Source organism: Senegalia massiliensis (assembly GCF_009911265.1).
Taxonomy (GTDB): domain Bacteria; phylum Bacillota; class Clostridia; order Tissierellales; family SIT17; genus Anaeromonas; species Anaeromonas massiliensis_A.
Map to the genome: position 1 here is coordinate 173,015 of NZ_QXXA01000006.1, position 57,671 is coordinate 230,685.

Consider the following 57,671-nt stretch of genomic DNA (forward strand, 5'->3'; position numbering starts at 1 on the left):
AGAAAAGGAGACTATAATGCAGATTTTAAAAAATCATTGGAAATGTTTATTAGAAGATGAATTTAAAAAAGATTATTATTTAAACTTAAGAAAATTTTTAATAAATGAATATAAAACTAAAGTTATTTATCCAGATATGTATGATATATTTAACGCTTTGCATTTTACTGACTATAAAGATGTAAAAGTAGTCATTTTAGGACAAGACCCATATCATGGCCCAAATCAGGCTCATGGTTTAAGCTTTTCTGTAAAACCTGAAGTTGGAATTCCTCCTTCTTTAGTAAATATTTATAAAGAATTAAATAATGATTTAAATTGTTATATACCTAATAATGGATATTTAAAAAAATGGTCAATGCAAGGGGTAATGCTACTTAATACTGTATTAACAGTTAGAGCACACAACCCAAACTCTCATAGAAATATGGGATGGGAATATTTTACGGATAAAATAATTAGTTTACTAGATAAGAGAAAAGATCCTATTGTTTTTATATTATGGGGTAAAAATGCCCAATCTAAACAAGATTTAATAAATAATCCAATTCATCATATTATAAAAGCACCTCATCCAAGTCCATTAGCTGCTTATAGAGGTTTTTTTGGAAGTAGACCTTTTTCTAAAACTAATAAATTTTTAAAATCTATAGGAAAAAACCCTATAGATTGGCAAATTGAAAATATATAGAGGATAGTGGTATCCTCTATATATTTTTTATGTCTTTGATTTTTACAATTGGTAAAAACATTCAACACTAAATACTTCTTGTCCTGAATATATTGCCGTTTTTGTAGAAGGTATATTTTCACAATCAATATTGCACCATAATACTTCTACAAATTTAGGTAAGATGTTTATAAAATGGCTAAGTAATAATTCAGAATATTTATTTCCTCTATAATCTTTAGCTATCATAATTTCATTAATATATATACCTTTTAACCCAAAAACATCATTTTTTTCCGCTGCAATTATCCCAACTTTTTTATTATTCACAACACCATAATATAATAGATTTTCTTTACGACATTTTTCCATTAATTCAATATCATTTATAGGTATTCTTTCTTTCATATCAGGATTCATAATATGAAAATTGTTGTACTCATTTTCATACCATTTATAATATTCACTACTCTTAACTTGTTCAAGTTTAAATTTACTTTTAGCCGTTGTAGAATTTTTTGAATTTAATTTTATTACATTACCAATAAAAGATTGTTGAACAGTAAAAAACTTTTCATCTAATTCATATTTTGATAATAAAATAGGATTGATCCAAAAATTAATGTGTAGTGGTTTAAAAACCTTGAAATATGGATATACATTTTTAACTATATCTTTAATATCAGCTTGTTTTATCATAAAATTAGGCCATATATAAATAAAGGGTTTATTAGCATTTCCCCCCATATGTCGAATTCCTGCTAAAACAAATTTATCTGTTTTTCCAATCTTAATTAATTTTTGTTCGTAATCAGAAATCTTTGTTTTGGAAATATTAAAATGTTTAAATCTTGCCTTCATAATATCTCTTTTATTTAATTCTAATAATTCATCTAACTCTGATAAAATGTACTTATTTACTTCTTCCTCATTTATTAATTTACCTAAAATTTCTAAATCATAGATGAATTCAGATGCAACTTGTACAAATTTCATTTTCATTTTATTATCTAAAATAACTTCCACTCCTCTTTTTATGAATTACTATTTTCATTAATATTCCTCCCAATATATTTACCCCGATTTCACTTGAAATATTTTTCAATTTCTTTAGCAAAGTCATCTCTAATTCGTTCTAATAATTCATGAAGATAATTTTACCCTTTGAGATTGTATTAATAAGATAGTTTCTCCTGAAAATAATACACCTATATTCAATTCTTGTTTATTTTTATTTAATTTTCTTATCATAATAATATCCTCTAAATTTACTTTTTGTCATTTAAGCTATGAAGATATAATCATTAACTAGATAGCTAAGAAATTATTTTATATATTTAAAAACTATGGAGTTAATCCACAGTTTAAATTAAGAAACTACATGATAGAAAAATTAGCATATGTCTAAATTCTTATAAGTAAAATTATATTCTTTATTAAATCCATATATTAGTATTTGTTGAGTAGATACAGTATCTTCACAGTTACCTAGAATTAATAATATCACAAATAAAGATGCTAAAGGCACCTATTTTATGCTAAATCTACTTATACTAAGTTTAATACTAGCTTAATCCTATGTCAATCATCTATCTCTTTTTTCTTATATGGATCTTTTGATGTAATTTACTAATGACTTGAATCTTTAGACTGTTTTTTCACACAAATAATTTTTTTTAACTAAATATATGCCTATAATAAATGTCATACATTCCGCTAATGGAACTGTAACCCATACTCCATTTATTCCTATAATCATAGGAAGTATATTTATACCCAAAATTATAAATACTATACCTCTACTTGCTGATATTATAATAGATGCCGTAGCACTTCCTATTGCAGTAAAATATCCTGAGTTTATTATATTAAAACCACACAATAAAAAAGCAAATGCATATATCTTTGATCCTCTTACTGCTAAATCTAAAACATCTTCATTTCCACTTGCAAATAATGATACTAATTGTTTTCCGAATCCAAATAATATAAAAAACAACACTGTCCCAACAACTAAATTTACCTTTGATGCTAACTTTAAGGTATCATTTAGTCTATCATGTTTTTTGTAACCATAGTTATAACTTAGTATAGGTGCTATTCCATCTGATATCCCAAACATTATATGAATTCCAAATTGAGATATATAATTTATTGTTGTAAATGCTGCAACACCAGATTCTCCAGCGATTTTCATGAATGAAACATTAAACATATATGCAGTTGTAGCCGTTGCAATTGCAATTACTCCTTCTGATGAACCATTGTATGATATAGGTATTATTACTGATTTATCAAATTGACCTCTAAATATATTTACTATATTCTTTTTCCTTAACATAGGACGTACTACTACAAAAAATGATGATACGTATGCTATTCCTGTTGCAAATGCCGCTCCCCTTATTCCCAAACTTAATTGTTTTATAAATATAAAATCTAAACTCACATTGACAACTACACTTAAAATCATACCCCTTAAATATAATTCTGGTTTTCCTACTACCCTGTTGATAAATCCAAACAAAAACATTAAACACATTAGTGGTGCAAATATAGATATTGTTCCTATATAAATTGATACACCTTCTAACAATACTTTATTTGCACCTAATAATACTGAAATTTCTTCACTAAATAACCTGCCAACTAATAGTATACCTAAAGATATAATAGTAATAAATACAAATGCTGTTTTAAATATATTTTGTGCCTCTTCTCTTTTACCTTCTCCTAGACTTCTTCCTATAGAGCTTAGAGAACCCACACTTATAATCATACTAAAGCCTATTATAACTTCCATAAATGGTTGAACTATATTTATACTAGCAAGTGCATTTTCACCAATAAAGTTTCCCAAAAATATTCCATCTATTATAACTTGTGCACCTGCTATTACCATAGAAATAATTGCTGGGATTGAAAATTTAATAAATAATTTAGATATCTTTTCTGTTCCTAATATATTTTCACTCATTTACTCTACCTCCAAAACAATATAACAAAACACGAAATAACTATATGGTTAATATGTTTTATTCTTATGGAGTAGATTATAAACCTTTGTGTAACACAAAGGTCAATATTCTTTTATAGGTATTTGTATTTCAAATAATTCTTCTTCACTTTGATCTGTAACACTAATGTCAATTTGAACTATTTGAAGGATATCACCACATACTCTATATCCCTTTTTCTCAATATATTCAGTCATTTTCTTAAAATAAATTTCCTTATCCCACATACTTCCTTTATAATACATAGAGGCGTAAGTCCCTTTAGGAATCTTTCTTATATGCTTTTCATCAATATTCTCTCGATCTTTGATAAAAAGAAATACAACAAATGATTCTATACACTTATTCAACGCTATGTCCGTTTGTTTTATAATTGTTCCAAATCGATTACTTGCAATTATAGGTGCTATTTCTTTTAATGTATTCTCTAATTCAAGGAATGCATAACTTAAATCAAATTCATCTTTTATAGATTTATCAGAAGTAATTATTTCTCTTTCTTTGATTTCTTTAATAACTATTTCTTCAAAATTTGATACCTGAGAAATATCTTCTAAGTGTTTTATTTTTTCATTAATACTTTTTTCTAACTGTTGTAATTCCTTTATTCTTTTTATAAGCTCATTATGTTTATCTCTTAGTATATTAACAGATTGATCTATATTTCTATTATTAAAGTACTTCTTAATTTCATCAATACTCATCTCTAGTTGGCGAAGTTCTTTAATGGTTCCTAATTGTTCATACTGTAAAATAGAATAGTATCTATATCCAGTTTTATGGTCTACTTTAATAGGCTTAAGTAGTCCTATTCTATCATAGTATCTTAATGTTTCAGTTGTAATATTTCTTAAGCTTGCAAATTCACCAATTGATATTTTATCTTTCACTTTTTCTTCTTATCCCCTAACTATATATTCTTTTAATATTTTTTTTAGTAGATTATTATAGCAGATTAAGTATCTTTAAATATTTTATTTAATGCTTATGATGAAAACTTTACACCACTCTTAAGGTCATTGGCTTTTATATACATTCTAAATAATTCTATAATTTCACCTTGAATAGAAACCTTTTTAACTGTATTAATTTTTACCTCTCATTCATATTAATCATGTTATTTATTATATGAATTTATTTGTAATTTAGATTAATTTTTATTTATTGCTATTTTCTTTATATTTATCAAATATAAAGAAAATAGCAAAGTACATATCTCCGCTAAAATAATAGAAGTCCAAATGCCTATATCTTCTATAATTAGAGGAAGAATTATTACAAAAACTACTGTAAACACTAGCCCTCTACTTGCAGATATAATATTTGCTATTTTAGGCTTTTCTGTTGATTGATAATAATTTATATTAACTATATTTATTGAGGCAATAATAAATGAAAAGGCATAAATAACCATAGCATCAAAAGTTAATTTTATAAGTGTTTTATCACTATTAAAAATACTAATTATTTTTTCTCCTAAAACTAATATTATTAAATATATTATTAATGAAGCAGTAAAGTTAGTTTTTACTCCCATTTTGAATACTTTGTTTACTTTTTTATAATTTTCTTTTCCATAATTATAGCTTAATAATGGTTGTATGCCTTGAGAAATACCAATAAATAATGCTATAAGCACCACACTTATATATCCAATTATACTAAAGCTTGCAATACCAACCTCTCCAATTCTTCTCATTATAACTTGGTTAAAAACGAATACACTAACTGCTGGTGATACCTGAACTATAAACTCTGGTGTTCCTGCCTTAAGAATTCTAATGAGTTCAGATTTTTTAAGCTGAGGTATATATAGTTTAAGTTTTCCCTGATTTCTAAAAAAATGACTTAGTAGTAAGAATACACTAGATAATTGCCCTAATCCTGAGGCTATTGCCGCCCCAACTATTCCATAATTAAAAATAAATATAAACATATAATCTAAAACTATATTAGTTATTGCACCTACAATTAAAGCAATCATAGCTAGTTTTGGATTTCCATCATTTCTAACAAATGCACTTAGAGCTAAACTACCTGAAAACCCAAGACCGAACATCAAATAATAACGAAGATATTCAGCTGTACCTTTTGCTAACTCATTACTAGCACCTAACATTTTAGCTAACCCCTCAGGAAAAAATACTCCAACTACTGATAATATACCTGTTATAACTACTATTAAAAATAAGCTTTCTAAAAATATATTATTACCTTCATCATACTTATTCTGACCAAATTTTATAGATGTTACTGCTGCACCACCCATAGTTATCATCATTGTAATAGCTATCATAAGTGTTGTAACAGGTAAAGCTATATTTATTGAAGCTAAAGCACTTGCTCCTACTCCTCTACCTACAAATATTCCATCAACAACTATATAAAGTGCAGAAACCATCATACCTATTACAGATGGTACAGCATATTTTATAAACTCTTTCCATAGTGACTTCATAGTTCATCCCTCCTAAAAGAGATTATAAAGTCTATACCATATATAGAGTCAATAGTTTAAATTAAAATTTGCAATTCATATAACAAATCAGAATTTTCACCTTGTTCTATTGTATTAAACAATTGCGTTTCGACTCCAATACCTAAAGGATGAATATTATTTTCTTTAATGTACTTTAGTAATTTATCCATTGCCATTTCTCTTTCACTATCAAAATAGGCAATACATATAAAATTTCCACCTAAAATTTCTTTAATATCAATTTCTTTGTTATTATTCTCAACACAAAGAGTTGAATAAACACTTTCATAAGATATCTTTCCTTCATTTAAAAACAAATCTAAACAAATAAAATATCCTGATTCTCCTTCAAACATAATCTCATTCTCTTCTATAATTTTATCCATACTTCTTAGTTTTATTTGAAAATCGCTCTCTTCATCTTTTTTATTTAATGCAATCTCTATAATAAATCTTTTTTCAATTTGTCTAAAATATATTTCATTAGTTTCTTTATATTCTGTACCATATTTAATTTTATCTTCTATATGTCCTATAGCCGTACTTATATTTTTTAGTCTAATTACCTCTTTATCTACTATTTTTTGTTGACTTTTTATAAAAGATAGTAATTTAATAACATCTTTACTATCTAATATTTTCTTAAGTTCCTTAAGAGGTGCTCCTATCTGTTTTGAATATTTAATTAGATCTAAATACATAAACTGATTTATTGTATAGTATCTATAGTTAGTATGTGGATCAACATAGGCTGGTTTTAAAAGTCCCATTTTGTCATAAAGCCTTAATGCTTGAATAGATACATTATTAATCTTAGCTGTTTCTCCTATAGAAAAATATTTTTCCATAAATTCCTCCCTAATATAATTACTATATATAAAATATAAATCAATTTTCTATTCTATATACTTTTCTTAAATTATATATATTTCTAGTGTAAATAACTATATTACCTATTTTGTATTGCCCTACTTATAATCTTATTGTAAATTTCAATTAAATAAGGTTCATTAGAATATTTATCCAGGTTATTAGTTTTAACCCATCCTACAGCACTAGTTTCATATTCATTCAAAATTAACTCTTCATTTTCATCTGCTATTAATATATAAGATATATTTAGGTGTAAATGGGAAGAAACATACTTTCCCCTTTTAACATGACCATATACTGGTATAATATCAATAGATATAATCTCCTTGGTTAATGGCCAGACTTTAGAAATCCCTGTTTCTTCTTTTGCTTCTTTGAGTGCCACTTCTAGCATATAGTTATTTCCATCTGCATGACCTCCAGTCCAAGTCCAAGTATTATAAATATTATGATGAATCATAAGTACCTTGTCTAAAGATTTATTTAAGATTAATCCAGAGCTAGTCATATGAGCTATCTCATTTTCTCTAGTTAGTATATCGTCATAAAATTTATCTATATACTCTAAAATAACTTTTTTATCATTAACTTCTTGTTCGTTAATTGGTTTATAATTCTTTATTTCTTCTCTAAAGTTAATAAGTCTACACTTCCTTTATATTTTATAATTAAATATTTAGAATTGTGGTTATTTATTTCTAATTTTATTTTATCTTATTTTGCAAAGATTTTACTACTTATGGCATGTTGACTGTCAATTAACTTGTATTATTATAGTTATTGTTTACAATAAAAAGATTTTATTATTTCTGCTAATTCTTTTGGTGAATCAGTATTTACCTCGTGTCCAGCATTTTTTACAAATTGAATTTCTGATTTTATGATATTTTCAGCTATATTCTTTGTAGCTTTTTTATTTGCTTTATCTTTTTCTCCACATATAACTAGCACAGGACATGAAATATTTTTTAGGTTTTGACTAAAGTTTAAATCCATCATAGAATTTGTTAATTCAATAAATTCTTTCTTTCTAAGTCCTACCCCTTTAAAAGATTTCTCAGGTATGAATCGAAAAATAATATTTTGAAGTTTAAGTAATACTTTTGGCATTTCATATTGTGTCCCTATCAATATCAAAGAATTAACCTTTGAAGGATTATCTATGGCATAATTTAATGCAAGAACTCCACCTAATGAAAGTCCACATAGATTTAACGGTTCCGAAAAATTATCACAATACTGTGAAAAGGACTGATATAGATTTGAATATGTTATATCTCCTATTCTTAGAAATAAAGATAAATCTGGACAGATAATATTCTCTTGTACTCCCATATAAGAAATTGTTTTATTCCAACTTGATGAATCTTGTCCAAGTCCATGAATTAATATATACTTCATTATATACTTCCTTTCTGACAAGCTTTAATTCGTTGCCATAGTTTATTAATAATTACATATTTCTTTCTTAATTATTAAATATAATCTTTTTTATGTATATTTGTCTTATTACCCATAAAGGATTCTATAGTATAAATACAATCTTCAGATATACTATATTGTATCATTTATATAAAACTAATGTCTGAAAATTCCCCTTCTTTTTCACGTAAATTTTCAACAATAAAATTCGATTTGGATTTCATCTTTATCAACCAGATATCCTAGAGTTGAACATAATCTTTCATGCCAGATACATATAAAAAAAGCCAGGGAAAATTCCCTGACTTATTTCTAAGCAAAAAACATTAATAATAGTCCTGCTGCTACTGCTGAACCAATAACTCCTGCCACATTTGGTCCCATTGCATGCATAAGTAAGAAGTTTGAAGGATTTTCTTCTTGTCCAACCTTTTGAGCTACCCTTGATGCCATTGGTACTGCTGATACACCTGCTGCTCCTATGATTGGGTTTATCTTTCCACCGCTTAATTTATACATCAATCTTCCAAATAATACTCCTGTTGCAGTTCCTACGGAGAATGCTAAAAGTCCTAAAGCTATTATGCTTAATGTTTCAGCTGTTAAAAATAACTCAGCTTCTGCCTTTGCTCCAACTGTTATGCCTAATAAAATTGTAACTATATACATTAATGAATTTTGAGTTGTTTCTGTAAGCTTTGGTACTACTCCTGATTCCTTGATCAAATTACCAAGCATCAACATTCCTATCAAAGCTGCTGCTGATGGTAATAACAATATTGTAAATATAGCCACTATTATTGGAAATATTATCTTTTCCTTTTTAGATACTGGTCTTAACTGTTCCATCTTAACCTGTCTCTGTTCCTTAGTAGTTAAAGCCCTCATTATTGGTGGCTGTATAATTGGTACTAAAGCCATGTATGAATAAGCTGCTATGGCTATAGGACCTAATAGATCAGGAGCTAATCGGGATGTTAAGAATAATGCCGTAGGCCCATCTGCTCCCCCTATTATTGCCACTGATGCTGCCTCTGGTCCTGAAAAACTTACAAAGGGTAAAATTTTATCTAAAAATATTGCCCCAATAAATGTGAAGAATATACCAAATTGAGCTGCCGCTCCCAACAATATACTCTTAGGATTAGCAATCAGAGGACCAAAATCCGTTCCTGCTCCTACACATAGGAAAATTAATGGAGGATAAATTCCTAAATCAGTTCCCTGATATAGATAGTACAATAGACCTCCCTCTTCCATTAGTCCCCCTAAAGGCATATTAACTAATAACATACCAAAGGCAATAGGTATTAATAAGTATGGTTCATATCCTTTTTTTATAGCTAGATATAAAAATGTCAAAGCTATTCCTATCATAATTACTTCTTTATAAGTAATAGCTGCAAAGCCGGTACTTTGCCAAAATTCCTGTAATATATCCATTTAAATTTACCTTCCTTTCTTCCTTAGTAAAATTATTCTAAAGATATCAATGGATCTCCTGAGCTAACTGATGCTCCCTTAGAAGTATTGATTGCTGCAACTTTTCCGGCTCTTGGTGCCATTATCTCATTTTCCATTTTCATAGCTTCAAGTATTAATAATACATCCCCTTCAGCTACTGTATCTCCTTCATTTACCTTTACATCTACTACAGTTCCTGGCATTGGTGCGTTTACAGTTTCTGCTCCTACTGGTGCTGGCTTAGGTGCTGGAGCTGCTTTCTTTGGTTGTGGCTTTGGTTGAGCCTTTGGTGCCGGTGCTGGTGATGGTTTTGACTCTCTAGATGTCCTTACTTCAGATCCAACTCCTACTTCCTCTACTTCTACCTCATATGTGTTTTCATTAACAGTTATATTATATTTTTTCATACCTAATATCCTCCTTAATGTCCCTTTAGATTATTATATATTCCCTCTTGTCTTCCTGCCATAGCCCATACAGGAGATGCTTGAGATACCCTTTTAATATTTCTTATATATATATTTTCCACAGACTGTCCTGTAGCTGCTGATATAGCAGCAGCAATAACTGATACTAACTCTTCGTCATTATCTACAATCTCTTCAGTATTCTCCACTACAGTATTTTCATTAACTGGTAGTACTCCCTTTTTTACAGGCTCTTTTTTCTCTTCCTTATAAAAAGCTGATTTAAATCCAGTTAATATTAAAGATATAACTACTAGTGTAGCAAATACTATTGCCATACTAAATACTGTTACGATTAAACCTTCTGAAAGAGATATTCCATCTTGTAAATTCATCTAATTCACCTCTCTAACTATTAAAATTATAATGGAAGATTACCATGTTTCTTAGCAGGTCTATCTTCTCTCTTACTTGATAACATATCAAATGCACTAATAATTCTTGGTCTAGTTAATTGAGGTTCTATTACATCATCAACATATCCTCTTGATGCAGCTATATAAGGATTTGCTATTGTATCTCTATATTCTTTTATCTTCTTACCTCTCATTTGAACTGCATCATCAGCATTTTTAATCTCTTTTCTAAAGATTATATTAGCAGCACCTTCCGGTCCCATTACTGCAATTTCTGATGTAGGCCATGCCAATACTAAATCAGCCTTAAGATGTCTTGAACACATTGCAATATATGCTCCACCATAAGCTTTTCTAAGTATTACAGTTACCTTTGGCACTGTAGCTTCTGAATATGCATATAACATCTTAGCCCCATGTCTTATAATTCCTCCATACTCTTGACCAGTTCCTGGTAAGAATCCTGGAACGTCTACTAAAGTAAGTAATGGTATATTAAAGGAATCACAAGTTCTTATAAATCTTGCCGCTTTATCTGAAGCGTTGATATCTAAACATCCTGCTAAAACCTTCGGTTGATTAGCTACAATACCTACTGATCTACCGTTTAATCTTATAAATCCAGTTACTATATTCTGTGCATAATAAGGTTGAACTTCTAAGAACTCTCCCCCATCTGCTAGTGTATATATTATATCCTTAATATCATAAGGTCTATTTGGATTATCAGGTACTATTTCATTTAACTTCTCATCGATTCTATTTATTTCATCTTGGGAATCAAATATTGGAGCATCTTCTAAATTATTAGAAGGCAAGAAGCTTAATAATAATTTGATCTTTTCAATCGTTTCCTCTTCACTATTGTCTACAAAATGGGCTACACCACTAGTAGAGTTGTGAGTCATTGCTCCTCCTAACTCTTCAGCTGAAACCTCCTCTCCAGTTACTGTTTTGATAACTTGCGGACCAGTGATAAACATCTTACTAATATTATCTACCATGAATATAAAGTCAGTTAATGCTGGTGAATAAACTGCACCACCGGCACAAGGACCCATTATTACAGAAATCTGAGGAATAACTCCTGAAGCTATGGTGTTATTAAAGAATATATCTCCATATCCAGATAAAGCATCTACGCCTTCTTGAATTCTAGCTCCACCGGAGTCATTTATTCCTATAATAGGAGCTCCTACCTTCATAGCCATTTCTTGTACCTTGGTGATTTTAGCTGCATGCATCTCCCCTAAAGATCCACCAATTACAGTGAAGTCTTGAGCAAATACATATACTAATCTTCCATCAACAGTACCATATCCTGTAACTACTCCTTCCCCAGAAGTTTTTTTCTTTTCCATTCCAAAATTAGTACATCTGTGCTCTACAAAGGTATCTACCTCGATAAAGCTACCTTCATCCATTAACTTTTCTATCCTTTCCCTTGCTGTTAATTTACCCTTAGCATGTTGTTTTTCTATGCTCTTTTCTCCACCACCAAGTTTTACCTTTTTCTTTAAGTTTCGGAGTTCTTCTAACCTATCTATTGACATTTCCTTTCCTCCTAATATTAAATTTAAACATCTATAAAATAAGTTCTTAGCTATATATTAATACTAAAATATAGCATTTACTAACATGTATCCTATTGATGGTACTAAAAGACTTCCCAATCCAGTAAAGAATGTGGCAGTCATTGCACCATAAGGAACAAGTTCTGCATTAGTAGCTGCTAGTCCTCCAGCAACTCCACTTGTAGTTCCTATAAGCCCACCATATACCATTGCTGATGTTGGGTTATCTAATTTAATTATTGAAGCAACGAAAGGAGTAATGATCATAGTTAATACTGATTTAACAACTCCTGCTGCAATTGATAATGCAATTACATCAGAACTAGCTCCTAGAGCTGATCCTGCAACAGGACCCACTACAAAAGTAACTGCTCCTCCACCTATAGTAGTTATATCTGCAGGATCAGTATATCCCAATAGTGCAGCGATAGCTGCTCCTATAATAAAGGAAAATAATACCCCTACTAAAAGAGATACTATACCTGGTAATCCAGCTTTTTTTATATTTTTAAGGTCTATACCATAGGCAGTAGATATTATAGCATAATCCCTAAGCATTCCTCCACCTAACAATCCAACTCCTGTAAATAAACTCACATCAGCTAGTCCCTTTTCTCCACCAGTATATTTTCCAGCTATATAAGCAAGAACTAAACCAACTACAATTGCTATAGCAGATCCCATTCTTCTTTGTCCAATCATATCGGCAAAACCATAGGATATAACCATTATTAATGCAACTATACCAAGGGCTGCTACTAGATCATAGGATGTAAATAATGTATTTATGATATCCATCATCTTTAATCACCTCTACTCGTTATTTTCTTTGATAGTTAATTTTGTAATTAATGGCACTAATAATAATGCTCCTATGGTTGCAACTCCTCCTGATAAAAATGCTACAGCTCCACCTTCAAAGGCTGCTACAACATTTTGTCTAGCAGACATTGCAACTACAATAGGTATATATAATGAACTCAATAGTAATATTCCATTTGATGTTCTCTTACTAAAGGGCTTGCCTTTCTTTTCAAAATGATTAGTAACTAAAATCAACATAAGCATTGCAAAACCTACTCCACCTACATTTCCACTTATTCCTAATAAGTTTCCTAATCCCATTCCAATAAATGAGCCTACGAACATACATAAAGCAACTATGCCAAGACCATAAATTTCCATATGCTTGTCCTCCTTGTTTTTATTAAATTATAAGAAGATAGAGAAGACTCTATCTTCTTACATGTATTAAATAGCGTTGTTCTCTCTAAGTTTTTGAATTTTCTCCTCACTTAAACCTACAAAATCCTTTAAGATTTCTTCAGTGTGCTCTCCTAGAATAGGTGCTGGACTTTCTACTTTACCTTGAGTTTCACTCATCTTAATAGGTACTCCCGGAATCTTAGTCTTTCCAGCAGTAGGATGTTCTATCTCTACTACCATTTCTCTTTCATTTACCTGAGGATCATTTAATACCATCTCTATATTATTTATTGGTCCATTAGGCACTCCAGCATCATCTAATAATTTTTGCCATTCCTTAGTGCTCTTTTTCTTAGTTTCTTCAACAATAATAGGTCTTAACTCATCATAATTTTCATTTCTCAATGGATTTGTCTTAAATCTCTCATCATCTGCAATTTCTTCCTTACCAAATACCTTAAATAACTTTCTAAATAAATTATCATTACCTGCTGCAATAACAATTTCTCCATCGGAAGTTTCAAAAGGCTCAAATGGTACAATGGATGTATGTTTGTTTCCTGCTGGCTCTGGTGACTTTCCAGTAGCAAAATATCTTGAGATAGCGTTTTCAAGTATAGCAACTTGACAGTCTAACATAGCAACGTCCACTTTTTGTCCCTTACCTGTCTTATTTCTATAATTTAATGCACCTAATATTCCAATAGCTGTAAATAAGCCTGCAGTAATATCTCCTATAGAAGGTCCTACCCTTGTTGGTTTTCCTCCCTTTTGTCCTGTTATACTCATTATTCCACCCATCGCCTGAACTACACCATCATAAGCTGGTCTTTGACTATAAGATCCTGTATGACCAAATCCTGATGCTGCTGCATATATTATTCCTGGATTTACTTCCTTTAATTTGTCATATCCTAAACCAAGTTTCTCCATTGTTCCTGGTCTATAGTTTTCTACAATAGCATCTGCATTTTTAACCATTTCTAATAATAATTCTTTAGATTCCTCTTTCTTTAAATTTAGAGTCATGCTTTTCTTATTTCTATTAATACTCATAAAATAAGCACTTTCTCCATTAACATAAGGCCCAAATGCTCTGGAGTCATCACCTTTGTTAGGGATCTCTATTTTAATAACTTCAGCTCCCATATCTGCCAATACCATAGTAGCATAAGGTCCTGCTAAAACTCTAGTAAGATCAAGTACCTTGATACCTTCTAATGCTTTATTCATAATAATTCCTCCTTTTATTTTTTATAGTTATCAACATTTCATAACTTTACTATATATAGTTGCAAACATCATGCCACTTTATACAATTTAGTATATTACTTTATTCGTTGGCTTAATACAAATCTTTGATTTAAGTAATTGAATCTAATATAATTTTACTAAGAAAACTTTTCTTTTATTACATTTAAAAAGTGATAACTTTTGTATCACTTAATTACAAAAGTTATCACTTTTTATGTTTTTTAAATTATATTTTTCAATCTTTCTTCTTAAAGTAATTCTAGATACCCCTAACTCCTCTGATGTTCTAGTAATATTCCAATTATTTTTATCTAGAGCCTTCTTTATCGCATTTTCTTCAACTAATTCTAAATTATAATGATGATTTTCCTCAATACTATCATCTTCTAATATTTCCTTTGGTACATCTTCTAATGTTATTTTATTATCCTTTTTAAATATCATTATCCTTTCTATGACATTCTTTAGCTCCCTAATATTTCCTGGCCATAAATAACTTTTAAATATATCTACTACCTCTTTAGATATGGATTCTATATTTTTATTTAGAACATTATTATAGTTTTCAATAAAATGCTGAACTAAAGGTATAATATCTTCTCTTCTTTTTCTTAAAGGTGGTATATAAATTGGAATTATATTTAATCTAAAATATAAATCTTTTCGGAAATTTCCTGCTTCAATCTCTTCTTTTAGATCTTTATTTGTTGCAGAAAGAATAGTGGCTTTAAAGTCCATTTCTTCTAATCCACCTATCCTTCTAAATTTCTTTTCCTGAAGTACCCTTAACATCTTTGCCTGCAGAGATATATCCATATCTCCTATTTCATCTAAGAATAACACACCATTATTAGCTCTTTCAATCAAACCTTCCTTCGCATTTTTTGCATCTGAAAAGGCACCTTTTTCATATCCAAATAATTCACTTTCCTGTAATGTCTTAGGGATGGCAGCACAGTTGATTGATATAAAGGGAATAGTATCTCCTTTAATACTCTGAATGCTTTTAGCAATGACTTCCTTACCACTACCACTTTCTCCCTCTAAGAGAATACAAGTATTATATTTCATACTGGCAATTTCTTTTATATTCTCTTTAATTTTCACTATTTCAGGAGATTGTCCAATAAATTTTACTTGATTATCCCTGCTTCCTTTATCTATTTCTATTTTAGTTTTAGCATACTCTAATGTCTCCTCTATAGATCTACTTATTTCTGATAGGGAAAAGGGCTTAGTAAAGTAATCATATGCTCCCATTTTCATTGCCTTCACTGCAAGTTTAACATCACTTAAATAGGTAATCATTATTACAATACATGAGGGTTTTATTTGCTTAATTTCCTTCAGTACATCTATACCACTTATACCTGGTAACTTTATATCTACTATAGCAATATTAGGCATCTTCTTTCTTACAATATCAAGTCCTTCTTCTCCAGATTCAGCAGTGAATACATCTATTCCTAATTTTTTCATATTTATCTTTAGTGATAATCTTATACTCTTTTCGTCATCAACAATTAATAATTTCATTTAAGATCACTCCTTTAAGATCACCTTTAAACTTTAATTACTGTTCTTTAATAGGAATACTAATTATAAACTTTGTTCCTTTACCAAACTCACTTTCAACTACTATGCTACCATTATGTTCCTTAATGATATTATAGGTTATAAATAATCCTAGGCCAGTTCCTTGTCTCTTTTGTGTATAAAAAGGAAAAAATACTCTATCTAAATCCTCTTCTTTTATTCCTTTTCCGTTATCTTCTATTATAATTTCTAAATTATTATTCTTTTGATTGAATGATATATATATTACTCCCTTTTTATCTACAGCATGTATTGCATTTTTTAATATATTTATTATAGCCTGTTTTATTGCCCTTCTATCTATATTAGCTAATATTGGTGTTTCTAAAGAGCTTTTTTTCACTATTATATCTTTTTGTTCCATTTCTGAATCTAATAAATTTAAGATTAAGTCCAAAAGTTTTTCTATATTAGTCGGAACTTTATTTAATTTAGATTCATAGGTAAAATCGAGAAAACTGATTACAAGATTATTTAAATCTTCTACTTCATTTTCTAAAAACTCTAGAATCTCATCTTTTGTTTCCTGGTCATTAGTATTATCCTTTAAAATCTCTATTAAATTACCCATTCCGGCCAGAGGATTTCCTATATCATGTATTATAGATGCTGATAGCCTACCTAAAGTTTTAATTCTATCATCCCTTGCTAATTCCCTTTCCATTATTTTTCTCTCTCTAAGATCTTTTAAAAGGAAAACTACTCCTATAACCTGTTGCTTATCATCTAATACCCTAGATGCAGAAACACTAATTGATATTTCTTCTTTACATTTATTTTTAATAGTCAGCTCAACATCGTTAAATACATTTCCCTTATCTATTACATCAATAAATATTTCTCCTATAGTAATATCCAATCTGTCAATAAACTCTTCTAGGCTAAATTCTTTTATCTCTTTTAAACTATATCCTGTTATCTGTTCTGTTTCCCTATTTACTATTGTTATATCTCCTTTATTGTTAAATACTATTATTCCATTGGCTACACTTTTAAGGATATTGTTTAGATATTGTTGAAGTCTATTCTGCTCTTTGAATGAACTTTCTAATTCCTTTATATTATTATTAAGTATAATACTCATTTCACTAAAAGCTTTGCTTAGCTCAGTTACTTCATTAATTGAATCATTTTGTCCTTCTGTAAAATCTAATTCTTTTATTCCAACACTTAAATTTCTAACATTTTTTACTAACTTTCCTATAGGTTTTGTTATACTAAATGCTAATATTAATCCAATAATTACTGCTATAATTACTACTACTACCATCAAAGCACTTAGTTTTTTCTCGATTTCAGAAGCTTCAGCTAACATTGTTCCTTCCTCTTGTTCTACTATAACCATCCACTCTACACCTGGTACAAATGTTATAGCGCTATAATATGTTTTATTATCTTCTATATAATGACCCACTACATTTCTTTTATCCTTTAAAACACTCTCTAAATTAGTTGATTTTTCATTAATAGTAAAGTCTTGGTTTTTCATGGAAACTATTTTGTCACTGTTGTTCTTAATATCGGGATCAATAACTATACTTCCTTGTCTATCTATTATTGTTATTCTACCATTAAATCTTTCTTGGGTTTTATCTATTATCTCCTGAATATTATACAGGGGAATTCCCGCACCTATTAACCCTATAGTCTCTCTACTATAATTTCTCACTGGTGATGCTATTATAAAATGGGGACGTTCTAGAACACTACTTATTAACAATGGACTAATAGTAGTTTTTTCTGTATTCATAACATCCCAATAATAACTACGATCCATATATGACTTTTTTTTAACATGATCATTAGAAGGTTTAGAAAAAACCATATCCGCCTTATCATTCATATAAAATATTAAGCTAAAGTATGGAAAATTATCATATATTCTGAAAATTTCATATTTTATATTATCAATATCTCCGAAACTTTGAGATGAGAAATTACTTGCTGTTTCCACAGTAACTTTAGCATCTTCAAGGTATGTTGAGATTTCATTGCCTATCATTTCTGATATCAATAAATTTTTATCTAAAGTTTTTTGTTGAATTCCTTCTGATGCTATTCTTTGAGTGAATATTCCTGTTATAGCAACGGAAAAAAATGCAAAAATAACAATAAATAAAGGTATTTTAAATTTTAGACTATTCATCTTCATTTATAATTATCATCCTTTTATATTTATCCCATCCATTATATCAATTATATTTACAAAAGTCATTTTAATTTGTAGTTCTTTAATTTATTAATAAACACTATCTTCTATGCTGGAATTTCTTCTCTAAAGTTAATAAGCCTACACTTTCTTATATTTTATAATTAAGCTATAATAATCATAACATAAAAAACCACAGTTAAATTATATAATTTAACTGTGGTTTTTTATCATATTCTATATCTATAATCCTCTCTTACATCATTTATTTTTTACATAGACTATCTTTTTAATAGTATTTTCAGAAAGAAAGTAGTTTTCAGCTAATTCGACTATAGTAGCCCCTTCTTTGTATTCCTTTCTAATGCTATCATTTCTAATAGAAAGGCTCCGTCTATAACCAGAATTATCTCCCCATTTTTTTCTAGTTCCTTCAGCTTTAGGTATATATAAGTACTCTCCTTGTATATACTTTTGTACTTCATCCATTAATTCTTTTGGCAATACTTTTTTTGCATTTTTATACTTCAATTATATCGCCTACTTATCTCTAAAATAAATTTCAAATTCTTCAACTGATTTAAAATCTAATATCCTAATCTGATTTTTTCTAATTAATGAAATAAAATCTTTTTGAAACTTATTAATAGCCATAAGAATCTGTTCATCATCTTTTTGGGAAGTAAGTTCTAATAGATCTACTCTAAAGATCTCATCAAAGTACTTATTATATTCTACATATGAATTTCTATCATCATACCATATACCTTCTTCCACTTTAGCAATAAACTGACTAACTTCTTCTTGTATGAATGAAAAAAGTTCAAATAGTTTATAATAATCCTTCTGAGTAACAGCAATTTTGCATTTATTAATAGTTTTCTTAAGTTCTTCATAATAACCATAAAAAAGCGTTTCAAATAACTCATCTTGTCTATTATCTTTCTTAATACCAAGGAGAAATTCCCTTGTATTTTCAACAAGTTCTAATGATTTTAAGTATATTTCTTCAGTATCAGATGAAAAAATAATATCATCCACTAAATCTTTATAATCTCTAGGTAATTTTTTTAAATTTAAAGAATCCTTTATAACAGAGCCATTCCCATTTTTATAATACATTCTATTTGCAAATCCTAAAGCATTAGAAATTTTACCTAAAAGTTTTCCAGATTCTAGCCTAATGCTACTCATACTATCATTAAATCTATTCATATTATAAATATAAATATAGCTCTCATTAAAGTATTCATAAGCTTTATTTATTAACGCCTCATCATACTTTCCACTTAATACAGTTTTAAGGCTATTTTTTAGATTTTTAAATCTAGCAAGCGCTTCTTCATCTGAATGATAAATAACTTCTGTATCTAAAAGTAAATATCCTTGGGGACTATCCATAGCAGCATTTGAAATCAATCTATCCCAACTTATAGAAAACAAGTCATAACTAACACCTTCTACAATAAATTGAGTTGAAAGTTTTTTACCTATTTCATTTTTAGAAATAAAATAAAAACTTAATCCTAATTTTTCATCTACATTTATATTCTTGTTTCCATATACTACAAGTAACAAAATATCATCCCTATAGTCCTCTACAATCTTATTTTTTATAATCTCTAATATTTTTTTATCATTTTTCATATTACCCCACCCCTTACTTAAAATTATTAAAATATTAAATTATAATTTATATTTCATACTCTAATTATATATGTAATATTCAGATAATTATATAGATAGTTCTTTTATGGGTAGTTCTTTACATAGAACCCACAAAAAAACACCTATCCAACAGAAAAGGTGCTTTAAACTCATAGGGGTTTTCTAGCTAGTTGTAAATCTATAGTATCGTATATAGTAATAATACCACCGTTATTATTTATGACTTCTCTTATTTCATCAAAGAATTTCATTCTTGTAGCTTCTTCAATAGCAATGTGATCTGAATAGGTGCCTAATAATGATGTGTACTCATCTGCTGTAAAGTCTCTTGTTCTATGATAAAGTCTATATCCTAAATCTTCAAATCCATATTTAGATGCTATATTAGATATATATTTGGCATTTTCATCGCTATATTCATCTACTCCCAATGAATTAGGCATATACTTTTCATATATCTTTTGAAATTGAATATGTATATTTGGGCGTTTCTTATCTTTATAGGGATAATTTGCAAATCGGGCAAAAACACCACCACTTTTCAACATATCAAATACTTTGGTATATCCTATTTCTTCAGGAATCCAATGAAAAGCAGTTGCTGAAAAAATAAGATCAAATGAGTCAGAAGGACAATCAAAATCTTGAAATGCTACATTTTTAATATTAAAATGCTCATAATTACTAAATTTATCTTTAGAGAATTTTGCTAATTGATCACCCAATTCAATTGCAGTCAAATTACAACCTGTTTCAAGTATTGGTAATGTAGCTTGTCCTGTTCCTATACCTACTTCTAGGACATTACATGACTGATTTATTTCTTTTGTAGCAAAAATATCATCATATAGCTCCTTAACATAAGTAGGACGATACCTATCATATTTAAGGTACTCAGAGTTAAATGTAGTTTCTAAACCTTTTATTTTTGACATATATTCCTCCTATTTGGTGAATAATATCCCACTAAAGTCATTTTTGTTTGTTACTACTTATGGTACGGTTCTCCTCTACTAATTCTAAATGCTCTATATATTTGTTCTAATAATATAAGTCTCATTAATTGATGAGGGAATGTCATTTTTGAAAAGGATAATTTCATATTACTTATTTTTATTACTTCTTCATGCAACCCTACTGATCCACCTATTATAAAAGTTATATTACTATTCCCTGTAAGAGCTAAACTATCTAACTCTTTAGCCAATTGTTCTGATGATAGCTCCTTGCCTTCTATACATAATGTTATTACATAAGACCCATTAGGAATTTTTGAAATGATTTTTTCCCCTTCTTTTTTCTTTATAATATTTTCTTCTGATTCTGTCATGTTTTCTTTTGTGGGTTCGTCTTTTACTTCTATTATTTTAAGTTTGCAATATACTGATAATCTTTTAGTAAATTCCTTTATCCCACTATTTATGTATTTTTCTTTAATTTTTCCCACTGATATTATTGTTATATTCATGATTTCACCTGCTTGTCCTCTATAGAGGTATTGGTATTGATATTAATATTAAACTACTAAAAATTTTGGTAATTTATCACATTTATCACATCTAGATGGAGTTATCCAATCTGTAAAAGATACACTATCTAATTCATATATATCTGGTGGCTGCTCATATACATCTACAAAGTCATCTATTGCTTCAGTTAAATGTTCATTACATACAACATACATATAATCACTCCAGTAATTTATATTATATTAATTATATTATAACCTATTTTCATAAAAATAATTATATTGTTAAAAGACCTGACAAAATTTTGCCAAGTCTTTTATTTTTATTCATCTGGTGCTTTGTCAAATTTTATATTTATCTTTTCTGTCTTACCATTTCTTATTATTTCCATTTCTGCACTATCACCTGGTTTGTAATTATATAGAGCTTTCCTAAGTGTTGAAAATCCAGTAATTTCAGTATCACCGATTTTAGTTAATACATCATTTTGTTGAAGCCCTGACTTTGAAGCAGGTGAATTAGGAACTACTTCTATAACTACAAATCCTTTTTCTGCTTGTATATCTAATCCTAAAGCTTTTTCATATTTATCTACTTCTAATCCATTTATTCCTATAAAAGCCATCTTAAATTCTCCATCAGAAAGTACTTGTTCTATTATAGGTTTTGCTATATTTATAGGTACAGAAAAACCTAGTCCTTCTGCTGATTGAATTTTAGCTGTATTTATTCCTATTACTTTTCCTTCACTATTTAATAATGCACCTCCACTATTTCCAGGGTTAATTGATGCATCTGTCTGAATTAAATTTTCCATCATTACATTTTCAGAAGATATAGTTCTATCTAAACCACTTATTACTCCAGAAGTTACTGTTCTTTGAAATTGAAGTCCTAATGGATTTCCTATTGCTATTGCTTGTTCTCCCACTATAAGATCATCTGAATTTCCTAACTCAGCTGCCGGTAAATTAGTTTCATTAACCTTTATAATAGCAAGGTCAAGTGTTGAATCTTGCCATAATACATTTGCGTTAGTTTTTGAACCATCTGCAAATTGAACTGTTATTTTATCTGCATTACCACCATCTATTACATGAGAATTTGTAAGAATATATCCATTACTATCAACTATTACTCCTGATCCTACACCTTGAAGTGGTACTTCATTTCCAAAGAAATTTTGTTGGGTAGTTGTAGTTGTAATCCCTACTACTGAATCCATTGCTTTTTTTGCTACTGCTGAAACAGTATTAATATCATCTTTGGTATTTATCTTTATAGTTTCATTTCCTGTTTTATTTGTATTACCATCATTTGTTTCAGGATAAGGTATAATGTTGCCATATAAATATGTTGGAGCAACATATGCTACAACAAATCCTCCAATAAGAGCTGCCACTAAAGCTACTAACATATAAGAAAAAAAGCCACCTTTACTTTTCTTCTCTTTATATACTACTTGTTTTTCTTTAGTAGGACCCATTGGACTATGCCATTGTCTTTTTTCTTCTTTGATTTCATTGTTATATTCTTCGTTGGTGTATTCATCATTGTTATGTTCATTATTGTTATATTCATCACTCATAATTTTTCCTCCTTATTAAACTATACAAAGTTCAGTGGGATCATGGCGATCTGCTACTTGTAATTGTATGTCTTTGTTTAGCTTTATACCCTTTTCAGTCATTATGTTAACAACTGTTTGATATGCTAACTCAGGAAAGTTATTTTCTCTACTTAAATGTCCTAAAAATATCCTTTGAAATTTATCTAAAAATAATTCTGATATCAAATTTCCTGCATCTTCATTTGATAAATGACCATCTTGAGATAGTATTCTTTTCTTTAAATAATATGGATAGCTTCCTATTTTTAACATCTGAATATCATGGTTTGATTCCAACATTAATAAGTTTGAATCTTTGATTTTTGACTTTATATTTTCTGTTATTATTCCAGTATCCGTTACTATACTTACCTTTTTATTTTTATGATTCAAACTATATCCTAAAGAATCAGCTGCATCATGACTTGTGCTAAAACTATCTATATTTATATCTCCTATTTCAAAACTATTGTTACTACCAATTATTCTAATATTTTGTTCGTCTAATTTACCTAAATACTCTTTCATAGCTTCCCAAGTATTATTATTTGCATATATTGGTATATTAAACCTTCTAGATAATATTCCTACTCCCTTTATATGGTCTTTATGTTCATGAGTAACTAGTATACCATTTAATTTTGTTGGATCTGCACCAATTGATAATAAACCATTTTGTATCTTTTTACCACTTAATCCAGCATCTATTATTATATTTGTTTTATCTGTTTCTACGTATTGACAATTGCCACTGCTCCCACTAGCTATTGAACAAAATCTTAAACTCATTTATATCACTCCGTATTTACAATATTTATTTTATCTTAGGTTTGTGATGAATATGTGATGAATATATTTTTATTTTAAAAATTTTATTACATTTAAAACTTGTATAGCCACTCCTATTGGTAAAGAGTTTTCATCTATATTAAATCTATCACTATGTCCATCATATATTATATCTTTTTTCTCATTTCTACATCCTAGTCTGAAAAATGCACCATCTGTATCTTTTAAAAAATATGAAAAATCTTCAACTCCAAGACTAGGACTATCTATTGTTATAACATTTTTTTCTCCTAATAACTGATTTACACTCTCTCTTACTAAGTTTACCATGTTATCACTATTTATTAAAGACATATATCCTTCTTCCCTTATAAATTTTCCTTTTCCTCCCATTGTTTTTGGAATATTTTCTACTATATCTTTTATATTGGTAAGAGCTACATCTCTAGTTTTAGGCGATAATGTCCTAAGTGTACCTTTCATATTGACTGAATTTGAGATGATATTATGAGCTGTTCCTCCATTTATTTGTCCTATGGATATTACTGCTGAATCAATAGGGCTTACTTTTCTACTTACTATAGTTTGAAGTGCATTTATAACTTGAGATGCTATTACAATACTGTCTACTCCACTATGAGGATAAGCACCATGTGTACTTTCACCAAAAATTTGTATGTTTAATGTATCAGATGATGCATTCATTTTTCCATATTTTATACCTATTTTCCCAACAGGTATTTCTGGAGCCATATGAAGCCCAAATACTGCATCTACTTTTGGATTCTCCATTATCCCTTCTTTTATCATTCGTTCTGCGCCACCTATAGTTTCTTCTGCTGGTTGAAATATAAGTTTTATATTTCCCTTTATTTCCTCTTTCATTTCTACTAATATCTTTGCTACACCAAGTAATATTGTCATATGAGCATCATGTCCACATGCATGCATTTTTCCATCTATTTTAGATTTATATTCTACATTATTTCTTTCAAATATAGGTAAAGCATCCATATCTGCTCTAAGGGCTATGGTTTTCCCTTTATGATTACCTCTTATAATACCTACTACTCCAGTATCTGCAACTTCATTTTTATATTCAATATTTAACTCTTCTAATATATTACATATTTTATTCATTGTTCTATATTCTTCTATGCCAAGTTCTGGATACATATGAAAATCCCTTCGTACACTTATTAACCAATCCTTTATATCTTGGGATTTCTTTATTATATTATTCATGACTTATTACCTGTTCTATTATTTTTAGTTTTAAATTATTGGCATCTATCTCTATTTTTGCTCCAAGTGGCAATGTAATATTTGGAGTGCAATGTCCTGATTTTATATTATATACTATAGGAATATCTAAAGGACTTAACATCTCCTCAAACACTTCCATAAGACTCTGATCTCCTTCATCTTCTTTTATACAATTATTAAAGTCTCCTAAAATTACACCTTTAAGACCATCTAATTTCCCTGCAAGTTTTATTTGTCTTAGCATTCTATCAACTTTAAATGTATATTCTCCAATGTCTTCAATAAATAATATTTTATCTTCCGTATATATTTCATAGGGAGTTCCTATTGTACCAGTTAGAAGTGCCAAATTACCTCCAGTGAGTATTCCAGATGATTTGCCTTTGGATAACATTTTTATTTTCTCATCCTTTGGATTAATTATTTCCATCTCATCTTTACCAGTTATAAGTATCTCTTCTAAGGACTTAAATGAAAAATCATCTAATCCATCTTTCATATCACTTACTGTCATAGGACCATGGAATGTTATTAAATTAGAGTTATTATTTATAGCTATGTGCAGAGCTGTTATATCACTATATCCCATAAATATCTTTGGATTTTGTTTTATCATTTCATAATCTATTTTTTCTAAAATTCTATGAACTCCGTATCCACCTCTTATGCAGAATATAGCATCTACTTCTTTATCTTTAAACATAGTATTAATTCCTCTTGCTCTATCATCATCTTCTCCTGCAAAACAATAATATTTCGAATAAATATTATTTGCCAATTTCACTTTAAATCCTAATCCCTTTAGGAAGTTTATAGATTTATTTATATCTTTCTTTAACGCATAACTTGCCGGAGCAACTAATCCTATTGTGTCACCTTTTTTTAAAGCTTTTGGTTTTATCATATTTACACCTTCCTTATTAAGATTTTATACAATAAAAAAGGACCGAAGTCCTATTTCATTTAAAACATTAAATTTGTTACCAATACTGCTGTTATTATTCCTACTGCATCTGCTATTAAACCTGCTGGTAACGCATGTCTGGTTTTTCTTATAGAAACTGCACCAAAGTATACTGCAAGCACATAAAATGTAGTCTCAGTGGAACCCATCATAATAGAAGCCATTCTACCTATAATAGAATCTGGCCCATGTGCCTCAAATAAACTATTCATTACTCCTGAAGCTCCTCCTCCGGATAGTGGTCTCATAAGTGCCATGGGTAATATATCTCCTGGCATTCCTATAAGTTTAGTTACTGGGCTTAATGCTTTTGTGAATAACTCCATTGCTCCTGATGCTCTAAATATCCCTATTGCTACAAGCATTGCTACTAAGTAAGGTATTATTTTAATTGCAGTAGAAAAACCTTCTTTTGCCCCTTCAGTAAACGATTCATATACTTTTACTTTTCTAAAAAAGCCATAGGTTGGTATAAAAAGTAAAATAAATGGTATTGCATATATAGAAATTGTCTCTATTACTTTAACAAACATATGTATTCCCCCAATTATTTAGTTTTCACTATATTCTTCTTTTTCATTGGATTTGTAGATGAAAATACAGGTAATTTTGATAGTGTCTTAACTGCTATTATGGCAGCTATAGTTGATGCAAGTGTGGCAATTATAACTGGACCTATTATTTCAGTTGGATTAGCAGACCCTGCTGCTGCTCTATATGCTATTACTGTTGCTGGAATAAGTGTCACACTTGAAGTATTTATGGCTAAAAATGTACACATTGCATTAGAAGCTGTATCTTTGTCTTCATTAATTTTATTTAATTCAGTCATAGCTTTAAGTCCTAGAGGTGTTGCAGCATTTCCAAGCCCCAATACATTTGCTGCCATATTCATTATCATAGCACCCATTGCAGGATGGTCATCTGGTACTTCTGGGAATAATCTTATCATTATAGGGCGAAGTGCCTTTCCTAAAAGTTGTACAAGTCCTGCCTCTTCTGCTATTTTCATGATACCAAGCCAAAGTGCCATAACTCCAACAAGCCCTATTGCTAGTTCTACTGCAAGTTCTGCATTATCAATTGCAGCTTGGGTTACAGCTTCTATATTTCCAGTGACTGTAGCTACTATAATTCCTATTATTATAAATAAAAACCAAATAATATTTATCAAAGTTTACACTCTCCTTATTTCAAGTTTTTAAATTCTTTTGGCAATCTTTCTCCCCTTAATAAATCTTCATAGCTTTGTCTTTCTACTATTATTTCAGATTCTCCATCTTTTACTAATACAACTGCTGGTCTAATATTTTTATTATAATTACTTGCCATTGAAAAGTTATATGCTCCAGTACTATAAACAGCTAATATATCTCCTGGAGTAATTTTTGGTACATCTAAATCCTCTATAAGTATATCCCCTGATTCACAACATTTGCCTGAAATAGTAACTTTATATTTTTTTTCTTGATCTATTTTATTTGCTATCTCACCAAAGTACTTTGCTCCATATAATGAAGGTCTTGGATTATCAGTCATTCCACCATCTATAGCTGCATATGTTCTAATTCCTGAGATTTCTTTTATATTCCCTATTGTATATAAAGTAGTGCCAGCATGCGCTACTATCCACCTTCCAGGTTCAATGCTTACTTTTGGAATAATTAATTTATATTCATTACAATTTTTATATACTCTTTCCATTATAGATTCTATAAAATATTCTAATGGTTTTTCTATTTCTTTTTTCTGATATGAAACCCCATATCCACCTCCAGTGTTTAATTCTTCAGTTGTAAAATTAATATCGTCTTTTAAAAATTTTATTAATTCAAACACTATATCTATTGCTTTTAAATATGTTATATTATCAAATAATTGTGATCCTAAATGAAAATGAAATCCTTTTAAATTAATATTATTAGAATCTAAAGCTACTTTTACTGCTTCTAATATTGTATCTATTTCAAGTGGGATACCAAATTTAGAATCTTTTCTTCCAGTATCAATATGTTTATGAGTAATACTTGTAACTCCCGGAGTTAATCTAAATAATATATTTGTTTTTTTATGAAGTTCACTTGATATTTCTTCTATCAATTTTAATTCATATATATTATCAACAATTATTCTGCTTATGTTATTTTCTATAGCTAAGCTTAATTCCTCATAGGATTTATTATTTCCATGAAATAGTATATTCGAAGTAGGAAATTCTGCTTTTAATGCTGTATATAATTCACCTCCTGATACAACATCAAGTCCTAGCCCTTGTTTCTCTATTATTTTACACATGGCCATAGTTAAAAAAGCTTTACTTGCATAAAACGCACTCGTATTTTCAAATTTATTTGAAAAAACATCTTTTATTTTTATACATCTTTCTTCTATTTTTCTTTGAGATAGAATATATAGTGGAGTTCCATACTTTTTTGCTAAAGATATAGAATTACATCCTTCAATATATAAATACTTTTGTTTATTATCTGTTTTCATTTTATTCTCCTTATAAGTAAAATTATCTTTTATACATATTGTATTTGTTATATTATCTAGTTATTCATGTTTTAAAAATATCACTTTGATTTTTGGTAACAAAAAAACACTTGTAAATTTCCACAAGTGTTTTTTGCTTATTTTTATTCTGATACCTTTTTAATATCTGCTCCTATAGCTTTTAATTTATCTACTATATTTTCATATCCTCTCTCTACATGTCTTATATTATGAACTTCAGTTTCACCATCAGCCATAAGCCCTGCTATAACACATGCTGCTCCAGCTCTTAAATCTGTAGCTGTTATCTTAGTACTACTTAAAGGGGTAGCTCCTCTTATTATAGCTGTTCTTCCATCTACTTTTATATTAGCACCCATTCTCTTTAATTCATCTACATATTTAAATCTGCCTTCAAATATACTTTCTGTTACTATACTTGTTCCATTAGCTTTTGTAAGTAAAACAGATAGTGGTTGTTGAAGGTCTGTAGGGAAACCTGGATATGGTAATGTTTTTATATTTATACTATTTAATTTCTTGTTTCCTCTAACTCTTATTGAATCATCATATTCTGTTATCTCTACACCTAACTCCTTAAGTTTAGCAGTAATCGATTCTAAATGCTTTGGTATTACATTTTTAACAACAACATCTCCTTCTGTTGCAGCTGCTGCAACTAGATAAGTTCCTGCTTCTATCTGATCTGGAATAACACTATATGTGCAACCATGAAGTTCTTTAACTCCATTTATTCTTATAACATCTGTTCCTGCACCTCGAACATCAGCACCCATTGCATTTAAAAAGTTAGCCACATCTACAATATGTGGTTCTTTTGCTGCATTCTCTATAACAGTTTTCCCTTCAGCCATTACACCAGCAAGTATAATATTTATAGTAGCTCCTACACTAGTAACATCCATATAGATATTATCTCCAATTAATTTATCTGCCTCACAATGCATTATCCCATGTTCAATTTTAAAGCTACTACCTAAAGCTTCAAATCCCTTTATATGCAAATCTATTGGACGTGAACCAATATCACAACCTCCAGGATATGCTACTTCAGATTTTCCAAATCTACCAAGCCCTGCACCTAATAAGTAATATGATGCCCTAAGACTCTTAGCCATATCATAAGATGCTTTACACTCATTTACTGTAGATGTATCTATTTCTATACTGTTATTTTTTTCATTTAAAAATACATCTGCACCTAACTTTTTCATAATATCTGCTAATATATATACATCACTTATCATAGGTACATTTGTAATAATACATTTATCATTTGCTAACAATGTTGCAGGTATTAATCCTAAAATAGCATTTTTAAACCCGCTTATATTTACTTCGCCTTTTAATTTTTTTCCACCTTGAATTATAAATTTATCCATAGCTAAACTGACTATTGTCAGAATTTCACTCCTCTCAACTGTCTATTGCAAGCTGTTATTTATATACATGTTTATTATATACAATTTCCATGAATTTTTAAATAGTTAATTTTAAACCATAATAAAGAACAAGTCTAAATAACTCATTTTTTTAACTATGCATAGGACTTTATTGTTTCTATTATTGTTTCTACAGCCTTTTCCATATCTTCAACTGCAATAGCTTCAAATTTGCCATGAAAATTGAAACCACCTGTAAATATATTTGGAGTAGGAAGACCCATATATGAAAGTCTTGCTCCATCTGTGCCGCCTCTAATTGCTTTTATCTTAGGTTTAACCCCTACTTTTTTCATGGCTTCTACCACTGAATATACTATATCTATAACTGGTTCAATTTTTTCTTTCATATTATAATATGAATCATTTATTTGGATTTCAATAGTATCTTTTCCATACTTTTCATTTATAAAATCACAAGCTTTCTTCATAAATTCCTTTTTCTGATTAAATTTATCCATATTATGATCTCTTATAATATATCTCATAGTAGTTTTTTCTATTCCACCAATAAACTCATCTAATAAATAAAATCCTTCATAACCTTCAGTATATTCTGGCTTTTGAAATTCAGGTAAAAGTGATTGAAATTCCATTCCTATAAGTATTGAATTTTTCATCTTATGCTTTGCAGTTCCTGGATGAATATTTGTTCCATAAACATCTATTTGGGCAGATGCTGCATTAAAATTTTCATATTCTATTTCACCTAAGAAACTACCATCTATAGTATAAGCAAAATCAGCTCCAAATTTTTCTACATCAAATTTATCAGCTCCACTTCCTACTTCTTCATCTGGAGTAAATGCTATCTTTATATCACCATGTTTGATATCTTTATTATTAACAAAATACTCTACTGCCGACATTATTTCAGCGATACCTGCTTTATCATCAGCTCCTAAAAGAGTAGTTCCATCTGTAGTTATTAAAGTTTTTCCTTTATAATCTTTCAAATATGGAAAGTCGGATACTTTCATTACTATATTTTCATCTTTATTTAATACAATGTCATACCCATTATAATTTTCTACTATATTTGGTTTTATATTATTACCTTTAGCATCTGGGCTAGTATCAAGATGTGATATAAGACCAATGGTTTTTGTGTTTTCTTGATTACCTTTTAGTGTAGCCATTACATAACAATTTTCATCTACATGGGCATCCTTTAATCCCAATTCCTTCAATTCTTTAACTAATAAATTTGCTAAATCAAATTGTATACTTGTACTAGGTGTAGTATCAGACTTTTCATTTGATCTAGTATCTATTGAAATATACCTTAAAAATTTATCTTGTACTTTCTCCATGAAATCCCTCCTAAGTTTAAATAAATAATACAATCATTTTCTTTATTATATATTAATTTTAAGTATCATTACTAGTATTAACATAATTAATAAAATAAAGTCCAATTAATTGGACTTTATTCTTCATATAAATACTTTATTATACCATCAGTGAATTCTACTTTCCAGGCAGGAAATGCATCTCCTGATTTAAATTCATCAAACTCAAATACATCTGTATTGTTAGGATCAAAATAATAACAAGCAACTATATTTTTAATTGTTTTATTTCTAATACCTTCTACAGATAAAAGTTTTAAAAGGGAATCTGTTGCTGGTCTTAACTTTATATTGTTTTCCTTTTCCTTTATAGTATTTAACCACAATCTTTCAAATTTTATTACTCTTGCATTTCTAATTGTAAATTTCATATAACTTTTCTCAACCATTGTATCTTGATATTCTTTTGTATATGTCAAATTAACTATATCATTATTTTTTTCTAATTTAGTAAGTTTATAATCAGAAGTTTTAAATCCTTTATCCTCTAAAAAATTAGATGCTACTTCATGATAATCATACTTTACTGGTGCACTTCTCTCATATGACTTATATTCGTAAACTATCTTTCTATCTTTTAAGATTTTAAATCTTTCATGCTCACTTTCAAATATAATTGAATTCTTTCGTTCATCTATTTTAGCTAATTCCAATAAATTTGATGAATTAATAAATTTTCGTGCAATATCTAATTTTGAATTTATTTTATCATATGATTGATACTCAACTTCTAACATTTGTATATTAGGAGTGCTTTTAGGAATATCAGTCTTTATATCTACATTTATTTTTTTTAATCTTTCTTTTACATCTTGTTCTGTTGTTATATAATCTCGAGATCTAATGTCATTGCCTATTATTGTAGATAATAATGCTACATTTACCACAATAAAAGCAATTATCATTATTTTTTTAGCTTTTGACCAATCCATTTTAAACATCTCCTGTAATTATATAACTTATTCTAACGATTTAATATCTATTAGATTTCCACTACTTGAATCAAATATATATCTATTATCTTTTATATCAATAATCCAAGATTCAATTAAAGGCGTTTTATAATAGGAAGATGATTTATCATAATAACCTAGTGAAATATCTTTTATAGAAGCTATAATATCCTTATAAAACTTTGATTGCATATTACTTGCTAATGTATCCTGTTCATCATTGAAACTTTCTTTTATTTTAGCAATATTCTTTTCTATTACATCTTCTGGATTAATTCTCTCTTCGCCATAAGTGTTATTTTCACTTACTATAATATCTCTATAAAACCTTTTATAACTAGTTACTTTATCTCCATAAACCTCTACAACTAATGCATTCAGCAAGCTACTATCTTCTTTGTTCTTATCATTTATATATACACTTTTACCATTTATGCTGTAATTAATGATAAATCTATAACCTTTTGAATTATCTTCTGATTCAATTAACTCTATATCGGATATATAAGAATTTTGAGGCAATCTATCTCTTTTCATTATAAATTCAGCTAAAGAATTAAGACTTTCATTAATATCTCTTTTTTCTTGTTTTTTATTTAAAGTATTAGAATACTCAACTAATCCATTTGGATATATTAAAAGTCCAGTATGTTGATTATACATATATATTACTACTCCTGCATTATCAACTACCTTTCTCAAATAAGATAAGTCTTTATCAAAAAATCCTTCTGCAATTTTATCTATATTTTTATTTGATTCTGTAGAATCTTTAACCTTAATGTCATTTTCTACTATAATATCTTTTTTTTCAGTAGGAAGTCTATAAGGGATATAAATATCAGAGTTTATACCTAAACTTACATCAGAAGGCCAATAATTAACAAAGGTTTGGGAAGTCTTTATTTGCTCTAAAGCATTAGAGAATACTTTCTTGCTATATTCAACATTCTTTAATTCTATATGAATTTCATCATCACTTAATATAATATTATTTTCTTCGTCTAGACCTATATATATTTCTTTAATTGAATTTATATCTTTAAAAGTTAATATATCTACATCTACATTAAAGGAATTTAAAAATACATCCATAGGAATTTTATCTGCAAATTCAAACTTAATAGACTTTTTATTATTAGCATCCATATACTCATTTTCTTCAATTAGATTTATAGATATATCTTGTACTGAAAATGTATTTTCAAGAACATCCTTTGCTTTATTCCATAAACCATATTCATTATCAATGTTCAATATAGTATGGGTTTTTTCAGAATAGTTTATCAATATCTCCTTAGGGACAATGATTTGAGATAAGATTATCTCTTCTGATTCATCGTGTTCACTCAAACTTATTGAACTAAATAAATCAATATTAGTATTAAATAATGTCTTACTTATAAGAAATAGACTTAATGTAAAAAGAGACACTAATATTATAGTATTAAGTCTCGTTTTATTCATGGAATAACACCTACTTTCTATTTCTTCTCGCTATAGCTTTTAATATTTTCTTTGTATTTTTACTCTCTAAAACATTTAAATTCTCTATATATTTCTTAGCTATATAATCATTTGTTACATTTATAGTTTTAGTCAACGTATAATTTTGATCATTATTATTTATTTTAGTTATTATTTTATTTCTACCTATAGGAAGTTCCAATTCTACGTTAAACCTTTCTAATTCTCCAACTATTAATTCCTTAGTAAAAACCGGAGTTTTAACACATTTATTTATACTAGAACTATATCGCCTATTATATACATATATATTAATATTACTTCCCACTTTAGATTTTCCTGATAATAATATTGTATTTTCAGATGTTACACTATTATCCTCTGGCATCATTAGATTATAATTATTATTAGTTGTTCTTTCTGTTGCAAAAGAAACAGTATATATATTTATTGATATAAATATAGTCAATATAGACCATAATAACTTTTTACCCATCTTAAATCCTCCCAGTATTTAATATAACAATATTATTATACAAAACCTATATTACAATAAGATTACTTAGGATTTAAAAATAAGTTACTTTATTGGTAAAGTTATAATAACCTTTGTGCCTTTTTCGTACTCACTTTCTATATTTATTTGTCCATTATGTGATTCTACTATTCTTTTTGCTATAGAAAGACCTAAACCTGTACCTCCTAAATCACGTGATCTAGCTTTATCTACTCTATAAAATCTATCAAATATTCTATTTATATCTTCCTTAGGAATTCCTATTCCATCATCTTCTATAATTATTTCATTATTGTTATCTTTGGAATTTAAAATTATATTTATAATTCCATTTTCAGGTGTATATTTTATTGCATTACTTAATATATTAATTATCACTTGCTCTATTGCATCTTTATCTGCATATATATCCTTTAAATCTTTCTTTATATATATATTAACTTTCTGATCCTTTTCTTTCATAGTCAATTCAAGTTTCATAACAACTCTATTTATTAATTTTTCTAAAGACATATATTCCTTTTCCCATTCAACTTCTTTATTATCAAAATTAGATAATTGTAAAAGATCACTAACTATTCTACTCATTCTATCACATTCATCATTTACTACATTTAAAAACTGTATACTTAATTCTTTGTCTTCTATAGCTCCAGCTAAAATAGTCTCTGTATAACTTTTAATGGTAGTTATAGGAGTTTTCAACTCATGAGAAACATTTGCTACAAATTCTCTCCTTAAATTATCTAATTTATACTGTTCCGTCATATCTTGAAATACTATTATTATGCCACTAAACTCTGAACTTTGACTAAGATATGGTGCAAATCTTGCCATATATGTGGAATCTTTTGTTTCAATTAATTGTTTACCTTTTAAGGATTTACTTTGAATTATATTTTTTAATGTCATATATTTATTTACAGGCATAATTATTTCATCATAATTCTTATCTTCTATATCTTTTTCAGATATATTTAATATATTTTTAGCTATAGGATTTGCATGAGCAATTTTCCCCGTTATATCTACTGCTATTACCCCATCTGCCATATAATTGAATATTGCTTCCATTTTAGATTTTTCTCTAAATATCTCAGAAATAGTATTATCTAATTTTTGTGTTAAGAGATTAAACATACTTGCAAGTTGTCCTATCTCATCTCCTGATCTGACTTCAACATACTGTTTAAAATCTCCTTCTGCCATTTTTTGAGCTTTTATAGTAACATCCTTTATAGGCTCTGTTATACTACTGGCTATCATAAAACCAAGTACTACAGTTATTGCAAGAGCAAGTAGTGTAGACTCAATAAATATTGTTTTAGTGTCTGAAATAGTCTTATTTATATGTGATAAATCATATATAATATAGATTATACCTTCAACTTTATTTTCTTCTGTTATTATTGGATAAGCAAAAGATTTTAAAGACATATCTTCATTAGTTGTTAATTCTTCTTCTCCCTTGGAAGCTTCTACTATTAATTTAGGTGATATTTGAGGTATATTATATGCATTTTCACCAATTAATCTTTCCTCTTGCCCTATATTACTTGAAATTATTTCCGGAGCAACTTTAGTGTTATCTATTATATATACTCTATTATCTGTAGAATATATAGGTGCTTTAGTAAGTAATTCACTTTTCTCTTGTTCACCTAATTCATCCCAATTTGCTTCTTTTATAGTAGGAGAAAAATTTAATATACTCTGAGCTTGAGCTCTTATAGATTTATCTGCTTCATTTAATTGATTTCTTTCAAATACTGTTACTATAAATATTCCCGCTATAACCATTGCAATAAATACAAGTAAAAAATAAATAATTATAAATTTACTTTTAATACTTCTAAACATATATCATTTTACCTCCTGAAGTAATACCCTACTCCTCTCTTTGTAATTACATATTGAGGACTACTTGAGTCATCTTCAATTTTTTCTCTTAATCTTCTTATAGTTACATCTACAGTTCTTATATCGCCATAATATTCATAACCCCAAACTTCTTGAAGTAATTTTTCTCTTGAAAATACTTGTTCAGGTTTAGTTGACATAAATTTAAGTAATTCAAATTCTCTAAGCGTTAATTCTATTACTTTATCATCTTTCTTTACTTCATATTTATTTAAATCAATTTCAATGTCTCCTGATTTGATTATATTTTTAGGACCAGAGACATTTTCTATAGTCATTTCACCTCTTCTAATATTTGCTTTTACCCTTGCACTAAGTTCTCTAATACTAAAAGGTTTTGTTATATAATCATCTGCTCCCATCTCTAAACCTAATATTTTATCAACTTCTTCTTCTTTAGCAGTAAGCATTATTACAGGAGTATTTTTTTCTTGTCTTATTTCTTTTAATACCTCAAAACCATCCTTAACAGGTAACATTATATCTAAAAGTATCAAGTCTGGATCCCATTCGAATACTTTAGTAACTGCTTCTCCACCGTCATGAGCTAGTACTACTTCATAATTTTCTTTTTCTAAATTAAATTTTAAAATGTCAGCAATTGGTTTTTCATCATCTACTACTAATATTCTCTTTGCCATAATACGATCCCCCTAACAAAATTTGTTTTTATATTATTATATCATAGTCATATATATATTCTACATAAATATAATAACCATTTTTAGCATTATTGCATAAATTAACTATAGGAAGGTGATTTTATGAGACGAAAAAAAATAGAAAAAATAGATCCTTTAGTTAATGCTAAACTAAATTCAACATCAAAAGAAGAAATTCCTATAATCATAAAATATAAAAAAAATAAAAAGGAAAAAATCTCTAGTATGTATAAAAAAGTCAAATACGAACTTCCCATTGTAGGATCTGTTGCTTGTAGTATGAATTTAAAAGATATAAATGATCTAAAAGAAGATCCAGATGTAGAATTCATATCATATGATAGTAAAGTATTTGCTCAGTTAGATATTGTTAATAAGACTATTAAAACAAATGTTGCTGTAGAAAATAATATTACAGGTAAAGATATTACAATAGCAGTAATAGACACTGGTCTTGCTCCTCATATCGATTTATTTAAACCTACAAATCGTATATTAGGTTTTAAAGATTTAGTAAATAATCGTACTAAATTATATGATGATAATGGTCATGGTACACATGTAGCAGGTATAATAGCGGGAAATGGATATGCCTCTAAACAAAAATTTAAAGGTATAGCGCCATTATCTAATTTAGTTATTGTAAAAGCACTAGATAGCTCTGGTAGTGGAAATACTTCTGATATAGTTTCTGCAATTCAATGGGTAATAGATAATAAAGAAGAATATGATATAAAAATATTAAATTTATCATTAGGTGCCCCTATAAGCGATGATGGAAGTTCTTCTCCTCTTAGAGAGGCTGTAGAAGAGGCAATAAGAAATGAAATCACAGTAGTGTGTGCTGCGGGAAATAGTGGGCCTTCAAAGGGGAGTATATTATGTCCTGGAAATTCACCATCTGCTATCACAGTTGGAGCTATAGATGATAATAAGACACCTGAAATAAACGATGATTTCATAGCTAACTTTTCTAGTAGAGGTCCTACAAAAGAAGGTTTTAAAAAGCCTGATATAGTAGCTCCAGGAGTTGATATAATGAGTATTTCAAATAAAAATTCTTCTGGATATTCCTCATTAAGTGGTACCTCCATGGCTACACCTGTAATAACAGGAGCTTGTGCATTATTACATGAAAAACATGGCTATTTGAAACCAAGAACAATAAAACAAATGCTTATGAGTAGCTGTAATAATATAGGATTTTCACAAAATGAACAAGGTGCAGGTATAATAGACTTAGACAAATTATTAAATGATAATTATAATATGAATTATAATGCAGCTCATCATAATAATCATAATAAACATGATAAAAATTATAACTATTTTGATGATAAAATATTAATTATAATTTTACTTGTATTAATTTTAATATTAGATATTTAAAATATTCTAATATAGCAGGGAATATAGTTAAAAATCCCCTGCTATATTATTTTATAAAGTTATAAGGGTCTTTATTTTCACCATTAACAATAACTTCAAAATGTAAATGGGGACCTGTACTTCTACCAGTATTTCCTACATCTGCAATAATATCTCCTTTTGCAACTTTCTGCCCTTCACTCACATGTAATTTACTTGAATGAGCATACCTAGTAAAATACCCATTACCATGATCAATTAGTATCATATATCCATAAGTCCCTTTATATCCAGAAAATTTTACTATTCCATTATCTGATGCTTTTATTGGGGTACCCGTAGGAGATGCTAAGTCTATACCTAGATGAATTCTTGAACCTCTTGGACCAAATGGTGATGTAAGTCTTCCTTTTATAGGCATAATAAGCCTTCCAGTTCCTCTTGAAGATATCATTTTCTTCGTACCTTTCAAAACTATTTGTGTCCTAGGATTTTCCTTTATTTTTTCAGAAACTACTTCTTTTGATATTTCTACTCCATTTATCTTTTCTACTTTTAATATGTTTTCTTTAATTCCTTCTTTTCCTTTTTGCTCTATATCTTCTTGTCCTGAAAATAAATTATTAGATTTTTTATATTCAGTTTTGTAAGGCATTTTTTCTTTTTCAGTTATATTTTCAGTTGTAACCACTGTTATAATAGGATTTTCTTTATTATTTTGTTTCACTGTATTAGATAATAAGTCTTTATTATTTTTCAAGTTTTTTATTTTTGTTTTAACTTTTATTATCTCAACATTTTCCATAATTTTTACATTTAATAGGTCTAAATCCTTTATATAATATTTTTTTATGCTTTTTAAAAAATCTTTAGCTTCTTGTTTCGTGCTTACAGCTCCTATTATTTTTTCATCTACTTTTATTCCATAAGCTATTATTTCATCTTCTATATTATCTTGATTATTATAAGTGTGAGAAACTTTTCTATGAATAGTATTAGACTTTATTGTAACACTACTTAATAGTATTAAAATAAATGTAGTCATAAATATGATACTAAATTTTAAGCTTTTAAAATTTCTCAATAATTTCTTTAGCATTTGTTTGCCTCCTAAATTAAATTTATAATTTAATAGCCACATATATTTTTGCCCTTTAAAAAATTTAATATACAATTATATTTACCTATGTATTATTATTTAATTAAAATAAGTAAATATATGATTAATATTAGTATGCTCTATGTTATAATTATTATTAAGAAAGGTTTAGAAGGTGATTAATTTGACTTTTAAAGTACAAACTACAGATATAGATTTAGGAGACACCCCTATAGAAAATATTTTTATAAGTGATTTTATGCCAATGGCACATGGTACATATGTAAAAGTATATTTATTAGGATATAAATATGCAAAAGATAAGGACGAAAATATTAATGTTGACAACAGAACAATCGCAAAACATTTGAATATTCCTTTAGCTGATGTGCTAAATGCCTGGGATTTTTGGGAAACTAAAGGTATAGTTAAAAAAATATATTCTGAAACCCATGATGCTGAATATGGAATTGAATTTTTAAATCTTAAACAACTATATATTGACAACATTATAAGGCCACAAAATAATAATTATATTAAGCCATATAGTGCTTCACCAGATGAAATAGTCGAATCTAAAAATATACCTATTATTAATGAAATGTTTAATGAAATAAGATTAGTTATAAAAAGATATATAACTCCAAATGAATATAAACGCATTTATGAATGGATAGAAAATTATAATATGAGTCCAGAAGTTATAATACGTGCATTCCAATTTTCTCTTGAAAAAAAGAATAGAAGAAACCTTTCATTTGTAGAAGGAATTATAAGAAATTGGTATGCTGATGGAATTACAAATATTGAAAAATTAGATGAATATTTAAGCAATAGAGATGAAAAATTTTATAGATATAATAAGGTTATAAGATACCTTGGACTTAAAGGCATAGCTAGTGAACCACAAAAGAAATATATTGATAGGTGGTTTGATGAATGGAATTTTAGCATGGAATTAGTATTAAGAGCTTGTGATGAAACTACAAAAATAAGTGAAGTCAGTTTTGATTATATTGATGGCATATTAAAAAATTGGTATAAAGATAATGTAAATTCTTTAGAAGATGTAGAAAAACGAAATGAAGAATTTAAAGCTGGAAAACAAGATAAAGAGGAGCAACCTAAAAAGAAATATTCACCTCAAAAAAAGAAAGTCTATACTCAATTTCATAATTTTAAACAACGTACAACGAAATATTCTGCAGAGGAATTAGAAAAAAAAGTAAGAAAAAACTTTGAAAAGAAAATTAATGGTTAATAAAGGATGATTTAATTTGAACAAAGATATAATAAAATCAATTTTAATAGAATATGAAAAAAAACGAGACGATGCTCTTTATAAACAACAAAATAGAAAACAAGAAGTATATTCTAAAGTTCCTCAAATAAAAGATATTGATATTGAAATAAAGCAAACTAGTATTGCTCTATCTAAATGCATAATAGAAAATCCTGTAAATTATCAAGAAGTTACAAATAAACTTAAATCAAAAATCGAAAAATTAAAAAGAGAAAAAGCAATACTTCTTACAGAAAATAATATTCCTCTTGAATACTTAAATATAAACTACACTTGTAATAAATGTCAAGATACGGGTTATTTAAATAATGGCAAAAAATGTTCATGTTTCAAGCAAGAACTTATTAATAGAGCATATGGAATGAGTAATCTTGAAAATGTTTTAAAAAAAGAAAACTTTAGTAATTTTGATATAAATATTTTCAGTGATAAAAATATGGAAGAAGAAGAAAAAAGTCCTCGTGAAAATATGATGAATATATTAAATATATCTGAAGGATTTGTGATAAATTTTGAAAAGGAAAACAGAGAAAACCTTCTGTTTTATGGACAAACTGGACTTGGAAAAACATTTATGGCTAATTGCATAGCTAAATCCCTATTGGATAAAGGTTATATAGTTATATATCAAACTGCATTCAAAATAATGGATATAATAAGCAACCATAAATTTAATAGATATAATTCAAGTGGAGAGGATGAGTATAACCTCCTGTTTACTGCTGATCTTCTTATAATAGATGATCTTGGAACAGAATTTACAAATTCATTTACGAATACAGAAATATTTAATATTGTAAATACAAGACTATTAGAAGGTAAAAAAATGATAATATCTACAAATTTATCACCTAAAGAATTTGCAGATACTTATACAGATAGAACTTTTTCAAGGATATTCAGCAACTTCATTCCTCTTAAATTTTATGGTGATGATTTAAGATGGGAAACATAAAATAAATTAAAAAAAGAAAAAGACTAGAGAGGTCACAGCGCTCTCCAGCCTTTTTCTTTAATATTATATTTAGCTGAAATATCAGCATTGTATAAGCTAGCCTACTTATAGCTTAAAACTTAAGTTGGCGACCTGGAAGGGACTCGAACCCTCGACCTCCAGCGTGACAGGCTGGCATTCTAACCAACTGAACTACCAGGCCATTTTACATTATGGTGGGCACAACAGGGCTCGAACCTGTGACCCCCTGCTTGTAAGGCAGGTGCTCTCCCAACTGAGCTATGCGCCCAAAATAATAAAAAAATATGGTGACCCTACCGGGACTCGAACCCGGGTTACCGCCGTGAAAGGGCGGTGTCTTAACCGCTTGACCATAGGGCCAAAAAAATGGTGACCCATCGGCGACTCGAACGCCGGACACCCTGATTAAAAGTCAGATGCTCTACCAACTGAGCTAATGGGTCTTAATTAATTACAGTGACGCGTAAAGCCACTTCTAGTACAACTCACTACTTTTCCTAACTAAGTGATTCACACGAAATCAAAAAGAAGATTTCGGTTCTCTACTCATACCAACTGAGCTAATGGGTCTTAATTAAGAAAACGTGACCAACTCACTTTTACTATGATACATTATTATTTATAGCTTGTCAACATTATTTTTGAAGTTTTTGTAGAAAATTTTCATATACGAATTTTTTTATAAACAAATCCTATATTATTTGGTTATAAAAAAACAACTTATATTCTAAATTTTATAAGTTGTTTTAAATCTGCATACATTATTATGTGTTTTTTAAATTATTATTATCAATATATTGTGGACTAGCTTTAAATCTTTTCCACATATCCACAAAGTTATACACATTTTGAGAAATATCTTTTGTTCGTTTTTTATATTCTTTATACGCTATCTCCATTTTATAGAAACCCATATACTTAATGCCATTTCTTACTTTAAAATTGTCAGTTACTTGTTCTTTAGGCAATTCTCTATATAAATCTATATCTTGAATATCCATACAATCATAATATTCTGTTAATAACCTAAATCCACATTTTTCATAACATCTTATTGCTCTTTTATTAAATTTAGCTACTTGCAAAATCATTTTTTTCATTTTTAAATTTTGAAAATAATAATTCAAAAATATTATCAATGATTCAGTACCGTATCCATTGTTCATATAATTAGGATCTAAAACTAATCCGAGAGTAGAAATTTTTCTAAATCGTTTAATTTCTCTAATTGTTAAATATCCTATTAACTTTCCACTTGTAAGTTTTATAGAATAACTTTTTTTATTTTTGTTTTTAACTTTAAATTTATACCAATCAAATATTTGCTTATCATTCATATTAGGAAAATTATAATCTTTAAAAAGTAGACTACCGTGCCTACCCCAATTATTCATTTGATATACATCATCTAATTTTAGTTCTTCGATTTTTAACCTATTAGAGTATACACTCATATTAGCATCTCCTTAAAGTATTATAATTATATATTAATTATATAATATATTTGTAAAGAGTTCTAGTTAGAACTCTTTACTTTTCCTAATACTTTTTCCGCAAATTCTTTTCCAAATTCAAAACATTTATCATAAGTTTCTTCATAAGGAACAAATGTTGTTTTAAGGGAATCCATAGCAAGTTTTAATTTGTGGTTTTTAATATTATCTTCAATTATTCTTATAGCTTCTCCACCCCATCCATAGGATCCAAATACAGCTGCTAATTTACCTCTATTTGTTATAGGGTTCATTACTGCAAACAATTTATATATAGGAAGTAATGTATTTTGATTTATAGTTGGAGATCCTATTATAATTGCATTTGAATGTTCAATTTTTTCTTCTAATTCAAACTGATCCATATGTTCTATATCTTCTAAATTTACAGTTATATTTTCTACTGATTCTATACCTTCTTTGATTTTTTCTGCCATTTTTTTTGTATTACCATATGCTGAAACATAAGGTATAAATATTTTCTTTTCTTCTTTTTCTATAGGTTCAGATAATTCTTTTGACCAATTTACATACTTCTTCCAATTACTTCTTAATATAGGTCCATGTCCTGGAGCTAAAATATCTATATCTAAATCTTCTATTTTATCTATAGCCTTAAGCATAAAGCTACTAAATGGTTTTAATATTACATCAAAATAATATTTAAATGCATCATCAAAGTTTCCTACTTCATCATCAAACATCTTTTCATCACAATAATGACAACCAAATGAGTCACAAGTAAATAATATTTTATCTTCTTCTAAATAGGTATACATAGTGTCTGGCCAATGAAGAAAAGGTGCTGATATAAACCTAAGAGTTTTATTTCCCAAGTCTAATGTATCTCCATCTTTGACTTCCATATAATTAAATTCAAAGTTTATCATATGCTTTAAGAAGTTTATTGCTGACTTACTTGCAACTACCGTAGCATTTGGAGCTATTTTAAGCAAATCTTTGAGATTACTAGAATGATCAGGTTCTGTATGATTCATTATTATATATTCAATCTCTTCAGGGTTTACTACTCGCTTTACTTTTTCTATATAATCAGTTTTATAAGTCTCCTTTGATGTTTCAACTATCGCCTTTTTATCAGCATCTATAAAATATGAATTATAAGTTGTACCATACTTTGTTTCCATAACTACATCAAAAGTTATAAGAGTAGGGTCCAATATTCCAATCCATTTTACATCTTTATTAAGATCTAATATTTTTGTATTATCCAACTTCATTCATCCCTTCTTTGTGTAACTATTATAATACCCTATTAGTCTCGTATATACCCTTTTTTACGTCAATAAATCTTTTTATTATTCTCTGTACCTTTCCATGTTTAGGAATTTTGTAAATTGTCCCATCCATACTAACTCAACTGTTCCTGTAGGTCCATTACGTTGTTTTGTAATTATTACTTCACCTATATTCTTCTTTTCAGTATCTGGATGATAATATTCATCACGATAAAGCATCATAACTACATCAGCATCTTGCTCTATAGCACCTGATTCTCTTAAGTCACTCATTATAGGTCTATGGTCTGATCTGAGTTCAGGAGCACGAGATAATTGAGATAGAGCCATTACAGCTACATCCAATTCTCTTGCCATTTCTTTTAACCCCCTAGATAACTTTGATATCTCTTGTTGTCTATTTTCAGTTCTTCCATCTCCAGACATTAATTGTAAATAATCAATCATTACTAAATCTAAGTCATGTTCCATTTTTAGTTTTCTACATTTAGCTTTCATTTCTGCAAGAGAAATTGCAGGTGTATCATCAATAAATATTTTAGCCTGAGATAATGGTCCCATTGACTTACTAAGCCTAATCCATTCTTCTTCTAATAAATCTCCAGATAATATCTTTTGTATTTCAATATGTGCTTCAGAACTAAGCATACGTTGTACTAATTGGCCCTTTGACATCTCCAAACTAAATATAGCTACAGTATTTCCTTTCAAAGCACTATTTTGTGCTATATTTACTGAAAAAGCAGTTTTCCCCATTGAAGGTCTTGCTGCTACAAGTATTAAGTTAGATTTTTGAAGACCAGAAGTTTTATTGTCTAAATCAGAAAAACCAGTAGGTATACCTGTAATACCTCCTCCTAATTTGCTCATTTCTTCAATGCGAGAAAGGGTTTCCATAAGTGCAGTTTTCATTGTAGTAAAGCCTTCATGTCGTTGTTTTTGAGTTATTTCAAAGATTCTTTTTTCAGCTAGTTCTATAATATTTTCTATTTCTTTATCATCTTTATATCCTTCACTTATTATTTCATTTGATGCTTTTATAAGTCTTCTTAATAATGATTTTTCCTCTACTATTTCACAGTAAGATTTTATATTAGAAGTTGTAGATACACCATCTGAAAGGTCTGTAAGATATCCTACTCCCCCTACTGCTTCTAATGTATCTCTTTTCTTTAATTCTTCAGATAAAGTTATGAGGTCTACTGGTTCATTTCTATTATATAATTCTAATATTGATTCAAATATTTCTCCATTAGCTTCTTTATAAAAATCTTCTGACCTTATAATTTCTAAAGCTGCTATTATTGCATCTTTATCTAATATCATAGCTCCAAGTACTGACTGTTCTGCCTCTATACTATGTGGAGGAATATTTCCTAGTTTCTTTAAGTTTTCTTCCATTTTTTCACCTCTAATAAATTAGGTACAGTTAAACTGTACCTACTATTTATTGCTCAACTACTTGTACTTTAAGGTCTGCCGTAACCTCTGGATATACTTTTACCTTTACAATAGTAGTACCAAGTGTTTTTATATTATTATCTAATACTATTTTTCTTTTATCTATTTTAATGTTTTCCTGTTTCCTTAAAGCAGTTGCTATATCTTTAGTTGTAACAGAACCAAATAATTTACCTTCTTCTCCTGCTTTACTTTTTATTTTAACTATTATCTCTGAAAGCTTTTCTTTAAGTTGTAAAGCATTTTCTTTTTCTTCTTGTTTTTTTAAATTCTTTGCTTTCTTTTGTTCTTTTAATTGTTTTACATTTCCATCTGTTGCTTCTTTAGCAAGTTTCTTTGGTAGGAGATAGTTTCTTGCATGGCCATCTTTTGCATTTACTAAATCTCCTTTTTTACCTAATCCTTTTACATTGTCTAATAAAATTACTTTCATTAATCCTCACCTTCCTTAAGAAATTCATCTATTGCTTCTTCAAGCTTAGATTTTGCTTGTTCTATATCTACATTATCTAACTGAGCTCCTGCCACTGTCAAGTGACCTCCGCCTCCTAATTTTTCAAGTATTAATTGTACACTTATATCACCTAATGATCTTCCAGATATATGAATTCTATCAGCTGATGGTACAAGTACAAATGAAGCTGAAATACCATTTATATTAAGTAGATCATCAGCTGATTGTGCTGCAATAAGTATTGAATTATCTGCATCTACATCCATATATGAAATCGCTACTCTCCCATTTCCTACAACTTTAGCTTTTTCTACAACTTTAGCTTTAGTAGTAAATGTTTCTAAATCATCCTGAAATAATAATCTAACTGAAGTAGTATCAGCTCCAGCACGTCTAAGCATAGACGCAGCTTCAAATGTTCTAACTCCTGTTTTAAATGTAAAGCTCTTAGTATCAACACTTATACCCGATAATAAAGCTTCTGCTTCAAATTTTTCTATTTCCATCTTTTCATTCATTAAATAGTGTAATATCTCAGTAATTAACTCACAAGTTGAAGATGCATATGGTTCTAAATAAACTAGCAATGGATTTTCTATAAACTCTGCTCCTCTTCTGTGATGATCTATAAGTACTACCTTATCTACTATTTCCAATAAATCTGGTGCTTCAGTGGAACTAGGCCTATGAATATCAACTACTACACATAAAGAATCATCTTCTGCCATATCTATAGCTTCCTCAGAAGATATAATATAATCCATATACTCAGGATGCTCTTCACTTAATTTATTATATAAATTTTTTATAGAAGGATTTACTTCAGAAAGTACAATATATCCTTCTTTGTTCCTATAATTGACAGCACTTAAAACACCTATTGCTGCTCCTAAACTATCCATATCAGGGTTTTGATGTCCCATTATGAATACTTTATCTGTCTGATCAATTAATTGACGTAAAGCATGTGCAATGACTCTTGCTTTAACTTTAGTTCTTTTTTCAACTGCCTTACTCTTTCCACCATAAAAACTTAACTTTTCTATTTTTTTAACTACAGCTTGATCTCCACCTCTACCAAGAGCTATATCTATTGCACCTCTTGCAAATTCATAACTCTCTGCAGGATTTTTTCCATTTACACCTATTCCCATACTGAGTGTAACTGCAGTTTTATTTCCTTTATCTATATTTCTTATATCATCTAATATTGTAAATTTTTTATTTTCTAAATTAGATAAATGTTGATTTTCAAATACAATTATATATTTATCTGTTTCATATTTTCTTATAAATCCGTTTATTCTAGAAGTAAATGTATTTAATTTCTTATCTATCTCTGCAAGTACTATAGGTCTTTTTGTCTCATCGGTATCTTTCATTACCTCATCATAATTATCAACTTCTACTAAACATATATTCATTTTTTCATCATTATATTTTTGCTTTAATATAGTAAGCGTAGTATTATCTAACCAATAAAGCATAATCAAATATTCTTTATCTGAATTTTTCTTGTTTACCTTTACTATATTATATAATATTTTATAATTTCTATCTTTAAATACTACATCTATACTTTTATTTTTTTTATCACTTGTTATATCTTTAATGTTAAAAGAAGGTACAATATCTTCTATATTTTCCTCTAATATATCTCTTTCTTCAACCATTTCACTAAAACGTGGATTATACCAACTAATCTTTCCATCTAATTCTATCATCATAAAAGGTAAAGGTAAGTTAAGTATAGCATGCTTTGTTGCCGAATCAAATTCATCCATTAGTCCCTCTATATATTTTGTCCATTCAACTTTTCTTATATGAACATTTTTCCAATGATTGAATATTAAGTAAGCTAAAAGTAAAACCCCTACACCTGCTATTATTGGTTCATAAAAAAATAGTATTAATACAAATATACCTATTATAAATAAGTATATCTTGTTATCAAAATTTAAAAATCTAAAACCTTTTTCTCTAGCCATTATTAAGCCTCCACTATTTGTCCTCTTTTAATTTTCTAAAATCAATTATTATATCTACTAAACCTACCAATGATATTATTAACATAAGTGGACTTGATAATATTAAAAATGCAATTATAACTCCTCTTAATATACTATTAATGTTAGTTTTATTAAGTAAATATACTATGACAGCTAATCCTTGTAAGAAAAATAAAAACATAACTAATATAGATATATTTAAAATTATTGTATCATAATAAAACAATTTATAGTAGCTTATAATAAACGATAATATAGCAATAACTGCTATTCCACTTCCTATATTACTTGGTAATCTAAATTTAGAAAACAAAGGCACTTTTATATCTTTATATCTAAGTCTTTTCAATGTAGCAATAGATATAAAATAATTGATATAGTTAGTAAAGAGAGAAGCTATTACCAACATAGCAGGAAATATAAGTATAGTATTATCTAATAAAAGTGTAGATCTATCTATGAATTCTTCTATTCTGTAAGAAGATATTTCCATCTCTTTAAGTACACTTTCTTGTGTAGACAATATAAAATCCACCTGTTCTTTTAATAAATCATAAAAATTAACTCCTGTAATATATCCTGTTATAATTAATGATATTACTATTGATATAAATGATACAACTGTACCAATTACTATAATTTTATATGAACTATATTTACTATTAATCATATAAGTAATAGCTACTGCTAATGGTCCGAAAATTATAGTTACAAATAAAGCAGTAAGAGGATCTATCAATATTGAAACTAATATAAAAGAAGCAAATACTGTAAGCATACTAGATTTAACATTATGCCTTATTCCTAATATAATAAATGGAACTGGATATAGTAATAATATTATTGGAGTTAAATATAACCCTAGAAACACAAATATAGTCATAAGTGACACAATAACTGCAGATTCAGTTATAATACGTGTCTTTTCATTTAAATTCAAAAATCTCACCTCTTATTTCCTAGTCTTTTTAAAATAATCTAAAAATCTATTTAGATCTCCATACCAATTTTCTATCTTATGATTCTCTGCAATACCAAGTTTTACTTTCTTTTCAACTTTATTGTCAATTTCTTCAAAAGATAAACCAAGTCTTTTTCCTAATAAATAAGTGACTAATATAATATTTGCTAAACAATCAAGTAAAGCCTCTTGACCTTCTTTTACCCCTTTATATAAAAGATTGAATAATAAAGAGACTGAATTCAATATTTCTATTTTTAACCACTCTATAACTCTTATATTTTTAGTTATATCAATGTTATCGTTTTTGAACCCCAAATATTTCATCTCCTTTAATTTCATAAGAATGTATTATAATATATTATATTATACTTTCACTATATTTAACAACAATACAATAAAAAAAGAAGGATTTCTCCTTCTTTTAATTTACTCTGCTGTATATGGTAATAATGCTACTGTTCTAGCTCTTTTTATAGCTCTTGTAACTCCTCTTTGATGAGTAGCACAAGTACCTGTAATTCTTCTTGGAAGAATTTTACCTCTTTCAGTAACATATTTTTTTAATTTATTTAAATCTTTATAATCTATATGATCAACATTATCTACACAAAAATTACATACTTTTCTTCTTCTACCAAAATTTCTTCTTGCCATTTTCATTTCCCTCCTTTAGAATGGAATATCTTCATCGTCTACAGGTTGGAATCCATCAGCTCCAGAGAAGTCCATAGAGTCATTGTTAGAACTATTATTATAGCCCTTGTTTGAAGAATTATTATTATCTCCCCACTCTAGAAATTGAACTCTTTCAGCTATAACTTCAGTCATATATACTCTTTGCCCTTGTGCATTTTCATAGCTTCTTGTTTCTATTCTACCTTCAACTGCTACAAGTCTACCTTTAGAAAGATAATTTGCGCAATTTTCTGCTTGTCTTCCCCAAACTACGGTCCTCAAGAAATCTGCTGTAGGCTTTCCTTGCTGTTCAAATTCTTGTCTTTTATCTCGAGATAGATTCTTATCTACTGCCAGTGTAAATGTAGAAACAGCTGTTCCATTTCCAGCTAAGAATCTTAATTCTGGGTCCGCCGTTAATCTTCCAATTAAAATCACTTTATTCACAAAGTTCGACCCCCTCTAATTTACTGTTCGTCTCTTACTACCATAAGTCTCATTATGCCTTCTGTAATCTTTGCAACTCTTTCCATTTCTTTAACAACTTCAGTCTCAGCATTAAATGTCATCACTATATAGTATCCTTCTGTTAAATCATTGATTTCATAAGCAAGTTTTCTAACTCCCCATTCATCAATGTTTGTGATCTCACCTTTTGCTTCTATAATATTTTTAAATTTATCAAAAATACCATTTCTTTTTTCTTCTTCTAAAGAAGTTTCAAATATAAATACTCCTTCATAATTTCTCATCTATTTCACCTCCTTATGGACTTTGGCCCTAAAAAAGGGCAAGGATGTTTCCATCAACACATTATACCATTTTTATAGTATATATGCAAATAAAATCTTGAGGAAATTTCCTCAAGATTTTATTATTTAAATCATCTCTTTTATAGATTCTGCGAGTCTCTTAACTCCAATTACTATTCTCTCTTCATCCATATTTGAATAATTTATCCTAAGTGTGTTTTCGTTTCCACCATTAGGATAGAATGATCCTCCTGGAACAAATGCTACTTTCTTTTCTATACATTTAGTAGCTAGGTCACGTGCATTTATACTTTCAGGTAATGTTACCCAAGTAAATAATCCACCTTCAGGCACAGTGAATTCTATATCCTCTGGAAATTCTTCCCTCATAGTTTTAATCATTAAATCACGTCTTTTGCTATATACTGATTTTATCTTTTCAATATGTTCATCTAAGTCATATTCTGTTAAAAATCTGTCTAAAATCATTTGTGAAAAAGTACTAGCTTGTAAATCTGAACCTTGCTTTATAAGTATATATTTATTTAATACTTCATAATCTGCACAAGTCCAACCTAATCTAAATCCTGGACATAATGTTTTAGAGAAAGTTCCTAAAAATATTACTCTTCCCTCTGTATCAAAAGATTTTATAGATGGAGGCATATTTCCTTCAAATCTTAATTCTCCATAAGGATTATCTTCAACTATTGGTAAATTATATTTATTAGCAAGTTCTATTACTTTTTTTCTTCTCTCTACAGACCAAGTTCTCCCAGATGGATTTTGGAAATCTGGTATTAGATAAAGTACTTTAACATTATCTGTAGTTTTTAATACCTTTTCTAGTACTTCCATATTCATTCCATCATCATCCGTTGGAATTTCAATGAATTTAGGTTCATAAGCTTTAAATGCATTTAAAGCTCCAAGATAACTAGGGCTTTCACATAATACTACATCACCTTTATCTAAAAATATCTTTCCTGTAAAATCAAGACCTTGTTGAGAACCACTAGTAATTAATATGTTTTTCATATCTGTTTCTACACCATATTTTTTCATTCTTTTAGCTATTTTTTCTCTTAAAGGATCATATCCCTCAGTAGGTCCATATTGGAGAGCTTTTGTTCCCATATCCTCTAATACTTTCATACTCATTTCTTTTATTTCTTCTACTGGAAATAATTCAGGAGCAGGTAAGCCTCCAGCAAATGATATTATCTCAGGTTGTTGAGTTAACTTCAGCAACTCTCTAATTTCTGATGCTTTTATTCCATCCATTCTCTTTGAATAATTTAATTTCATCATTACACCCCCACTTTTTTAAAAACGTTTTCCTTAATCTATATTTTACTAAAAATAAAATTATTTGTCCAATTACATTTTTGTTTGCTTTACTAATCACTTACAATAGATTTTATTCTCTTATCTAATTTTCTTCTTGGTATCCAAACTGTTCTATCACAACCAATACACCTTAACTTAAAATCTACTCCTGATCGCAAAACTTCCCACTTATCTTCTCCACATGGATGAACTTTTTTTAATCTTATTATATCCCCAGATTTAAGTCCTATAGTATTCATTTACTTCACCTCTATAATATTTAATAAAGACAGAATTTCTCTGTCTTTATTATACACTAAAAATATATTTTTTAAAATTATTCTTCTTTTTTGTTATATACAACTCTTTTTTGATAAGGTATCTCTATACCTTCTTTATCAAAAGTATTTTTTATTCTTCTTCTTAATTCTCTCTCTACTTCCCACTGACTCATAGGTTTTGTTTTTGCTACTACTGATATTACAACATCAGAACTTCCTAAATTAGATACACCTAATACAGTAGGCCCCTCTAATATATCTTCATTCTCTTCATTATATTCTTCTGCAACTCTCTTAATGACTTCCATAGCTTTATCTATATCTTCTTCATAGGCTATACCTACATCAACTAATGCACGCATTTTCCCCCTAATCTTATTAGTAACTATTTCTATTTTTCTATTTGGAATTATATTTAAAGAACCATCAAAACCGCGTATTTTAGTTATTCTTAAACCAAGTTCTTCTACTGTTCCATCAACTCCATCTACAGCTATATAATCACCTACTGAAAATTGATCTTCAAATAATATGAAAAAACCTGTTATAATATCTTCAACTAAATTTTGAGCTGCAAAACCTATAGCTATAGCACCTATACCAGCTGCAGCTATAATTCCCTTAGTATCTACTCCAAATGCTTCAAGTATTGATATTCCTGCAATAAAATAAATAACATACTTAGATACACTTTTTGCAGTCGAAGATAATGTATCTGCTTTTGCAACATCCATTTTATTAAATTTCGAATTTTTTCTACTATCAAAAAATCTATCAATTAATTTTTTAGCTATAGCAATAAATATTCCAGCTATAAATAAAATAAGTATTACTTGTAAAACAGTTGAAAGTATTGTTACAAGTAAGGAAGTATCAAGATTAATATCTTTTAAATTAAAATTCACTTTATCACCTCTAAATTAATTTTTCTGCTACTCTCTTTCCTTCTTTTCTATAAATTTTATATATTCCTGAAGTAGAAAGATTATTTTCACGTATTATATTATTTATCCAATTTAAATCATTATAATCAAATTTTATAGATAAACCACAACTTACAGAAATTTCTCTAGGTGTAGGAATAGTTTTGATATTAATTTCTTGACTTTTTATTTCTTTTTCTGACTTTATAGCATGATGTGTAGAATCAAATGCTATAACATACATTTCATTATTTAACAAACTTTACACCTCTTATATTGTTATTGTATTTGTAGAATTTTTTATTTTTTCAACTATAGTGTACATATTTGTAACTCCACCTACACTTAGTTTATCTGCAATATTATTATAATCTAAACATGTTCCACAAGATAGTATTTCCACCCCAGCTTCTTCCAATGTTTTTAAATCTTCTAGACATTCAGAACCTTCTACTGTAAGCTTTACTCCATTATTATAAAATACTAATGTGGATGGGTATGGAAGTGATTCAGTCAGTGAATAAATGAATCCTTTTATAAGTATTTTTCCTAATTCATCATTTCCTTCTCCCATTTTATCAGAGTTTATAGCTATAGTAGTATCTTTAAAGAGGTTTGGTTTACAAATATCTATATCTTCTTTCTCTTTAACCTCCTCTTTTTCACCTTTAACTATATTAATAATAAAATTTTCATTATCTCTTGAAACACTATATTCTAAATTCATACTCTTAGATAATTTTGAAACATTTTCTTTAGCTACTTCATTATCTACAATTACATCTATTTCACCTTTATCCATAGATTCTAAAGCTTTCTTAGTCATTATTACTGGTTTTGGACAAGCCTGTTCTCTTGCATCTATTTCTTTTACCACGAAAATCATCTCCTCTAATCAATATATATTAATTATATCATTTTATCCACGAAAACAACTTATTATAGATATAATCTATAATAAGTTTATTAAGTATAGAAAGTTAGATTGTAAATAATTAATTATAACATCAGGATTATAAAATAAGTTTCCTAAAATAGATTGATGTGTTTTAACTGAAATAAAGCTGTCTGTATTTAAAACTATTACAGGTGTTAATAATGCATATATTATAAATACAATTAAAATTCCTTTTATAGCTCCAAATAAAAACCCTATAAACTTATTAAAAGATTTTAATACAGGAAGTTTAAAAAATCCATCTACTATTCTTATAAATACAGATAACACTATATTAATTATAAAGTATAAAAATATCATTATAAATAAACTTATAATTAAATTAGTAATAATATCTGCAGAAAAAATAGCTTCATTATTCATAAAACTATTAATTTTAGGATATATATATTCTTTTATATATGGATAAAACCCAGTATATTCATTTAAAAATTCAACTAAATATGGATAAATTGCTCTAGCAATAATTATAGCTATAAATATTTTCAAAAAACTAAATAATGATAATATAAATCCCCTGTTCCAGCCTCTTAAAGCACTTAAACCTATAATTAAAATGATTATTATATCTATTATATTCATAATATTTCCTTTCTTCTTTTTATCTTTAGTATATTATATCATTATTTATAGTTTTTATAAAATTACTATTAATTTTTTAAAACTTGTGTTAATATATATTTAAACAATTTAATAAAAATATTTAAGGTGTTCATTTAAAGTGTGAATTAAAAGGGAATGAGGTTAAACTCCTCAACAGCCCCCGCTACTGTAATTAGTTATGTCTATATGAATCCACTGGGAAACTGGGAAGGTATATAGAATATAAGCTATAAGTCAGGAGACCTGCCTTAATTATTTATGCTATTTTCTTCGGAGGGAAGAAGTTGGTTATTTACATAATAAGTCTATTAAATTAATGTAATGTATTAATTTTAATTTTATATTTGTAAAAAGCTTATTTTCTCCTAGGAGAAAATAAGCTTTTTTTATTTTAAAATTTACAAAGAAAGGAGTGTACTATTTAAAAAATAAAATTCAATTAAAAAACAGGAGGAAAATATGAAACATTTAAAAAACAAATCTAAAAAAAGTATTTCTTGGATAATTATTTTTTCATTAATCATTTCTTTTATATTACCAATGACAACCTTTGCAGAAGGCGGTGATAGCGGATCTAATTATTCAGTAAAAGTTAGAATTGAAAGTTATGATTCTACATTTGTAAAGCCAATAACTGTAAATATTGATAGTTTAGATTTAAGTAAATATCCTGGAATTGAAAAGCCAGCTAGTGATTATGACTCACTTAAACCTATTCATGCAATAGTACATGCTCTTGAAAAATCAGGTATTGATCCAAAAGATCCAAATAAGTTTAATATAGGTTATGGTGGAAACTATATTAGAGCAATAAATGGGTTAGGTGAATTTGATAGAGGTCAAATGAGTGGTTGGATGTATTGGGTAGATAATAAATATGCTAACTTAGGCGTAGGAGAATATGAAATAAAAAGTGGTCAAGAAGTTGTAATGTTCTATGTAGAAAATTATATGGAAAATGTGTACTCTTGGTTTGACAAACAATCTCTTAGCGTAGATCAATATGAAAATTTTGAGCTTAAATTAAATGGTAATCCTGATTCTTGGGGAGGAGGAACTGCTTCAGGAGTAGAAGGAGCTACTATATTAATTAATGACAAGGAACATACTCAAAATGGACAAACTGTAAAAACTGATGCTAATGGTAAAGTTTCTTTAAATATTGAAAAACCTGGGACATACCATATAAGTGCTACTAAGAAAAATGATGCAGGACAAAATATATTAACTAGACCTTATGCATCAGTAACAGTAAATAAATTAAACACAATTAAGTCAATAGAACCAGTAAACAATATAGAAGTTGATTATGCAACTAAAGAAACTGATGCTATATCACAACTTCCTAAAACTACTAATATAATTGATAGTTTAGATAAAAAACATAGTGTTGATTTAAATTGGAGTCTTGATAGTTACTCTGCTAAAAAATCTGGAGAATATACTGCAATTGCAAATTTTAAACTTCCAGTAGGAATACATCAAACAGATCCTGAGACCGATTTAGAATTATCAACCAAAATATTAGTAAAAGAAAAACTAACAACTAAGCCTACAAGTTTAGATGATGCCATAAATAAAGCAGTAAATTATTATAAAAACAATAATCCAGGAGATCCAAATGGAGATTGGGAAGCATATGTTGGACTTTGGGGTGTTGGAGATGTTATTGACAAAGATTATAATTGGGAGTCTATAGACCCAGGTTTTGGCGCAAATATTTCAGGAAATGAAACTATAAGATATGGTTATAGCCTTTTAGGTCAAGGACAAGATCCATCTAATATCTGGGGTGGAAGAAATCTATTTAAAGAACTTGCAAGTCAACAAAAAGATGATGGCTCTTTTACTACATTAGGCAAACAATTATTTGCAATGCTTTTATTAGATGCTGGTGAAGAAATGGGTGCTGATGTTGGAGATTGGAATAAAGAAAACAAGCAAAAAGCTATCAATAGTTTGCTAAGCCAACAAAATGAAGATGGTAGCTTTGGATTCTTCAGTCATCTAGACTATACTGGTTGGTCTTTAATTGCATTATCTGAATATAAAGAGCAAAAAGAGGTTAATGAAGCCATTAATAAATCTCTTGAGTTTTTAAAAAGTAAACAAACTGATAATGGATCTTTTGTAGATAATAGTGGATGGGGTGGTGGAGAAAACTCTAACTCTATCGCTTGCGTTGTACAAGGACTTGTTGCTGTAGGAGAAGATGTTTTAGATCCAAATAGCCCTTGGGTTAAAGATGGAAATACAGTTGCTGATGCTTTAATTAAATTTCAACAAGATGATGGATCCTTTTGGTGGGAAGAAGATAACAAAGGTAGTGTAGCAATGGCTACAAAACAATCTTTAGTTGCATTATCTGATCTTAAAAATCAAAAATCCACTTGGCATAGATTAGGTGAAGAAGTTTATCTTTCTTCAGTAGGTGAAAAAGATGTAGAAAGTTTAACTGCTGACATAAATAAACTTCCTGAAATTAAAAAAATCACTTTTGATAATAAACAGGAAATAATGAAAGCTTATAATATGTATTTATCATTACCAGAAGAATATCAACTAAAAGTAACAAATAAATCATTACTCTTAGATGCAAAGAAAGCTATAGATGATATTGAAAAAGAAATAAATTCTATAAA

Annotated in this window: 58 protein-coding genes, 4 tRNA genes and 1 riboswitch (2 of these 63 running past the window's edge); of the genes, 6 read left to right on the forward strand and 56 right to left on the reverse strand. The window is 28.3% G+C overall.

What is annotated here, in order from left to right:
* Together D3Z33_RS06640 and D3Z33_RS06645 are read left to right on the forward strand one after the other, a co-directional pair.
* Positions 1 to 2, forward strand: partial view of a potassium channel family protein gene (locus D3Z33_RS06640; RefSeq protein ID WP_160196989.1) — a 2-nt sliver only. The gene continues 1,024 nt to the left of window position 1, outside the view; only 2 of the gene's 1,026 nt are visible here; the start codon falls outside the window, past its left edge; only part of the stop codon is in view: it crosses the left edge, with 2 bases visible at positions 1 to 2.
* A gap of 14 nt (positions 3 to 16) precedes the next feature.
* Positions 17 to 691 carry a uracil-DNA glycosylase gene (locus D3Z33_RS06645; RefSeq protein WP_160196990.1) on the forward strand — a complete coding sequence of 225 codons (675 nt, stop codon included), beginning with the start codon at positions 17 to 19 and terminating at the stop codon, positions 689 to 691.
* Between the two features lie 42 nt (positions 692 to 733).
* Here the strand turns inward: D3Z33_RS06645 and D3Z33_RS06650 are convergent, their stop codons facing one another.
* The 35 genes from D3Z33_RS06650 to yycF all read right to left on the reverse strand — a co-directional run bounded on the left by D3Z33_RS06650 (position 734) and on the right by yycF (position 37,101).
* Positions 734 to 1,696: a GNAT family N-acetyltransferase gene (locus D3Z33_RS06650; protein ID WP_160196991.1), complete on the reverse strand. Its 963-nt coding sequence runs from the start codon at positions 1,694 to 1,696 to the stop codon at positions 734 to 736.
* Between the two features lie 619 nt (positions 1,697 to 2,315).
* Entirely contained in the window at positions 2,316 to 3,647 is a 1,332-nt protein-coding gene (locus D3Z33_RS06655; protein WP_160196992.1) for an MATE family efflux transporter, read from the reverse strand.
* Between the two features lie 102 nt (positions 3,648 to 3,749).
* On the reverse strand, positions 3,750 to 4,577 hold the full coding sequence (locus D3Z33_RS06660; RefSeq protein WP_160196993.1) for a MerR family transcriptional regulator: 828 nt from the start codon (positions 4,575 to 4,577) through the stop codon (positions 3,750 to 3,752).
* Between the two features lie 260 nt (positions 4,578 to 4,837).
* The gene (locus tag D3Z33_RS06665; protein WP_160196994.1) at positions 4,838 to 6,145 is read right to left on the reverse strand and encodes an MATE family efflux transporter; all 1,308 of its coding nucleotides are present in this window, start codon (positions 6,143 to 6,145) and stop codon (positions 4,838 to 4,840) included.
* Positions 6,146 to 6,201: 56 nt separating this feature from the next.
* Positions 6,202 to 7,014: a MerR family transcriptional regulator gene (locus D3Z33_RS06670; protein ID WP_160196995.1), complete on the reverse strand. Its 813-nt coding sequence runs from the start codon at positions 7,012 to 7,014 to the stop codon at positions 6,202 to 6,204.
* Between the two features lie 101 nt (positions 7,015 to 7,115).
* Positions 7,116 to 7,679 (reverse strand): NUDIX domain-containing protein, encoded by a 564-nt coding sequence (locus D3Z33_RS06675; RefSeq protein ID WP_160197062.1) that lies wholly within the window; start codon positions 7,677 to 7,679, stop codon positions 7,116 to 7,118.
* A gap of 137 nt (positions 7,680 to 7,816) precedes the next feature.
* Complete coding sequence (locus tag D3Z33_RS06680) at positions 7,817 to 8,440, reverse strand: alpha/beta fold hydrolase (protein WP_160196996.1); 624 nt, start codon at positions 8,438 to 8,440, stop codon at positions 7,817 to 7,819.
* Positions 8,441 to 8,773: 333 nt separating this feature from the next.
* Positions 8,774 to 9,904 carry a sodium ion-translocating decarboxylase subunit beta gene (locus D3Z33_RS06685; RefSeq protein ID WP_160196997.1) on the reverse strand — a complete coding sequence of 377 codons (1,131 nt, stop codon included), beginning with the start codon at positions 9,902 to 9,904 and terminating at the stop codon, positions 8,774 to 8,776.
* A 32-nt stretch (positions 9,905 to 9,936) separates the two neighbouring features.
* Complete coding sequence (locus D3Z33_RS06690; protein WP_160196998.1) at positions 9,937 to 10,332, reverse strand: acetyl-CoA carboxylase biotin carboxyl carrier protein subunit; 396 nt, start codon at positions 10,330 to 10,332, stop codon at positions 9,937 to 9,939.
* Between the two features lie 14 nt (positions 10,333 to 10,346).
* Positions 10,347 to 10,727, reverse strand: a complete 381-nt coding sequence (locus D3Z33_RS06695; protein WP_160196999.1) for an OadG family protein — start codon at positions 10,725 to 10,727, stop codon at positions 10,347 to 10,349.
* A 26-nt stretch (positions 10,728 to 10,753) separates the two neighbouring features.
* Positions 10,754 to 12,301, reverse strand: a complete 1,548-nt coding sequence (locus D3Z33_RS06700) for an acyl-CoA carboxylase subunit beta (RefSeq protein WP_160197000.1) — start codon at positions 12,299 to 12,301, stop codon at positions 10,754 to 10,756.
* 63 nt (positions 12,302 to 12,364) lie between these two features.
* Entirely contained in the window at positions 12,365 to 13,123 is a 759-nt protein-coding gene (gene madM, locus D3Z33_RS06705) for a malonate transporter subunit MadM (RefSeq protein ID WP_160197001.1), read from the reverse strand.
* A 12-nt stretch (positions 13,124 to 13,135) separates the two neighbouring features.
* A complete protein-coding gene (gene madL, locus D3Z33_RS06710) occupies positions 13,136 to 13,507 on the reverse strand; it encodes a malonate transporter subunit MadL (RefSeq protein WP_160197002.1) in 372 nt (123 codons plus the stop codon).
* Between the two features lie 66 nt (positions 13,508 to 13,573).
* On the reverse strand, positions 13,574 to 14,761 hold the full coding sequence (locus tag D3Z33_RS06715) for a CaiB/BaiF CoA transferase family protein (protein WP_160197003.1): 1,188 nt from the start codon (positions 14,759 to 14,761) through the stop codon (positions 13,574 to 13,576).
* Positions 14,762 to 14,971: 210 nt separating this feature from the next.
* Entirely contained in the window at positions 14,972 to 16,318 is a 1,347-nt protein-coding gene (locus D3Z33_RS06720) for a sigma-54-dependent transcriptional regulator (protein WP_160197004.1), read from the reverse strand.
* Between the two features lie 37 nt (positions 16,319 to 16,355).
* A complete protein-coding gene (locus D3Z33_RS06725) occupies positions 16,356 to 18,524 on the reverse strand; it encodes a PAS domain-containing sensor histidine kinase (protein WP_160197005.1) in 2,169 nt (722 codons plus the stop codon).
* Positions 18,525 to 18,788: 264 nt separating this feature from the next.
* The gene (locus D3Z33_RS06730) at positions 18,789 to 19,058 is read right to left on the reverse strand and encodes a CD3324 family protein (protein ID WP_160197006.1); all 270 of its coding nucleotides are present in this window, start codon (positions 19,056 to 19,058) and stop codon (positions 18,789 to 18,791) included.
* A gap of 9 nt (positions 19,059 to 19,067) precedes the next feature.
* Positions 19,068 to 20,174, reverse strand: a complete 1,107-nt coding sequence (locus tag D3Z33_RS06735; RefSeq protein WP_160197007.1) for a hypothetical protein — start codon at positions 20,172 to 20,174, stop codon at positions 19,068 to 19,070.
* Positions 20,175 to 20,344: 170 nt separating this feature from the next.
* A complete protein-coding gene (locus D3Z33_RS06740; protein WP_160197008.1) occupies positions 20,345 to 21,130 on the reverse strand; it encodes a class I SAM-dependent methyltransferase in 786 nt (261 codons plus the stop codon).
* Positions 21,131 to 21,183: 53 nt separating this feature from the next.
* Positions 21,184 to 21,663 carry a 23S rRNA (pseudouridine(1915)-N(3))-methyltransferase RlmH gene (rlmH, locus tag D3Z33_RS06745; protein WP_160197009.1) on the reverse strand — a complete coding sequence of 160 codons (480 nt, stop codon included), beginning with the start codon at positions 21,661 to 21,663 and terminating at the stop codon, positions 21,184 to 21,186.
* Between the two features lie 48 nt (positions 21,664 to 21,711).
* Entirely contained in the window at positions 21,712 to 21,879 is a 168-nt protein-coding gene (locus D3Z33_RS06750) for a CxxH/CxxC protein (RefSeq protein ID WP_160197010.1), read from the reverse strand.
* 107 nt (positions 21,880 to 21,986) lie between these two features.
* The gene (gene htrA, locus D3Z33_RS06755; RefSeq protein ID WP_201750453.1) at positions 21,987 to 23,252 is read right to left on the reverse strand and encodes a serine protease HtrA; all 1,266 of its coding nucleotides are present in this window, start codon (positions 23,250 to 23,252) and stop codon (positions 21,987 to 21,989) included.
* Positions 23,253 to 23,267: 15 nt separating this feature from the next.
* Positions 23,268 to 24,062 (reverse strand): MBL fold metallo-hydrolase, encoded by a 795-nt coding sequence (locus D3Z33_RS06760; protein ID WP_160197011.1) that lies wholly within the window; start codon positions 24,060 to 24,062, stop codon positions 23,268 to 23,270.
* Between the two features lie 69 nt (positions 24,063 to 24,131).
* Entirely contained in the window at positions 24,132 to 25,307 is a 1,176-nt protein-coding gene (locus D3Z33_RS06765) for a M20 metallopeptidase family protein (RefSeq protein ID WP_160197012.1), read from the reverse strand.
* Positions 25,300 to 26,232, reverse strand: coding sequence for a S66 peptidase family protein (locus D3Z33_RS06770; protein ID WP_160197013.1), 933 nt, complete (start codon positions 26,230 to 26,232; stop codon positions 25,300 to 25,302). The genes D3Z33_RS06765 and D3Z33_RS06770 overlap by 8 nt, the downstream gene beginning before the upstream one ends.
* Before the next feature lie 59 nt (positions 26,233 to 26,291).
* The gene (locus tag D3Z33_RS06775; RefSeq protein WP_160197014.1) at positions 26,292 to 26,825 is read right to left on the reverse strand and encodes a spore maturation protein; all 534 of its coding nucleotides are present in this window, start codon (positions 26,823 to 26,825) and stop codon (positions 26,292 to 26,294) included.
* A gap of 14 nt (positions 26,826 to 26,839) precedes the next feature.
* The gene (locus tag D3Z33_RS06780) at positions 26,840 to 27,466 is read right to left on the reverse strand and encodes a nucleoside recognition domain-containing protein (RefSeq protein WP_160197015.1); all 627 of its coding nucleotides are present in this window, start codon (positions 27,464 to 27,466) and stop codon (positions 26,840 to 26,842) included.
* Between the two features lie 14 nt (positions 27,467 to 27,480).
* Entirely contained in the window at positions 27,481 to 28,788 is a 1,308-nt protein-coding gene (gene lysA / locus D3Z33_RS06785; protein WP_160197016.1) for a diaminopimelate decarboxylase, read from the reverse strand.
* Between the two features lie 143 nt (positions 28,789 to 28,931).
* Entirely contained in the window at positions 28,932 to 30,191 is a 1,260-nt protein-coding gene (locus D3Z33_RS06790; protein WP_160197017.1) for a UDP-N-acetylglucosamine 1-carboxyvinyltransferase, read from the reverse strand.
* 155 nt (positions 30,192 to 30,346) lie between these two features.
* On the reverse strand, positions 30,347 to 31,564 hold the full coding sequence (pepT, locus tag D3Z33_RS06795) for a peptidase T (protein WP_160197018.1): 1,218 nt from the start codon (positions 31,562 to 31,564) through the stop codon (positions 30,347 to 30,349).
* 116 nt (positions 31,565 to 31,680) lie between these two features.
* Positions 31,681 to 32,535, reverse strand: a complete 855-nt coding sequence (gene yycI / locus D3Z33_RS06800) for a two-component system regulatory protein YycI (protein WP_160197019.1) — start codon at positions 32,533 to 32,535, stop codon at positions 31,681 to 31,683.
* Positions 32,536 to 32,562: 27 nt separating this feature from the next.
* Positions 32,563 to 34,023, reverse strand: a complete 1,461-nt coding sequence (locus D3Z33_RS06805) for a hypothetical protein (protein WP_160197020.1) — start codon at positions 34,021 to 34,023, stop codon at positions 32,563 to 32,565.
* Positions 34,024 to 34,033: 10 nt separating this feature from the next.
* A complete protein-coding gene (locus D3Z33_RS06810) occupies positions 34,034 to 34,519 on the reverse strand; it encodes a hypothetical protein (RefSeq protein ID WP_160197021.1) in 486 nt (161 codons plus the stop codon).
* Positions 34,520 to 34,603: 84 nt separating this feature from the next.
* A complete protein-coding gene (locus D3Z33_RS06815) occupies positions 34,604 to 36,400 on the reverse strand; it encodes a sensor histidine kinase (RefSeq protein ID WP_160197022.1) in 1,797 nt (598 codons plus the stop codon).
* Between the two features lie 8 nt (positions 36,401 to 36,408).
* Positions 36,409 to 37,101, reverse strand: coding sequence for a response regulator YycF (yycF, locus tag D3Z33_RS06820; protein WP_160197023.1), 693 nt, complete (start codon positions 37,099 to 37,101; stop codon positions 36,409 to 36,411).
* A gap of 123 nt (positions 37,102 to 37,224) precedes the next feature.
* Between yycF and D3Z33_RS06825 the strand changes: the two genes are divergently transcribed.
* Entirely contained in the window at positions 37,225 to 38,511 is a 1,287-nt protein-coding gene (locus D3Z33_RS06825; protein ID WP_243153442.1) for a S8 family peptidase, read from the forward strand.
* 46 nt (positions 38,512 to 38,557) lie between these two features.
* On the opposite strand, the gene D3Z33_RS06830 is transcribed toward D3Z33_RS06825, so the two are convergent.
* Positions 38,558 to 39,589 (reverse strand): peptidoglycan DD-metalloendopeptidase family protein, encoded by a 1,032-nt coding sequence (locus tag D3Z33_RS06830; protein WP_160197024.1) that lies wholly within the window; start codon positions 39,587 to 39,589, stop codon positions 38,558 to 38,560.
* A 184-nt stretch (positions 39,590 to 39,773) separates the two neighbouring features.
* On the opposite strand from D3Z33_RS06830, the gene D3Z33_RS06835 reads away from it, so the two are divergent.
* Both D3Z33_RS06835 and D3Z33_RS06840 read left to right on the forward strand, forming a co-directional pair.
* The gene (locus D3Z33_RS06835; protein ID WP_160197025.1) at positions 39,774 to 40,850 is read left to right on the forward strand and encodes a DnaD domain protein; all 1,077 of its coding nucleotides are present in this window, start codon (positions 39,774 to 39,776) and stop codon (positions 40,848 to 40,850) included.
* A gap of 16 nt (positions 40,851 to 40,866) precedes the next feature.
* Positions 40,867 to 41,847 carry an ATP-binding protein gene (locus D3Z33_RS06840; RefSeq protein WP_160197026.1) on the forward strand — a complete coding sequence of 327 codons (981 nt, stop codon included), beginning with the start codon at positions 40,867 to 40,869 and terminating at the stop codon, positions 41,845 to 41,847.
* Positions 41,848 to 41,972: 125 nt separating this feature from the next.
* Here the strand turns inward: D3Z33_RS06840 and D3Z33_RS06845 are convergent.
* The 20 genes from D3Z33_RS06845 to D3Z33_RS06940 form a co-directional block, all read right to left on the reverse strand.
* Positions 41,973 to 42,049: transfer RNA gene (locus D3Z33_RS06845), tRNA-Asp, on the reverse strand.
* A gap of 11 nt (positions 42,050 to 42,060) precedes the next feature.
* Positions 42,061 to 42,136 (reverse strand) — tRNA-Val (locus D3Z33_RS06850).
* 17 nt (positions 42,137 to 42,153) lie between these two features.
* Positions 42,154 to 42,228: transfer RNA gene (locus tag D3Z33_RS06855), tRNA-Glu, on the reverse strand.
* A 7-nt stretch (positions 42,229 to 42,235) separates the two neighbouring features.
* Positions 42,236 to 42,311, reverse strand: a tRNA-Lys gene (locus D3Z33_RS06860).
* A 321-nt stretch (positions 42,312 to 42,632) separates the two neighbouring features.
* Positions 42,633 to 43,322, reverse strand: a complete 690-nt coding sequence (locus D3Z33_RS06865) for a GNAT family N-acetyltransferase (protein ID WP_160197027.1) — start codon at positions 43,320 to 43,322, stop codon at positions 42,633 to 42,635.
* A 62-nt stretch (positions 43,323 to 43,384) separates the two neighbouring features.
* Entirely contained in the window at positions 43,385 to 44,602 is a 1,218-nt protein-coding gene (locus D3Z33_RS06870; protein ID WP_201750454.1) for an FprA family A-type flavoprotein, read from the reverse strand.
* Positions 44,603 to 44,680: 78 nt separating this feature from the next.
* A complete protein-coding gene (gene dnaB / locus D3Z33_RS06875; protein WP_160197029.1) occupies positions 44,681 to 46,021 on the reverse strand; it encodes a replicative DNA helicase in 1,341 nt (446 codons plus the stop codon).
* Positions 46,022 to 46,067: 46 nt separating this feature from the next.
* Positions 46,068 to 46,514, reverse strand: coding sequence for a 50S ribosomal protein L9 (gene rplI, locus D3Z33_RS06880; protein ID WP_160197030.1), 447 nt, complete (start codon positions 46,512 to 46,514; stop codon positions 46,068 to 46,070).
* Complete coding sequence (locus D3Z33_RS06885; protein WP_160197031.1) at positions 46,514 to 48,523, reverse strand: DHH family phosphoesterase; 2,010 nt, start codon at positions 48,521 to 48,523, stop codon at positions 46,514 to 46,516. Before D3Z33_RS06885 ends, rplI begins: the two co-directional genes overlap by 1 nt.
* A gap of 13 nt (positions 48,524 to 48,536) precedes the next feature.
* Positions 48,537 to 49,484, reverse strand: a complete 948-nt coding sequence (locus tag D3Z33_RS06890; protein WP_160197032.1) for a YybS family protein — start codon at positions 49,482 to 49,484, stop codon at positions 48,537 to 48,539.
* 12 nt (positions 49,485 to 49,496) lie between these two features.
* Positions 49,497 to 49,823 (reverse strand): MazG-like family protein, encoded by a 327-nt coding sequence (locus tag D3Z33_RS06895; RefSeq protein WP_431768829.1) that lies wholly within the window; start codon positions 49,821 to 49,823, stop codon positions 49,497 to 49,499.
* Between the two features lie 111 nt (positions 49,824 to 49,934).
* Entirely contained in the window at positions 49,935 to 50,168 is a 234-nt protein-coding gene (gene rpsR, locus D3Z33_RS06900; protein ID WP_243153443.1) for a 30S ribosomal protein S18, read from the reverse strand.
* Between the two features lie 9 nt (positions 50,169 to 50,177).
* Entirely contained in the window at positions 50,178 to 50,630 is a 453-nt protein-coding gene (locus D3Z33_RS06905) for a single-stranded DNA-binding protein (RefSeq protein WP_130805417.1), read from the reverse strand.
* A gap of 20 nt (positions 50,631 to 50,650) precedes the next feature.
* On the reverse strand, positions 50,651 to 50,935 hold the full coding sequence (rpsF, locus tag D3Z33_RS06910) for a 30S ribosomal protein S6 (RefSeq protein WP_160197034.1): 285 nt from the start codon (positions 50,933 to 50,935) through the stop codon (positions 50,651 to 50,653).
* 126 nt (positions 50,936 to 51,061) lie between these two features.
* A complete protein-coding gene (locus D3Z33_RS06915; RefSeq protein WP_160197035.1) occupies positions 51,062 to 52,243 on the reverse strand; it encodes a PLP-dependent aminotransferase family protein in 1,182 nt (393 codons plus the stop codon).
* A gap of 92 nt (positions 52,244 to 52,335) precedes the next feature.
* Positions 52,336 to 52,524 carry a DUF951 domain-containing protein gene (locus tag D3Z33_RS06920; protein ID WP_160197036.1) on the reverse strand — a complete coding sequence of 63 codons (189 nt, stop codon included), beginning with the start codon at positions 52,522 to 52,524 and terminating at the stop codon, positions 52,336 to 52,338.
* Between the two features lie 77 nt (positions 52,525 to 52,601).
* Positions 52,602 to 53,450, reverse strand: a complete 849-nt coding sequence (locus D3Z33_RS06925) for a mechanosensitive ion channel domain-containing protein (protein WP_160197037.1) — start codon at positions 53,448 to 53,450, stop codon at positions 52,602 to 52,604.
* Between the two features lie 10 nt (positions 53,451 to 53,460).
* Positions 53,461 to 53,727 (reverse strand): DUF3343 domain-containing protein, encoded by a 267-nt coding sequence (locus tag D3Z33_RS06930; protein WP_243153444.1) that lies wholly within the window; start codon positions 53,725 to 53,727, stop codon positions 53,461 to 53,463.
* A 12-nt stretch (positions 53,728 to 53,739) separates the two neighbouring features.
* On the reverse strand, positions 53,740 to 54,345 hold the full coding sequence (gene yedF, locus D3Z33_RS06935) for a sulfurtransferase-like selenium metabolism protein YedF (protein WP_160197038.1): 606 nt from the start codon (positions 54,343 to 54,345) through the stop codon (positions 53,740 to 53,742).
* Positions 54,346 to 54,420: 75 nt separating this feature from the next.
* Entirely contained in the window at positions 54,421 to 55,008 is a 588-nt protein-coding gene (locus tag D3Z33_RS06940; protein WP_160197039.1) for a CvpA family protein, read from the reverse strand.
* 107 nt (positions 55,009 to 55,115) lie between these two features.
* Positions 55,116 to 55,294, forward strand: a riboswitch (cobalamin riboswitch).
* Between the two features lie 194 nt (positions 55,295 to 55,488).
* Between D3Z33_RS06940 and D3Z33_RS06945 the strand changes: the two genes are divergently transcribed.
* Positions 55,489 to 57,671, forward strand: the 5' portion of a protein-coding gene (locus D3Z33_RS06945) for a DUF4430 domain-containing protein (RefSeq protein ID WP_160197040.1). The gene runs 550 nt beyond the window's last position; the window shows 2,183 of its 2,733 coding nt (coding positions 1-2,183); it begins with the start codon at positions 55,489 to 55,491; its stop codon lies off the right edge, out of view.

What these genes read in the sequence shown, in the direction of transcription:
- D3Z33_RS06695 (WP_160196999.1), bottom strand. Translation starts at nt 10,727, where the DNA reads ATGAATTTACAAGATGGAATATCTCTTTCAGAAGGTTTAATCGTAACA.
- D3Z33_RS06940 (WP_160197039.1), bottom strand. Translation starts at nt 55,008, where the DNA reads ATGAATATAATAGATATAATAATCATTTTAATTATAGGTTTAAGTGCT.
- madM (WP_160197001.1), bottom strand. Translation starts at nt 13,123, where the DNA reads ATGATGGATATCATAAATACATTATTTACATCCTATGATCTAGTAGCA.
- D3Z33_RS06750 (WP_160197010.1), bottom strand. Translation starts at nt 21,879, where the DNA reads ATGTATGTTGTATGTAATGAACATTTAACTGAAGCAATAGATGACTTT.
- D3Z33_RS06655 (WP_160196992.1), bottom strand. Translation starts at nt 3,647, where the DNA reads ATGAGTGAAAATATATTAGGAACAGAAAAGATATCTAAATTATTTATT.
- pepT (WP_160197018.1), bottom strand. Translation starts at nt 31,564, where the DNA reads ATGGAGAAAGTACAAGATAAATTTTTAAGGTATATTTCAATAGATACT.
- D3Z33_RS06720 (WP_160197004.1), bottom strand. Translation starts at nt 16,318, where the DNA reads ATGAAATTATTAATTGTTGATGACGAAAAGAGTATAAGATTATCACTA.
- D3Z33_RS06815 (WP_160197022.1), bottom strand. Translation starts at nt 36,400, where the DNA reads ATGTTTAGAAGTATTAAAAGTAAATTTATAATTATTTATTTTTTACTT.
- D3Z33_RS06740 (WP_160197008.1), bottom strand. Translation starts at nt 21,130, where the DNA reads ATGTCAAAAATAAAAGGTTTAGAAACTACATTTAACTCTGAGTACCTT.
- D3Z33_RS06775 (WP_160197014.1), bottom strand. Translation starts at nt 26,825, where the DNA reads ATGTTTGTTAAAGTAATAGAGACAATTTCTATATATGCAATACCATTT.
- htrA (WP_201750453.1), bottom strand. Translation starts at nt 23,252, where the DNA reads ATGAGTGATGAATATAACAATAATGAACATAACAATGATGAATACACC.
- D3Z33_RS06765 (WP_160197012.1), bottom strand. Translation starts at nt 25,307, where the DNA reads ATGAATAATATAATAAAGAAATCCCAAGATATAAAGGATTGGTTAATA.
- D3Z33_RS06725 (WP_160197005.1), bottom strand. Translation starts at nt 18,524, where the DNA reads ATGAATAGTCTAAAATTTAAAATACCTTTATTTATTGTTATTTTTGCA.
- D3Z33_RS06715 (WP_160197003.1), bottom strand. Translation starts at nt 14,761, where the DNA reads ATGAATAAAGCATTAGAAGGTATCAAGGTACTTGATCTTACTAGAGTT.
- dnaB (WP_160197029.1), bottom strand. Translation starts at nt 46,021, where the DNA reads ATGGAAGAAAACTTAAAGAAACTAGGAAATATTCCTCCACATAGTATA.
- D3Z33_RS06760 (WP_160197011.1), bottom strand. Translation starts at nt 24,062, where the DNA reads ATGAGTTTAAGATTTTGTTCAATAGCTAGTGGGAGCAGTGGCAATTGT.
- D3Z33_RS06810 (WP_160197021.1), bottom strand. Translation starts at nt 34,519, where the DNA reads ATGGGTAAAAAGTTATTATGGTCTATATTGACTATATTTATATCAATA.
- yycF (WP_160197023.1), bottom strand. Translation starts at nt 37,101, where the DNA reads ATGGCAAAGAGAATATTAGTAGTAGATGATGAAAAACCAATTGCTGAC.
- rlmH (WP_160197009.1), bottom strand. Translation starts at nt 21,663, where the DNA reads ATGAATATAACAATAATATCAGTGGGAAAAATTAAAGAAAAATACATA.
- madL (WP_160197002.1), bottom strand. Translation starts at nt 13,507, where the DNA reads ATGGAAATTTATGGTCTTGGCATAGTTGCTTTATGTATGTTCGTAGGC.
- rpsR (WP_243153443.1), bottom strand. Translation starts at nt 50,168, where the DNA reads ATGAAAATGGCAAGAAGAAATTTTGGTAGAAGAAGAAAAGTATGTAAT.
- D3Z33_RS06700 (WP_160197000.1), bottom strand. Translation starts at nt 12,301, where the DNA reads ATGTCAATAGATAGGTTAGAAGAACTCCGAAACTTAAAGAAAAAGGTA.
- D3Z33_RS06830 (WP_160197024.1), bottom strand. Translation starts at nt 39,589, where the DNA reads ATGCTAAAGAAATTATTGAGAAATTTTAAAAGCTTAAAATTTAGTATC.
- D3Z33_RS06770 (WP_160197013.1), bottom strand. Translation starts at nt 26,232, where the DNA reads ATGATAAAACCAAAAGCTTTAAAAAAAGGTGACACAATAGGATTAGTT.
- D3Z33_RS06665 (WP_160196994.1), bottom strand. Translation starts at nt 6,145, where the DNA reads ATGAAGTCACTATGGAAAGAGTTTATAAAATATGCTGTACCATCTGTA.
- rpsF (WP_160197034.1), bottom strand. Translation starts at nt 50,935, where the DNA reads ATGAGAAATTATGAAGGAGTATTTATATTTGAAACTTCTTTAGAAGAA.
- D3Z33_RS06735 (WP_160197007.1), bottom strand. Translation starts at nt 20,174, where the DNA reads ATGAAAAATGATAAAAAAATATTAGAGATTATAAAAAATAAGATTGTA.
- lysA (WP_160197016.1), bottom strand. Translation starts at nt 28,788, where the DNA reads ATGAAAACAGATAATAAACAAAAGTATTTATATATTGAAGGATGTAAT.
- D3Z33_RS06865 (WP_160197027.1), bottom strand. Translation starts at nt 43,322, where the DNA reads ATGAGTGTATACTCTAATAGGTTAAAAATCGAAGAACTAAAATTAGAT.
- D3Z33_RS06685 (WP_160196997.1), bottom strand. Translation starts at nt 9,904, where the DNA reads ATGGATATATTACAGGAATTTTGGCAAAGTACCGGCTTTGCAGCTATT.
- D3Z33_RS06790 (WP_160197017.1), bottom strand. Translation starts at nt 30,191, where the DNA reads ATGGATAAATTTATAATTCAAGGTGGAAAAAAATTAAAAGGCGAAGTA.
- D3Z33_RS06915 (WP_160197035.1), bottom strand. Translation starts at nt 52,243, where the DNA reads ATGAAATTAAATTATTCAAAGAGAATGGATGGAATAAAAGCATCAGAA.
- D3Z33_RS06680 (WP_160196996.1), bottom strand. Translation starts at nt 8,440, where the DNA reads ATGAAGTATATATTAATTCATGGACTTGGACAAGATTCATCAAGTTGG.
- D3Z33_RS06885 (WP_160197031.1), bottom strand. Translation starts at nt 48,523, where the DNA reads ATGGCTAGAGAAAAAGGTTTTAGATTTTTAAATTTTGATAACAAGATA.
- D3Z33_RS06645 (WP_160196990.1), top strand. Translation starts at nt 17, where the DNA reads ATGCAGATTTTAAAAAATCATTGGAAATGTTTATTAGAAGATGAATTT.
- D3Z33_RS06690 (WP_160196998.1), bottom strand. Translation starts at nt 10,332, where the DNA reads ATGAAAAAATATAATATAACTGTTAATGAAAACACATATGAGGTAGAA.
- D3Z33_RS06870 (WP_201750454.1), bottom strand. Translation starts at nt 44,602, where the DNA reads ATGAAGTTGGATAATACAAAAATATTAGATCTTAATAAAGATGTAAAA.
- D3Z33_RS06920 (WP_160197036.1), bottom strand. Translation starts at nt 52,524, where the DNA reads ATGAATACTATAGGACTTAAATCTGGGGATATAATAAGATTAAAAAAA.
- D3Z33_RS06805 (WP_160197020.1), bottom strand. Translation starts at nt 34,023, where the DNA reads ATGAATAAAACGAGACTTAATACTATAATATTAGTGTCTCTTTTTACA.
- D3Z33_RS06825 (WP_243153442.1), top strand. Translation starts at nt 37,225, where the DNA reads ATGAGACGAAAAAAAATAGAAAAAATAGATCCTTTAGTTAATGCTAAA.
- rplI (WP_160197030.1), bottom strand. Translation starts at nt 46,514, where the DNA reads ATGAAAGTAATTTTATTAGACAATGTAAAAGGATTAGGTAAAAAAGGA.
- D3Z33_RS06670 (WP_160196995.1), bottom strand. Translation starts at nt 7,014, where the DNA reads ATGGAAAAATATTTTTCTATAGGAGAAACAGCTAAGATTAATAATGTA.
- yycI (WP_160197019.1), bottom strand. Translation starts at nt 32,535, where the DNA reads ATGGATTGGTCAAAAGCTAAAAAAATAATGATAATTGCTTTTATTGTG.